Consider the following 57,671-nt stretch of genomic DNA (forward strand, 5'->3'; position numbering starts at 1 on the left):
GGGGCTATTATTGGTATAGCCTTGGGTAGTTTTGTTGATAATTTGGCTGGCGAAGGCACACCATTATTGGGGGAACGTCAGACAGGGCGATCTCGACGACGCGATCCTTATCGTCAACGTCCAAAACAAACCAGAAGAGATCAAAAACCCCAAACGAGGTCGGGTGATTTTGAGGTGAGCCTGCTTATTTTGGCTTCCATAATCATTAAGGCCGATGGCAAGCAAGACCAGCGTGAGTTGGATTATGTCCGTCAGCAGTTTAGAAATATGTACGGTAAAGAAAGAGCCAATCATGCTTTCGAGTTATTTAAGCGTATCTCTAAACAAAATATATCGATGCGTAAGGTGTGCTTACAGATCAAGCAAATGATGGATCATGCATCGCGCTTGCAATTGCTTCATTTTTTATTCGGAATCGCAAAGGCTGATGGTCATGTTGCAGAGGTCGAAATACGACAAATCTATACCATGTCGGGCTATTTGGGCATCAGCAATAAAGATTTTGAAAGTATAAAGGCCATGTTCTACGATATGACTAACAATGCTTATAAGATTCTTGAAATCGACAAATCCGTTTCCGATGATGAGGTGAAACGAGCATATCGCAAAATGGCCAAAAAATACCATCCAGATCGTGTAGGGCACTTAGGAAAGGAGCACCAAGAAGGCGCGGAGGAAAAATTTAGACAGGTGCAAGAGGCCTATGAGCATATTCAAAACGAGAGAGGTTTTAAATAAGGTAAGCAGTTTTCAGTCGCAAGTTTATCGTCCAAACTTCAAACATCATGTCTATGTTATTCAGAGGGAATCCCGAAAGCTTTTAGGACGACTCAAGAATTTTATTTAAAAATTCTAGGTGACCTTTTTGTAAAATGACCATTAATAGATAAACTACTCTTATGAGCGACGACAATATAATGGGACTTTTTAAAGAAGGTCAACGCGAAAAAGCATTTAAAGCCTTATACAGGCTCTATCCGAGAATTGAAAAACTGGTGCTCTCCAAAGGAGGCACAAAAGCAGATGCTGGTGATGTATTTCAGGAAGCATTGATCATTCTTCACAGAAATCTCCAAAAATCAGATTTCAAACTCACATCTTCATTTTACACTTACCTCTACTCGGTGTCTCGATTTATTTGGAAAGACGCTCAAAAGCAATTTTCAAAGCAAGAATTACACAATCTAGAAAGTGAACAAGTCTCTATACTTGACGCTGTTTTAGAAGAACGGAAATATAGATTGGCAGAACATGCATTTCGCGAATTAGGAGAACGATGTCAGCAACTACTTCGATGGTTTTACATTAAGAAAAAGACTTTTAAAGCTATTGCAGAACTCATGCAATTTAAAAGTGAAAAAAGTGCAAAAAACCAGAAGTATAAATGCTTGCAAAAAGCAAAAGACATCTACAGAACACAACTTAAAACCGTTCAATCTTAATTCGAAAACATTATGGAAGAGACGATAAACATAATAAACGCTTATCTCAATAAAGAGCTCACAGAATCTGAAATTTTTGCTTTTGAACAACGATTGCAAACGGATTCAGAATTTAACAATAGTTTTGAAGAACATGTATCAATCTTAAAAGGCATGGAGCGTGTTGAATTGCTCAAGGAGATTGATAAAGCTAGAAGAGCATTTATAAAGAGCAAATGGTTGAAGTACGTAATTATTACTGCTACAATATTATTTATGGCTCTAATGATTTGGCTGTTAGTTTTTAAAAATGAGAATGGGGCTAAAAATGAACTAGAGGAATCATTAAGTTTTAAAACTGAGTTGACTCAGAGCTTTAAAGTATCAGCGGATTCGATCATAACTATTACTGGGGAAAAAGGAACACAACTTACAATTAATCCAGATGACTTAGAGTTTGATTCTGGTAAGGATTTTAATGGCAAAAATCTCACAATTGAATTAATGGAACTCACCAACAAACAAGATTTATTGCTAGCTAATGCACAAACAATATCTAATGGTAAATGGCTGATTTCTGGAGGGGTATTTAAGATTGATATAAAATCGAACACAACATCTTTAAGATTAAAAGAGGGCAAAACTATTAGTGCTGTATTTCCTAAGAACACAAAAGAAGAAAACATGCTGATTTTTTATGGAGATAGGACAGAAAAAGGTGATTTAAATTGGAAACCGACAGAAATCGAATTAAAGAATAAAGAGCAATTTGTCATCTTTTGTAAAGACACACTTATTTTGAATGAGATTCGAACAAGAGCTTTTGGTGGTGTTGAAACGTATCAGTCATTCTTGAAATTAGACACATTAGGCTTTTTGAGCAGTCGTGAAGTTGTTAGCAAATTTCCTGAAATTGAAAATAACCAAACTCAGAAAGATACATTAATTGTCTACCAAGAGCTAGAAGAGTTTGGTGAGGTTTATGTTTATAAAACCTCAATAATTAAAAAAGATAGCGTAGTAAAGCTTATGCGCAAAAATTATAGTGATAGCATACTAACAATTTACGATTCAAAAAGAATTAATGATAACTATTCTAAACAAATGGCATTTTACGAGTCTATTAATATCTCTAAATTAGGGTGGATCAACATAGATCAATACTCTAAAATTGAAGACAAGATAAAAGTCAACATAGAAACCAATCTTAATTTTAACTTCAATATTTATGCTGATGAAGCCTATAAGGGAGATACCGTATGGCATCAGACATACCTTGTAGATATGAAGAGCAATACCATTTTAAATATCTATACGAGTTCAATAGACATACCTCGAGGAAAGGCTTTTACACTTGTTTCTTTTTGTATCGTTGATAATACATTTTATGTGTGTCGCAAAGCCATAAAGTATTCTGAAGACCATAACGACTTATTCTTGGAATACAAGAAGCGAAATAAAAATCAGATTAAATCACTTTTAAAATTATAATTATCTAAAAAAACCTTGATTACTTCAAGCTCGCAGCCACTTTCTTGACATAAGCAGATGCGGCGGCAGAAGCACTTGCCGGATTATCTATTTGGCTAGTCACTATAGCGACAAGCTGATTATCGTCTTTGGCCTTTAAATCATAAATCGTTGTTTCCAAAATATAAACTTTAGAGGTCGTGGTGGTTATGGTCTCAGGCACATAATTTCCTAGAGTCCTCATAGACATGGGGTGACGGTAGTAGGTGTAAAATCCACCATAATATCTCGGATAGTACCCATAGTAGTTGCCTCCTTCGTAATAGCCCCCTTCTCTTTGTACTCTGGTTTCTTCTTGATAATCTTTCATCACAGTGAGTACAACACCATCAAAGCCTTCAGCATCCAATAGCTTCTTAATTTTTCCCTTATTGCTTTCAGAAGGTTCTTCGTTAGGATTCATATCCCCAAATTTTGCATAACTGGCTGTGGCTTTATATCCATTAGATGTCATTTGCTTTACAATCTCATTCTCGAAAGCTAACCGGGCTTGTGTGTTAGACGACCGTGCAACGACAAGGAAGTTTCTGTTTTTTACGTCAGAAACGCTGTCGCTTTTCCAAGAATCCAAAACTTTTACACTTGAACAATGCTGTAATGTCATCACGGCCATTAGGCAGCATAAAATAGGGGTAATTTTTTTCATTTTAGTTGGTTTAATATCCTATAAAAATAAAGTAATTTGATTTATAGACCAAACGAAATGAAAGTGTTAAGATGAAAAGTAGTAAAATGTTTGATGATTGACACAATAATTTTTAGGCAAGTCTAAAAATATATTTATATTTGCAAAAAAAACATATATAATGAGACTTGTATTAGCTTGCTTTTTATTTGCTGTTAATTTAATAGTGGCGCAGGAGCAAAATGTGAAGGGCTTTGTAAATTTTGGTGAGGAAACGGTGCCCTATGCCTCCTTAAAGTTTATGAATGCTTCTAAGGTGTATACTGCATATTCTGATAAAGAAGGCCAGTTCGCATTACAGATTCCTTATGGGGAATACGAGCTTCAAGTTAATGCTTTGGGCTATCAGCCAAAAGACAGGATTATTACAATCTCTTCAACAAATGCGTCTAACCTTATTATTTTGTTGGTTGAAGATTTACTGGGCTTAGAAGAGGTCGTAGTGAGTGCCACAAGGAACCGTGTTAATAAAAAAGAAGCACCCATTGTTGTCAATACTTTAGGGGAAAAGCTCATTACTGCGACACAGGCGCTTGCCGTTTCTGAAAGCTTAAATTTCTCTCCTGGAGTGCGTGTGGAGAATAATTGTCAGAATTGTGGTTTTACACAAGTTAGGCTTAATGGACTGGATGGTAGCTATTCGCAAATCTTAGTTAACAGTCGCGCAGTATTCAGTGCCTTAAATAGTGTTTATGGATTGGAACAAATCCCGACACAGATTATCGACAGGGTAGAAATTGTAAGAAGTGGTGGTTCTGCACTTTTTGGATCTAATGCGATTGCGGGAACCGTCAATATTATTACCAAAGATCCCGTATTGAATACTTGGGAAGTCGGTAGTTATTTGGGGCTTATAGATGGCGACACACCAGATCGTGTATTGAATTTTAACGCCTCCTTGGTGTCGGATGATTTAAGAAGTGGAGCCACATTTTATGGCTTTCATAGAAATAGAGATGAGTGGGATGCCAATGACGATGGTTTTACGGAAATCGTGGAACTAAAGAATACAACCTTTGGTACGAAACTGTATTACAAACCCACGGACAGAAGCCGCGTTACAGTGGATGCCACCGTACTCAACGAATACCGTCGTGGTGGAGACCGTTTGGATTTGCCTCCTCATCTTACGGATATTACAGAGGAACTGACGCATAATACGATAATGGGAGGTGTAAGTTATGATTTTAACAATGCCAAGAACACCAACTATTATTCCATTTACAGCTCTGTGCAATATACGGATAGAGATAGTTACTACGGCGGATTGGGCGGCGGGAGAACAGCTCAGGATAGCTTAACGGCTTTAAATGCTTATGGCATTACTACAGATTTAGCCGTTGCGAGCGGTTTCCAATTTACAAAGCAGTTTAAGCGTGATGTGCTCACCTCGGGCGTTGAGTATAATATCAGCAGTACCGATGATAATATTATTGGTTACAATAGACGTGTGGATCAGGATGTTAATGCTTTAGGTGTATATGCCCAATACGAATGGAAACCTAGTAAGGCATTTTCTGCTTTAATAGGATCTCGCGTGGATCATATCAATGTAGACGGCATCTATACTGTTGGTGATATTTCAAGAGATGTGGATATTTCACAAACCACTTTAAATCCTAGATTAACATTGTCTTATCAACTGACCGAAGATATAAAGCTTAGAGGAGGCTATGCCAGAGGATTTAGGGCGCCTCAGGCCTTTAATGAGGACCTCCATATTTCCTCTGTTGGTGGCGAACCGCAATTTGTAATTCTTTCCAATGATTTGGAAGCTGAATTTTCTAATGCTTTTACAGGATCGTTTAATTATACCAAAACCTTTGGTAGGACACAAACCAATTTCTTAGTTGAAGGCTTCTACACTAGTCTCGAAGATCCATTTACCTTGGTCAGTACAGGAGCGCAATTGCCAAATGGGTCTATTGTAGAAGAAGTACGAAATGGGGAAGGCGCTACCGTGTATGGCGCCAATTTTGAATTTGGTGTCTCGCCATCCAAAAAATGGTTATTTCAGCTAGGGGGTACCTTGCAGCGTACAGCGTATGACGAAGCTCAAATTTTGTTTGAAGCAGATGGTAGTAACCCAAATGAAAGCGATATATTAATTAGTGAATTTACCCGAAACCCGAACGTTTATGGTTATTTAAATACCAATTGGACACCAAATGACACCTACAGTGTTTCAATAACCGGAACTTACACAGGGCAGATGATTGTACCACGCGTCATTAGTGACTCGGGATTTTTGAGTTTAAATGAAAGCGAGGCCTTTTTCGATTTAAATCTTAACGCCCAAGCACACTTTGACGTATCCAAAGATTTTAAGTTAACTTTAAATGCTGGGGTAAAGAACATGTTTAATAGTTTTCAGGATGATTTTGAAGTGGGCCCCACAAGAGATTCGGATTATGTATATGGACCAGCACTGCCGAGAACATTCTTTTTAGGAATTAAAATAGGAAAAATGCATTGATGAGATCATTAGTAATCATAGCGTTAATTGGATTTTTCTTTTTAGGTTTTGTACCAAAAGAAAAAGTAAACTGGTTGTCTTTTGGGGAGTTAGAAACCGCTTTAACAGAAAAACCCAAAAAAGTGATTGTGCATTTTTATGCGGATTGGTGTGTCTACTGCAAAAAAATGGAAGAGGCCGTTTATACAAAACCCGATATTATTGAAGTCTTAAATGCGGATTATTATGCGGTGAGTTTCAATGTAGAATCGAAGGATAGTATTCACTTTGGAGGCCAGACCTTTGTGAATCTCAATGCTGGGAAAAAGCGAACGGCTTTTCATCAAATACCAGAGTTCCTTGCAGGACGAAAAGATAGAGACTTAGAGTTACCGGCGACCGTCATTTTGGATAAGGATTTTAATATAGAAAAGCGGTTTTATCAATATATTCCGCCTAAGGAAATGCTCACAATTTTAAAGCAACTCTAGCATGTTAACCACATTAACAGAAGAAAACTATTTAAAGGCCATTTATCACATTAGCCAATCTTCAAAAGCAGGTGTAAGTACCAATGCTATTGCTAAGAAGGTCGATGCCAAGGCCTCATCTGTAACGGATATGCTAAAAAAACTAGCGGATAAAGATCTCATCACTTATATCAAGTATAAAGGAGTCAATCTAACAGAAAGAGGGCGATTAACAGCGATTGATATTGTTAGGAAGCATCGACTTTGGGAAGTGTTTTTGGTGGATAAACTCAATTTTTCTTGGGATGAGGTCCATGATGTGGCCGAACAGTTAGAACATATAAAATCCCAAAAACTGATTAATGAACTAGATGCATTTTTAGACTTCCCGACCCACGATCCTCATGGTGATCCCATTCCTGATAAGCACGGACAAATTCAACGAACGGAAAAGATAATACTTTCTAAGGCTATGGTTGGTATGACTTACACCTGTGTGGGTGTTATAGATTCTTCATCAAATTTTTTAAAGTATTTGGATAAACATCAAATCGGGCTCGGTACGGAAATACAGGTGGTGGACAAAGAAGACTTTGATCAATCCATGACCTTCATCATCCATGACAAAACTATGGTGATGTCTAAACCGATTACCAGCAATATTTATGTAAAAAAACTATAATTCTATGGACAGCATTATACACTACTTTGAAACTATTGATCCTGTGTTAGGCGCATTATATGCCTCTTTATTTACTTGGATCCTAACGGCAGCAGGTGCATTTTTAGTTTTCTTTTTTAAAGGTATGAATCGTGCCTTACTAGATGGCATGCTCGGTTTTACCGGAGGTGTTATGGTAGCCGCCAGTTTTTGGAGTTTGCTGGCCCCAGGGATAGAAATGAGTGATGGCGAAGGTTTTGCAAAAGTTGTACCGGCTGTTGTTGGGTTTGCACTAGGCGCCCTGTTCATATTTGGACTCGATAAGGTCTTACCACATCTCCACATTAATTTTAAGGAAGACGAAAAAGAAGGTGTTAAAACACCGTGGCGACGTACGACGCTTTTGGTATTGGCGATCACCTTGCACAATATACCAGAGGGGTTGGCCGTAGGTGTGTTGTTTGGAGGTGTTGCAGCAGGTGTGCCCGAAGCCACAATTGGCGGTGCTGTAGCACTGGCATTAGGAATAGGAATTCAGAATTTTCCAGAAGGACTTGCAGTTTCTATGCCGCTAAGGAGACATGGCGTGAGTAAATTTAAAAGCTTTTGGTATGGTCAGATGTCTGCAATTGTTGAGCCTATTGCAGCAGTTGTAGGCGCCTTGGCCGTTACCTTTTTTCAGCCCATTTTACCTTATGCCCTAGCCTTTGCAGCCGGTGCTATGATCTTTGTGGTGGTAGAAGAAGTGATTCCCGAAACACAGCGCGATAAATACACGGATATAGCGACCCTAGGTTTTATTGGAGGTTTTATTATTATGATGACTTTGGACGTAGGACTTGGCTAGATCTTTAGAGGCCATACTGAAAGTACTATGCCCGACTATTTTTTAGTATCTTTAAAAGGCTATTAACTATGTCATGCTAGGTCGTACCCTTTTTTTGATGCTCTCACTATCTACAGGGATTATGTTTGCCCAAGATGCTGAGCATGACATCTTGGATTCTGATAAAAGAGATCATATAGAAAGCTTATTAAAACGTGCAGATGAGTTTTATAAAACGAACCTAGATAGTGCACTTTTTTATATTAATGAGGCAAAGATTAATGTTGGCCCTTACTCAGATGTCGAATTAAAGGCGAAAATATTATTATACCAATCAAAATATCTTCTGTATAAGAGAGCGTATGGTGGAATCATTCCTTTGTTACAACCCAATATTCAAAATCGGAAGCTATTAAGTAATGAAATTCTAGGAAGAACCTATAAGGATATCGGCCATGCTTATAAACAAGAATGGATTCCAGATAGTGCTTTAGTAAACTACATAAAAGCCTTAAAGTGTTTTGAAAAGACACAGAATAAAAGGGATATTTCGCTTACCTATTTGGCATTTGCACTAGTCTACGGGAAAATTGGCAATACAGAACTTGCAGAGTCTTTTGCTAATAAATCTATGGAATACTCAACAAATTCTAAGATTTTAGAAATGCATGAAAAGCAAATAAAGAATCTTAAACGACACAGTGCGTATGACAAATCTTTGGAATTTTCTCTAGATATCGCAAAAATAGCTAAGGAAAGAAATGACCTTCGCCTATTAGTTGTAGCCTATTCAGACATAAGGAATGATTATTTTAGATTGCAAAATTATGACAAAGCACTAGAGTTTGGAGAGAAGGAATTAGCCCTTAGAAAACAAACAAAGTTTAATTCGCTTATCGCCAACAATCTCTATTTTATTGGTAAGGCTCACTTGCATAAAGCCAATTATAAAAAGGCGTCTTATTATTTTGATGAAGCACTTTCAAAAGAACCTAATGATAGCTTAAAACTGAGTATATACAAAGGTTTGAAAACGGTCTATGTTAATACTAGCAATACATCTAAGGCATTAAGTTTTATGGAACAATATGATGCTCTTAAAGACTCCATAAATCTTAGCAAAACAAAAACGTCCATCGCAGAAATTACATCCAAATACAACGATGAACAGCAGAAGCAAGAAATAAAAACACTCAATCTAGAAAATGAGGCCAGAGCAGAACAAATTGCTAACCAACGTTTGACGCTTTTTGGCGGGCTAGCTGTTAGTAGCTTGCTACTATTTTTAGGATTACTAATGTATAGAAATTATAGGGCTAAACAACAATTGAGTTATTCTCAGCTCAATTTCAAATTATTGCAAACCCAGCTCAATCCCCATTTTATGTTTAATGCCTTAAATGAAATAAATCTCAATTTAAATTCAGGCAATAAAGAGGAAACCTCCAATCATTTGGTGGCATACAGTAAGTTAATGCGACTGATACTAGAAGGATCCGATCGCGATTTTATAGCAGTAGAAGATGATATTGCGTTAATCTCTAAGTTCTTACATCTGCAGCAATTGGTACATGATAAAAGCTTTAAGTTTGAGACCATAGTCGATAAAGATTTGGATACCGAAATAAGCCAAATTCCTCCCATGCTTGTACAACCTTTCGTGGAAAACGCTATTTTACATGGTGTTAAAGGTGTTGTTGACGGTAAAGTAGAAGTTCATTATATGGGAAGCCAAAACAGCATACATATTCTTATTAAGGATAATGGTAAAGGCTTTGATAGAACAGATTCTAAGTTTGGAAAACAATTGCACCAATCCATGGGGACTAATATTATTGAGCAGCGTATTAGGAATTATAAGAAATTGTATAATTATGATATCGAAATTGAAACGATTTCTAATGAAGGGGATGGAACTGAAGTGAGAATTACACTGCCTATTAAGTAAAGCGATTATGTCATATACATGTATCATCATAGAAGATAATGAAAAGCAGAATAATGCGAATAAGATGATATTGAAAGATTACGTGTCTAGTATTGATCAGGTGTTTAGTCTAAACGACGCTAAATCGAAATTGCAAAACGCGAATTATGATTTAATTATAGCCGATATTGAGCTCGGTGATGGTGTTGTATTTGATGCATTGAGTACATCTCATCTTAATGAGGCCAAGATTATTTTTACAACATCGCATAGTGAATATGCTGTTGAGGCTTTTAAATTTAGTGCATTAAGCTACCTTCTAAAACCTTATACCAATAAGGATTTAAGACAAGAAGTTGAGAAAACACTAGAGGTGATTAAGCAGCAGAATTATCATAAACAGCTCGAAGTGTTTTTTCATAATCTTAAATCACAACGAGAGACTAAGCGCATCGTATTAAAGAATCACGATTTAATTCATGTGGTCGATTTAAAGGATATTTACTACGCTCAGGCCGATAATAATTATACACACTTTTTCTGTGAAGGGAGAAAGAAAATATTGGTTTCTAAATCTTTAAAAACATTTGAAGAGCAATTAAGTAAGGAGGATTTCTTTAGATGCCATCATTCATATCTCATCAACTTAAACAAAATTAAGGCCCTCCATAAGTCGGCAGATGCTGTTATTCTAGATGATGACTCTACAATTCCTGTGGCGACTAGAAAGAAAAATCGCTTGCAGGATTTGCTAAAGATGTAGCAATTACCATTAAATTTCACGCACTTACAAGCAGATGTTACTCATCTAGTAATTCTCTCAATTTTAAGCTTCTATTAAAGATATCTTTAAGAGATAACTTTTAAATATAGAGGATCATGAAAACAAAAATTACATTATTAATTTTTTATTTAATATTTCAATATAATGGACAGTCACAAGTCGAGGTCATCGAGCATTGTGTCACCCAAAGTTCATTACTGCCATCTGGTACAGTATCTGTAATAGATGATTCTGTTCTTAATGGTAATCCCAATATGACAGTAGTACTTCAAAAAATCCGATTAGAAGAAAATGGCGATGAGGTCAATAATCCAGGGAATATTTCTTTAGATTACGATAGTGTTTTGGGCCGTTGGGTGATTTTGGATGAAGATGGTTCGCAACTTGTTTCTGGTGCCTGTTATAATTTGGCTATTGTTGGGCCGGGAGAAGACTTTGCGTTCGACGTAAAATGTGATGCAGGTTCAATAGACCCTACATTTACAAATACATGCATTATCGACAACCCAGAAATCAACGATGATTTCAGTGCGAGATGTATGTATTCCTCGGTAAGGGATTCAGATAACATTATAAACGACCTAGATTACGACCTATATTATAATTATGCTTCACCAGGAAGCTGGATTTTATGGACTTTAATAGGTCAATTATTTCCGGTAAATGCGAGATTTAATCTTATATGCAACCCTGTTGGAATGACGTATTTTGAGCATATCAGTGATTTTGGAAATACTGATCGCGTCATCGTTTCTGCTCAGATTTTTTCGCTATGGACCGTGTTAACACATCCCCTTTTAGACAATAATCCAGGGGCTAAAATTTTTGTATCTCACAGAAGGGAACCTTCTACAGATTTCTTTGTAGATTCAAATTCTGTGAAGTATAATGCCTCAACAGGGAACTGGCAAATTCATTGGGAACTCGAGACATTAACTTCGGGCGACTTAACGTTTCCTACCAATAGATTTTGGGATATTTTTATTTTAGATGACACCTTAAGTGCAAACGATCGTAACACATCTCTAACAAAGGCTTACCCTAATCCTACCGATAGTGTATTCCACATAGAGTGCCAGAAACAAATCTCTGAAGTAATTCTATATAACAACCTAGGTCAAGCGCTTGAAACTATTAATGGGAAGGACAGGCAACACTTGGCAATAGACATTTCAAAATATTCCGAGGGAACTTACTTTGCTAAGGTTATAATTAAAGACCAAATAGAAACAATACAGCTCGTTAAAAATTAAAACGTAGTCATAAGTTAAGAACCACCACAACTGTCATTGCCACTATCCCGATAGCTATCGGGATTGGTGCTTATCGTATTTTTAGTTTTTTCTATTAGTAATACTCTGAATAATTGCTTTTAATGTAAATAATAGAAGGATTTCAATCCCCAAATAGAATACGCCGTGAATGATGGTTAAATGGAAAGTGGACATAAACCCAATAGCAGAAAGCACAAGGAAAAAAATGACCAATAAGCCTGAAATCAAATCTTTAAGAAAAGTTGTCTTAGAGGATTTATAGTCGAAAAAATACCCGATTAATATTAGAATTAATGACATCCACAACCATCGTTACCGCATGCCTTAGAATGGGTTGCTTTTTTAGGCTTCCAAAAGAACTTTCTATAGAGAAAAACCAGTGCTGAGCCTAAGGCTACAAAAACCAATATATTTTGAATAAGCGTGTTCATCTATTTTAAGATTTGAAAAGCAATTAAAGCTATAAGATACGCAATTCCACTCATAATAACAAGCTGATAGATAGGCCATTTCCAAGAGTTAGTCTCGCGTTTTACTATTGCTAAGGTACTCATGCACTGCATAGCAAAGGCATAAAATAGCAAAAGCGATATACCAGAGGGCAATGTAAATACTTTGCTACCATCACTATGCACTTCTTTGGCCATTCTGTTTTTTATGGTAGACATCGCCTCGTCTTCATCGTCAATCTCATTAGCACTACCAATACTATAAATGGTAGCTAAGGTCCCAACAAAAACCTCTCTTGCGGCAAATGAGGTCACCAGTCCTATACCGACTTTCCAATCGTAACCTAAAGGGCGTATTGCAGGTTCTATAGTCTTCCCAATAATCCCTATATACGAATGCTCAAGTTGATGCTCAGCAATTTTATCGTTTAAAACCTCTTGGGAAGCATTTGGGTTTGCTTGTTGAACTATAGTTTGGGCATTATTGAATTGCTCTCCAGGGCCATAAGAAGCCAAAAACCATAGCACTATAGAAATAGCTAGAATGATTTTACCCGCTTCAAAAACAAAGGTTTTAGTTTTCTCTAAGACAGTTATACCTACATTTTTAAGAAGCGGTAATTTGTAATTAGGCATTTCTATAACAAAGAACGACTTGCTTTTAATTTTTAAAATCTTACTCAGCAAATAGGCCGATCCCACTGCGGCACCAAAACCGATGAGATAAAGGAGCATTAAGGTTAAGGCCTGATAGCTCAACCCTAAAAATCGGCCTTCGGGAATGACCAGTGCGATGATGATTAAATAGACAGGGAGCCGTGCTGAGCATGTCATAAAAGGCGTAACCAGAATAGTAATTAAGCGCTCTTTCCAACTTTCAATGTTTCGCGTTGCCATAACAGCAGGAATCGCGCAGGCGGTTCCAGAAATTAAAGGGACAACACTTTTACCGCTTAAACCGAATCGACGCATCACTCGGTCCATTAAAAAGACGACCCTACTCATATAACCACTTTCTTCGAGAATAGATATGAAAAGAAAGAGAAAGGCGATCTGTGGAATAAAAATAACGATACCTCCAAGTCCAGGGATAACGCCTTCTGCAATCAAGTCTGTAAACGCTCCGGCTGGTAAGCTGCGTTGCGCCCACTCACTTATAGATACAAAGGTATTATCGATAAAATCCATTGGGACTTGCGCCCAGTCGTAAATCGCCTGAAAAATCAACAATAAGATCAAGCCAAAAATAACATAGCCCCAAACCTTATGGGTTAAGATTCGATCGAGCCGTATTCTTAGGTCTTTAGCAGACTCAAGGTCAATAGTTTGCCCTTTTTTTAAGACGTTATTTATAAATTGGTAGCGCTTTATGGTTTCTTTTTGTTGTAAGCGTTTTAAATCTGCCTTTGACTTGGTTTTAAAATCTGAAACTGCTTCAATCGTTTGTCTATCAATTTTACCAAAGTTGACATCTTGGGTAATCACTAACCACAGTTTGTATAATAATTGATTGGGAAATGCTTTTTGAAGACCTTCAAAATAGTCCTTATCAATAGATGTGGCATTCATGCAAGGTGTGGCAGACAGCGTTTTGTAATTAGTGATGAGCTCCTTTAGTTCACTAATTCCAGTATTTTTTCTGGTGCTGATTAACGCAATTTTAGTGTTAAGCTGCGTTTCTAAATAAGGAATATCCAATGAAATCCCTTTATAAGCCATGCGGTCTGACATGTTGATCACCAAAATTGTTGGAATCTCTAAATCCTTAATTTGGGTGAATAGTAGAAGATTTCGTTTTAGATTTTCAACATCAGTAACGACTACAGCAACATCAGGGAAATCCTTATCATTTTTATTGAGGAGCAATTCAATAACCACATTCTCATCTAATGACGATGCATTAAGGCTATAGGTGCCTGGTAAGTCAATGATATGCGCCTTAAGGCCTCGCGGGAGCTTACAGACGCCTTCTTTTTTATCGACCGTAATCCCTGGATAGTTGCCTACTTTCTGATTAAGCCCCGTTAAGGCATTAAAAACCGAAGTCTTTCCGGTATTTGGATTTCCGATTAAGGCAACATTGATCTGCTTACTCATCTGCAAACTCGATTAAAATATGAACGGCCGTTTCTTTTCTAATGGCTAGATGCGATCCGTTAATGTTGAGGTACATAGGATCTGCAAAAGGCGCCACCTGAACCAATTCTACCGTATTACCGGGTAAGCAGCCCATCTCCAACAACTTTAGTGGGATGTGGATTGAGGATACATCAGTAATAATACCTTGTTGTCCGCGTTTTAAATCAGCTAATGTCAACCTTATCCTTATTTAGATTCATTTTAAAGAAGCAAAAATACGCTAAATTATTAATTGCTTAAAACGCTTTGTAAAGAATTTAAGATTCGTCTTTTAAGGTTTCGATATCGTTCAGAAGTCTTTCGATATCCTCAGGTAGTGTGCCGTCATAAAACCCTCTAATTTGGCGTTTTTTATCGATGAGCATAAAATTTTCGGTATGGATCATATCGTATTCATCGCCATTACCGTCGGTTTTTACAGCTAAATAACTCTTTCTGGCCAGTTCATAAATATGCTTCTTATCTCCAGTGACCAAATTCCATTTACGATCAATCACCCCTTTTTCTGTAGCATATTTTTTTAGTTGGGCCACACTGTCAATCTTAGGAGTAACAGAATGCGATAATAGCATAACATCATCATCACTAATAATCTCCTTCTGAATTTGGTACATATGGTCCGTCATAATCGGACAAATGGTTTGGCAGGTTGTAAAGAAAAAATCAGCCACATATATTTTATCCTTATAGGTCTCTTGGGTAACCGTTTCCCCATTTTGATTGATTAAACTAAAATCGGCAATGGTGTGGTATTTCATTTGGTGTTGAATGGTACTATCTACCAATGCTTCGCTCACCATGGCAGGTTGATAAATCGGTAAAGGCTTTTTAACATTTAGGATATTATATATAAGCGCTATGATGATGAGACACAGTATGGAGAAAAAAATACCAAAGTTTTTATATCGCTTAAAAAACGAAAGAAAGGACATAGATATGAGCTTAAAATTTTGAAATGCAAAGGTACAATTCAAGTCCTTCTTCTAGAATCTTTTTAACACAAATATGTCGGTGGAATCCTTTGATACATAAATGATTGTTAAAAATAAATCGATAAAAAATACATTTGTTTTCTAAATGCCTTGAAAACCTTACTTTTGTCAATCGAAATTTGAACATGACTACATGGAATTTGTAATTAAGATATCCCAATTCTTATTGAGTTTATCGCTCCTCATCGTATTGCACGAGTTGGGACACTTTATACCGGCCAAAGCATTTAAGACCAAAGTGGAGAAGTTTTATCTCTTTTTTGATGTCAAATATTCGCTTTTCAAAAAGAAAATAGGTGAAACGGTCTACGGTATAGGTTGGTTGCCATTAGGCGGCTATGTAAAGATTGCTGGAATGATTGACGAAAGTATGGATAAGGAGCAAATGGCACAACCACCGCAACCTTGGGAGTTTCGTTCTAAACCGGCTTGGCAGCGCTTAATCATTATGCTTGGTGGTGTAACGGTTAATTTTATTTTGGCCTATGTGATTTTTGTATTTGTATCCTTTATTTATGGGGACACGGATATAAAGATCGATAGTCTTAAAGGAGGGTATTTGATAGAAAATCCTGTGCTTTTGGATGCAGGGTTTAAGACAGGCGATAAGGTACTGGCCATTAATGATCAAAAGATAGAAAAGGATTCTGAAATTGGACAGTACATCATTGGTGCAGAGCAAATGACTATAGAAAGAAATGGCCAGGAAACGGTTATCGATTTACCTGAAAACTTTTTAGGACAATTGTCTGATGAAGGTAGTAAGAACTTATTTCGCTATCGCTATCCGTTTATCGTTGAATCCGTACCGGATTCTTCAGCTAATGCCTCAGTAGATATACAACCTGATGACGTTATTTTGGGTATAGCAGGCAAAAAACTTGAGTATTTTGATCTCTTTGAAGGGGAGTTGCAAAACTACAAAGGACAGACCGTTACTGCTGAGATATTGCGAGATGATCAAACTATAACTAGAGATATTAAAGTTACTGACCAAGGGAAGTTGGGCATTTTTAGACTTATTGACGCCAAGCGTTTCACGGATCTTGGTTATTACGAAGTGACTAGAAGGGAATATGCATTTGGTGAGAGCTTTGCGGCCGGTGCTACCAAATTCAAATCGACATTGGTCAATTATTGGTCCCAGTTAAAAGCTATATTTAATCCGAGTACAGGTGCATACAAAGGACTCGGCGGTTTTAAGGCGATTTATGATATTTTCCCTGATTTTTGGAGCTGGGAAGCCTTTTGGAAGTTAACAGCCTTCCTATCGATTATGTTGGCGGTTTTAAACCTCTTACCAATTCCTGCCTTGGATGGAGGCCACGTTATGTTTTTATTGTACGAAATGGTTTCTGGTCGCAAGCCAAGCGAAAAGTTTTTGGAGCGCGCACAAATCATTGGTTTCTTTATCCTTATTGCCTTGGTATTATTCGCCAATGGTAATGATATTTTTAAGGCCGTAACACGCTAAACAATTTTAGGAGTAGGACTCAAAAAATTGAGTTTTCATATTGTAGAGATTAAAAAATAATTTATATTTGCGCTCGCTAATGCGAAAACATACTTTCCTCAGTAGCTCAGTTGGTTAGAGCATCTGACTGTTAATCAGAGGGTCACTGGTTCGAGCCCAGTCTGAGGAGCAAATAAAGCCACTAAATCTAGTGGCTTTTTGTTTTTAATACATATTATACGGCCTTATAGTTCAAGGGATAGAACAAGAGTTTCCTAAACTTTAGATCCAGGTTCGAGTCCTGGTAAGGTCACAAGACATGGCAAGACAAGAAACGTCGTATTGCGTATCAGTTACCATGTGTGTCATGCTGATCGCTACACCTTCCAAAGTCTTGTACGACAAATAGGTAGCCGAAGTGAGCCCGCCCGATCCCGATAGCTATCGGGACTGCGGAATTATATTAGGGCTGCACGAAGTACAGCCCTAATTTTAATTGTTGTTATAGTATTGGATATCTTTTTAGGGGCCACTCAAGGCAGTAATGAACTTCTTTCTTGTTGGTCTTACTGAGTTCCTTAGGTCTGGGTGATGAAACAGTTTTGCCAAAGTATTTGGATGCAAGGCGCAAAAAAGTGAGACACGGTTTTTGCTATTAGGTTGATAGTATGTTAGCAATTGTTGTAAGTATAAATAATTAGTGTCTATTTTTTAAATGGGGTCTAATTAAATCGACCCCAATCTTAAATTACCAGTACCAAAACCAACCTGAATGAGATCTGGAACATGCCGCTAACATGCCGTTTGACATCGTAATTTGCCTTCCCCCTCCAGGACAACAAGGAGTAGTTCCGTCACCAAAAGGAGAGGGTCCCCCAGTAATTGCACAACCCGCATCAACAGATATTGAATCACCACCAACAATGGCTTTTTGATCTTCGTTACTCAATTTTTGAGCACCTTTTACATTCAATAAATCTTTCATAATTAATCATCATTTAAATTTATGTGTCCCGTGAACACTTATAGACACTCACGGTTTGTGTCTACCTCTTGACAGAAATGCTTTTGAGCATTTGTTTTAAGGTTTATGTGTAATGGCTGTAAAAGACGGTTTAAACTTTTGAAACGGTCTCTAGTGTTACCTCAGCAATAACTTAAATATGCCTCAAAGCGGATCACAGACGCCATTACTACATTTTCCAATAGTGCTGCCGATGCAGCATTTACGACCATTAGAACCACTATCACAAGGCCCCCATCGACAAGCAGGGTTACCACCTAAAATGGATTGTTGTTCAGCTTTTGTTAAAATGCTTCCTAAATTTTTTAGATTTTTCATAATCAATACTTTAAATTTATATTTACCGCGAACACTTAAAGACACTCACGGTTTGTGTCTATGTTTTGGACAGCTCTAGGGATATTTTAGACTGCGCGAGAATGTCTTCTTCAATGTCCTCGATAAAGTGCAATAGGTCCGTTCGCTCGTATGCCTTTGAAAATGCTCTATCGTTGAGGTATAGCGCAGGGGTAAAATGTATGTTGTTGGCTTTGCACCATTGTGCCTGTGTTCTTAAAATGGTATCGTAGGATTTAATGCCTTCGCTATTATGATCTGCTAACCATTTCGTTAAATCGGCATCGTCTTTGTATACCTCATGTAGTGCCTTTAGACAGGCTATTTCGCCTTCATCCTGATATATTCTTAGTAACTCCGAGGTTATTTTATAGAGTTGAGTGTTTTGCTGATCAACATCAACATGAAAGCGTATGGTGACATTAATTTTATGATGTGGTGCCTTGAGCAGGTGTTCAATATCCTGATGCGCCTTTTTACAGTAATAACATAATGGACTTGTCACCAAAGTAAGCTTTATAGGTGCTTGTTTAGGGCCTAAAACAATTTCATTTTTTATAGAAGTCGTTGTTGTTAATGCTTGACTGTCGTCGTACGATGCTTTAAACAAAGCGTAGTTGCGTTTAAACTTATAATGTTCAACTTCCAGCTTTTCTAAGTTAATGTTCTTCTTTAGTATAGGCCTAAACAAGTTCCATAGTACTGATGTTATAAGAAGACTCAGTACAAAAACGCTGAGGTTTTCCGCTTTAAATACAAGAAGATCTGAAACATGATAACTAATTAGTGCCAATAAGAATTGTGCAGTTAGAATACTGGTGATACCCAAACATAATGGGCACCATTTTTTTATCACCTTGTATTGATAATAAACAGAGTATATGACAAAAGGAAATGCCAATAGCGATACTATTGGCATGATAACAAAATCGTCCATTTTGTTAGCGAAAAGAATAACCCAACATAAACAGAAGCAACAGAATGTTACAATACTCACATCACTCAATTTTAAAAACCCAAAAAGCGTTGCGCCTTTAGAATTTAATACGGCGTCACAGCTTGTTTTTTCTGAAAGATTACAAAAGCTATTTGTTGCAGAGGAATGCATACCAGATGCATGATGAACTATAGAGATGCTAAGGACTAATCCTAAACTACTAAGCAAGAAATGATAGAAGGCAAAAGTATTTTGGTAATCATAACTAATGTAAGCAAGTAATAGAAGGCTAGATATTGCTGCAAGCCCCTTTGCAATAGTAATCACACGGTTGCTTTCTTCGTGTTCTACACGTTCATCTTTTTCAATGACTAAAACAATACCTGTCCACTGGTTTAAAAACGCTTCTGTAGATAAGGTGCTTCTTCCAGTATCTCCACCAGTTATTTTAAAGACCTCTTTTTTCTTTTCGACTAAAACTAAATGGTCGTTACCGGCTATTGTTATTTGAGCAATAAAACATTTAGGAAGTTGGGGCAACGTTTCTTTTTCAATAGGAAGACGTAGGGCTAAACTGGGTATTTGAAAATGTTCCAACACGCCAGTAAGTGCATGTAAGCTTGGATACGAAGGATGACTGAGTAACTGTAATTTTAGCTCCGCATCATTGACGATAATTCCCGTCTTGGATAAAAGTTTTCTAAGCATATTAAAAAGTTGTTCTCGCATAGTGTTTAGCTTACCAATGTGTTGTTTGCTATAACAATATGCCTCATAACTTGAGCTTTTGCAATAGTCAATTCATATACGTCATACTTTAATTCATATGTAGATTCTTATTTTTAAAATGTGTATTTAGAATAAAAAAACCTACTCAACCTTAATAGTTGAATAGGTTTAAATAAAGTATCCGAATCCTAGTGCCAGGATAGACTATTGCAAAAATAAAGTAAAGTCTATAGAATAAGATTCATAGTCACAGTTATCTATAAGACTTGAATAGGGCCTCACCAATATTAAGTTGTTATAATCGCCCACATTTCTACCGGTAATTCTGCTTCGCATAGTAATACAACTATTGGTGACATGAGAATACGCATCGTTGAATACATCTGAAGTCATTGGATGTGCCGTAGAGGCCACATTGGTAATTTGGACATCGTTTGATTCGAAACCATTGGGAAATATAATCTCTAAACAGTTTTCATCTAAAAGTAGTCTTAAATAATTACAAAATGGGGTTGTACACGAGTTGTCTCCTATGGGCGGTTCGGGATGTCCCATACCACCAGGTCGAGGTGTACAAACTAGAGAACTGCTATAATGTTCAAAGCGTTCCTGAAAAACCTCCTTAAAACGAGTATCACTGATGTCAGCCCCCAATAAATCTTCAAAAGTAATTCTACTGTTAAGTGTACCAACACCAGTACTGGCATTAAGGACTTCGATAAATTGCTCCTGAGCGTCCTGATTTGTAGTTATGGCTTGGGCCGTTAAAAAAGCAGCCCATTCCATACTGTTTTCGAGGGATTGCCCTGATGTCATGGTAGCTTGCTTTTGGCTCACAGTTAATTTGACAGAGTCATTACCTTTAACCTGTTCATGATCTTCTGTAGTGCTTTCTTTGGTGCACGACCAACCGATTATGAATACCACTAATAAAACATAAATTTTCTTCATAATATTTAAATTTTTTAAAAGAAGTACTTGTTTTTTTTACAGTGATACAATAGTGTTTTCACAACCGTGGTTCTTTTTTTTACAACTGTCAATCATTTATTCATTTATGCATTAAGATTTAAATATTTGACGTATAGCGGTATCTTTCCGTCGCGCCGATACAGGAATCTTAATATCTGAAGACATAATTAACATGCCTTTTTTATGATATTTTAAAACATGCCTTCTATTGACTACGTAAGACTGATGGCATCTTATAAATTCTATTTCCGTTAAAATCTCTTGAATTTTTTTAATGGATTTTGAAACCATAATTCTTTCCTCCGTTGTCGTGTGAATTGTTGTATAATTTCCTGCAGATTTACAATAAATAATATCTTCTTCATAGACGGCATGTACAAAATCAGCAGTCTTTAGAATAACACGCTTTTTTAAAGCTCCATTAAAATAATCGTTAGAAACCTCTATTAATTTCTCAATATTGCCCAAATCTTTATGCCGCATAATGGCTTTTGATACAGCATGGCTTAATTCCTCGTCATCTATAGGTTTAAGGATATAATCTAAGGCACCGACTTTAATGGCTTTAATGGCATGATGGTCGAAACCTGTAATAAAAATAACATCAAACGCCTTATGTGTTGTCCGTGTCAAAATATCAAAACCCGTTCCGTCAGATAGATGAATATCTAAAAAGATCAAATCGGGTTTTATTCTATGGATGAGGTCTAGACTCTTTTTAACACTTTCTGCTTCTCCCACAATCATCACATCATTTGCAAATTGATCTGTAATATATGCTCTTATGCAATCCCGTAAATATATCTCGTCTTCTACAATAATTGCTTTAATCATTTTGAGTAGATTTATATGGCACTATAAACTTCACTTCAACACCTTTAGTGGCATTTAGAGCTGTTTTTGTATTGGTTATTTTTAGTTTTGATTTCGTTGTTTTATAAAGGAAATTCGAAATCAATCTTATGGAGTGGGATGGGTTTAAATCATCTATGGACTGTTTTAGACCTGCACCATTATCTGTAATGGAACACCATAGTAATTTGTCTTCCAATGTAAATTGGATATTGATTTTACCCTTATAATCTATCCCTAAAAACCCATGCTCTATGCTGTTTTCTACAAAGGGTTGTATGAGCATCGGTGGGATGTATATCTCATCATCTTCTTTCAATTGAAAAAAATCGATTCGATAGCTAAACTTTTCAGGAAAACGGAGCAGTTGTAAATCTAGGTATTTCTTCAGCAACTCTATTTCCTTTTGCAGTATGACATAATTCTGCATAGAGTTCTCCAAAATTAATCGTAATAAACGCGAGAACTTGATGAGATATGTCGTCACCTCTTGTTTATTTCGTTTAATATGATCTTGAATAATACTCAAAATATTAAAGGTAAAGTGCGGATTCATTTGGGAACTCAATAAGCGCTGTTGCATATAGAGCTGTTGCCGTTCATATTTTACACTTCTTCTGTAATATAACAAATAGGCGATGATTAAAATAGAGCTAGCGACAATTAGCAAGATCACATTTCTGGTTTGAAGTTTTAGGTTTTTAAGTTCAGTCTCTTGCCGCTGCTTGGCATATAGCCGTTGCTTTGCATAAGAAGCCTGAAGGGCCATCAACTCTTCATTTATCTTAGTTTCATGAGCATTGTATTGTATATCCATCATTTTATCAAATAATACAATAGCTTTGTCTAAGTCATTATTCTTGAGGTAATCTAATCTCATATTGAGTTTACCTGTAAAAGCAAATTGATTGGAATCTGAGCTAGAATTAAGATAAATCTGGGCAGAGTCTAAAAATACCTCTGCGTTTTTTATATCCTTAAGCTCGATGTAAGCTTCGGCAATATTAGCGTAGCTGTAATTCATATCGTAATCGTAATACCTAAGACCTTCTCGCTTTTTAATATAGGATAACTCTTTTTTATAGAGATCTATGGCCTCGTAAAAGTCACCATCGAAAAACTTAAGCACGCCATAAGTATGGTAAATGTTTCTATTGGTTTCATTACTGTTTTTATCGTGTATGAGATTATTTATAATGGTATAGGCCTGTTGAGGATCTTTTGGGTGTATTTTCTTTGCTATGGACAATGTAATTGTGCCTTCCATGTTCTCATTGTTTGAGAGCTTTGCCTCTTTTAGAGCTTTTTCGTAATACAACGATTCTTTAGTATCGTTTCCTAGAATACTGTACATCTGACCAATAAAAAAATAGGCATATTCTAGATAAATCTGAGTCTTATGGGCATTTTGTATGTTAATATACTTATCAGCTGCACTTTTGGCGTTAGAATACCGCTCTAGCTGTAAATCTGCTTCCCAAGCATTCCTAAAATACTTGAAACTGTTTTCTAAAATAGTCGTACTATCAATTAAGGCTATGGCTTTTTGAAAATAATGAGAGGCTGAGTCTAGAGTTTTATTGTTTTTGTAGTACAAGCCTATCAAATAATCGTTTTTGATTCTTAAGGTGTCAGGAACTGCGTTCAAAGACTGTATGATTTTATCAGAATCAAAAGCAATAACGTAAAGATTAGAATCAATGGCTTTTTGCTGTAACTCAATAAGCTTTTCTACGGTGCGATGATGGTCTTTTTGTGAATTGCTTTTTGAGCAACTAAAAATGAAGCTTCCCAAAACAAATAGTAGAATATATGATTTTGACATAAGCAGAATTCATAAAATAAATAGGTTGGGGGTCGTTTCAGCAACTTTAAAGCAATATACAGAGTATTTTGTGAAATTTAAACCTTTTAAGTTTTAATCTGTAGTAGTTTTTAGAAGATGATCCCCTCGCAATTTAGATGGCTTAAGTGACTGAGAAGATGAGTTGATGGTTTGAGGGTAACCATCTGAACAGCAGAATTATATAACCTTAAAGACTCTTTGCAATAATGACGAAGAGAAAAAGCACCGAGATAAGAGGGGTTGCCATCGCGATACACCAATAATTTTGAAATCTCGAAGCGGTATATCATGTATTATTAGTCGGTTCTAATTTTCAATTGGACTATTAAAAATGCTTTGGTTTAATATCAAAACATCGATTTTTAGCATCCGTTGAGATAAAAAGTACTTTATCGAAAATACCTTGCAAACAAGAAAAAGTAGTTTGGATTGTCGTAGCTGTGTATTTTATTTCTATTTTTCGAAAACTAATTATAATCATCACCCAATGACAAGTTTTTACACGCCGATTTCTGCAAAAATTCCGGAAAATTTCACTAAGCCTACACGGTCATTTACAAAACACGTATGGTTATCTATCTTTGGATTATTGTTTTTTATTGTCATGTATTTGGTCCTAATGATTTGGTTTGGGAGGTTGGCCTATCATATCTTCGTTGATGCCAATGAATTTGGTGGCCACTTTTTAAAATACGTTTTGGCAATAGGCTTTGGGTTCTTGTCATTGTTCATGGCTAAATCCTTAATACTTTTTAATAAAAGAGAAAAAGACCCTACGATTAGATATATAACTAAAGAAGAAGAGCCTTTACTATTTGATTTTTTGTACAATCTATCTGATGAAGCTGGAGCTCCAAGACCACATAAAGTATTTCTATCGAACAGGGTTAATGCCAGTGTTTCTTATGATCTATCGCTTATTAACCTCATATTTCCATCTAAAAAAAATCTAGAAATAGGATTAGGCCTAGTCAACATTCTCAATTTAGGCGAATTTAAAGCGGTTCTTGCCCACGAGTTTGGTCATTTTGCGCAGCGTTCAATGCTTTTAGGGAGGTATGTCTATATCGCACAGCAAATTGCTCATAAAATTGTAAATAAGCGAGACATTTTTGATTCCTTTTTATCGGGTTTATCAGGATTTGATTTGAGGATAGCTTGGGTAGGTTGGATTTTATCAATCTTGGTTTGGTCTATTCGTTCCATAATAGAAATATTTTTTAGTATAGTTGTGGTAGCAGAAAGAGCGCTGTCTCGAGAAATGGAATTTCAAGCAGACCTTGTTGCTGTTTCACTCACAGGAAGTGACGCCCTCATTCACGCATTATATAAACTGCAAATCGCAGATGAAGCCTATCAGAATGCTTTGGATGAAATGAATCTTCAGCTTAGAGATAAAAGGGCGGTGGATGATATGTTTGCACTTCAGTCTAACTATGTTGAGAAAATGGCTAAAGTGCTGGACAAACCGACGTATGGAAAGTCGCCAAGCGTACCAGAAACCAATCCTGAGAACCACAGAATTTTCACATCGAGAAAGTATAATCCACCACAAATGTGGTCTACACATCCAGCAGATATTGATAGAGAAAATAACGCGAAAAGGATCTATATATCAGAACCAATTGATAATCGATCATCATGGGATTTATTCTCTGATTCAAAAAAGTATAGAGAAGAAATGACTGATATGCTGATAAAAACAGCTAAGACTAAGACCACTGACTTAGAAATTGACATAGCTATTGCGCAGCAGGATAAAAGGCATTTTAATTGGTTATTTTTAGATTCAAAATACCATTCAGCATTCCTACACAGGTTTCCTTTTTTAAATTTTGATACGGTTGAAGAGATATTTGAAGCTGATGAGGACTTTGTAATAACAGAACAATCATTTGAAACATTATATCCAAAAACGTTAAACGAAGATGTAAATCTCTTAAATGAACTATTAGAAGAGCGAGAAGCATTAACAATTAGTAAAAATGAATCAGTAACTCTCGAAAAACGAGTGATTTGGCATCGTGGAAATCAGATAAAAAGACGTGATATTGACGAAGTTATTGCATCTATCGAAAAAGAAGAAAAAGAATTAAGAACCAAATTAAAAGCGCATGACAAACGTTGCAGATTAGTTCATGTTAAAGCAGCCGAAAAGCTAAATGCCGAATGGGTATATTATTTAAAAAAGTTAACAGCATTAACACATTATGCAGAGCATTCTATAACCAATATAAACGACGTCGCCAGAAAATATAACAATACCTTAAGCATAGCGCTTGCCGATGGAAAAGTATCATCATCTGAGCTTGTAGAAATTATGAATGTGTGCAATGATTATCATAATGTTTTAAGACGAATTTACAAACACCCAGACAGTATACAATTGAGTTCTGAACTTCTCAAGAACATGAAAATTGAGTCCTATAAATCCTCTTTTGAAGAATTCAAACTGCCACCTCCTTCAAAAGAGAATATAAATGACTGGACTCAGGTGGTTGCAAGTTGGGCAAATTCGGCAATAGAATCTCTGCAAAACTTAAGAAATGAAGCTTTAGAGTTGCTTTTAGAAACCGAAGATAAAATTAAGACCGCCTATCTAAACTCTGGAAGTCTAACGGGTAGCCCAGAGAAAATAGTCACGGTTTTAGAATATGATAAAAGAACGCCTGGTACGGAACGTAAAATACAACGTAAATTAGGATTTTGGGATCGGTTTTTTATTGGTGACGGAATCGTTCCTTCGGTGATGAAATTTGCTGTTGCAGGAGGAATTCTATTTGCTTCTCTCTATTATGGGTCCTATTCGCAAAAATTACCAGTATATCTATACAATGGTTTAAACACCTATGTAGATGTTTCTGTGGATAATGCAACCTACATTGTACCACCAAAATCAAATGTAGACCTTAAACTTAGCTATGGCAAAGATTATACAATTGTTACAAAAACTAGAGATGGTCACATAATAGAAAATATAGATGTTAGTGCGGATGAACATTCGTCTTATATCTATAATGTAGGCGCAGCAGCAACTTTTGTGTCTTATCCTGTTTATTATGGTTATGAGGGAGACTACTCAACAGACTTTCTGGGCGCAAAACGTTGGTTTCCGGCCAAAGGCGATCATGTATTAGAAGAACCGCCAAGTTCAATATCCACCTCATCATCTAGTAGTGGTGCAAAAAGAGATGTTGTACAGGTTTATAATGATATGCCAAGTAATTTACTATCTATTGTTGAAGATCCCAAGGAGCAGAATAATATGATTATAGCTCATAGCCTATGGGATCCTCCTTATTCAGAAGATATTACCTCTTGGTTGCACCATTTAAATCAGGTTGAAAATGGTTTAGACATCGTTTCGAAACGTTTGGAAATCTACCCAGATGAATTAGAAAGCATGAGAGCTAGTCAGGATTTGGCGGATTCTATTTCAAAAGTTAGTATATGTGAAAAGCACACCCATTTGTCCGAAAACAATCCAGATAATGCAAATTATTATTATTTAGCCACAAGATGTATAGAAGATGAAAAAGCTAAAAATACAGCGTTTATAAAAGGTTATGAGAGGTGGCCCGATCATGACTGGCTGGCCTATGCATCATCAGGGGTTTATGCAGAAAACGAAAAATGGAACAAAGCTATGGATGCTTTTAAAGTTGTCATAGAAAAAAACAAAGGTTTGGCTAATATCGTAGGCGCGGATATGTTACGAGTCAACCGAATTGTAAACGCTATGGGAAGTGATTATGAATTTCCATTAATGAATGAAGATATCGCATATTATCAAGCTTTGGAAACAGGAAATATAGATGGTGGTGAATTAAATCAAAATTATGTTTTTTACTTAATTAATGAAGGTAAACTTGAAGAGGCCTTTGAACTGTCAAAACAATTTCCAGAATCTGAGGCTTATTTTCTAAGGCTTTTGGCAGCGTCAGAGGATAGTGCAGATAAAGTGAAAGATAGACTCCAACAATTTGATGCCATGGACGGTATAAACCTAAATTCAGTATGGTGTACCATTGGGTTAAACATTAAAAAGAATGAATCCTATTCTGAGTATTTAGAATTTTTTAAGCCTTTTGATTTTGAAAATGGTTTTATGGAAAAATTGATAGATTATGTGAAAAGTAAAAACATAGCGGCTATAGAAAACCATGTCAAGGACTTGGGCATAAGATGGAAAGCCGAAGCATATTTAATGGCTGTAGTAGCATGGAATTATAATATTCCGCAAAAATGGAAGTCTATAATTGATAAAGGGTTGTATGCCAATGAAAAGCCATACTTAAATCTTTAAATGGCTATGTTTATGTAGGCTTAAGAAGTGACACTAAGTACCAATGTCGGTTGTAGTATTAATTTATATAATGCCCTAAATGGTCTTATGTTTTTTTTAAGCTTCATAAGCATCACCTCAGACATAGCGCCCAATGGATCACGGTGTTACCATTACCAATCCTAGGCACTACTGAATCGTCTACAGCGAATGGCTAACTGTCAGTGATGACATATCTAAATCATGACTAAACTCAATTCTTAAACTTTATTTGTTTGAATTTTGCATGGATATCTTTTTCGAGTTTTATATCAAAGGTATACTGTTTCTGAGTTATTGTGTCTTTTAGAACGAGTTCCATCTCAGTGCCATAAGAGGTGACCTGATGGTATTGTAAGTGTTTAGATTTTGGCCATGTTTTATATAGTTTTGACACTTTTTTTGAAAACTTATCCGAACAGTCTTGGGTTCTGAAGTCAGTTAACCTCTTTTTGTTGGACAATACGTCTATAAGCGCACCTAGCCTATCGTATTTGAGTTTGTTCGGTAAACCCCATTTATTTTTGTCTCCTTTGCCAGTTGTGTTTACCTCTTCCTCTCCCTTAGTGTCATCGGCAAATTCTCCAGGAATTAAAGAAGCAATATCAAAGCCAAAGCCCAGCTTAGTGACCTGTCGTAGCATATTTTCATCCTCCCCAGTGGTATTGTTATTTGAGGCATAAATGAGATATTGCTCTTTATCTTTTATGGCAAAGTTAAAAGCGACAAAACCCAACATGCCTCCACCTGCTGAGCCGTGATAATTCATAGGGATTTCAGGGATGTACTTATAGGTTTTAGCGAGTTTTCTGAAGGTCGGATTCGTTTTTTCAAGCGTATACATGTACTTGGCTCCTAAGTAGATGTCCATAAGTGTTCCTGCGAGTCCGCCATTGCCCTTAATAGCGCCAGGATTTCTTGGCCAGTATACCGGACTATTTTCCTCACCGTAAGTATATTTACTATAGCCAACAGCTACATTCTCCTTTTTCCACAATGGGCTATCGTAAAAATCCGCTGTCTTGGTTTTAGCAGGCTTTAAAATATACTCATGAATAAGGTCCTCAAATGATTTTTTAGTAACATTCTCTGCTAAAATAGCCAACAGTGTATATCCTGCATTTGAATAACCATCACTGGTTCCCGGCTTAAATCTAAGCTCTGCACTAAAAATAGCATCTAAGTTTTCTGCCCTGGTCATTGGGAATAAATCATTAGGGTATCCTAAGTCTCGATATTTCTTTTTGACATCATCATTCACCAAATCTTGATATTCTACGATACCAGATGTGTGATTAATCACTTGTCCAATAGTGATATCTTTTTTGTCTTCGGGAACATTTTTAAAGTACTTGGAGATTTTGTCATTGGTGTTGAGCTTACCTTCAGATTCCAACAAAAAAATAAGTGCCATGGTATAATCTTTAACGATGGAGCCATACAGATAAATCGTATTGGGATTACTTTTAATAGCTTTTTCTTTATTTGAATACCCGATGCTTTTTTGAAATAAAATGCTGTCCTTCTCCATAAGAAGAAACCCACCATACATACCTTCTTTTTCGAGCCCATCAATTAAGGACTCTAGTTGATTCAGGTTTTTCGTTGTATAGGTTTTAGTTGTGTTCTCAGCTAAAGATGTATCATTGTTTGGGTTCTGACCGCAGCTGAATAAACAAACTAAAAAAGTGATGAGATAGATGATTGATGAATACTTCATGAGTTGATATAATTTTGTTAATAATTTTTAAAGTTAGTTTTGGATGCCTACTTTTAGTTGAAATGAATGTCCTTTTAATGTCTTTTTTATGAAATCGCAAATACTAATATCGAAGTCGGTGACACTGTTAGAAGATGAAAACATTCTCATCATCTATAAGAAGGGAAATGTTGTGACTTGTCATTTAGAGCCACAGCTTACAGCCATTTTATTAAAACTGGTTCATAACAAAAATACCTTGGTCTCTAAAGAAGATTTTATTGCGTCCGTTTGGGAGGCTAATGTTTTTGTTGGACAAACGGCTTTAAGAAAAAACATCTATAAGCTCAGAAACTTAATAAAAAACAACTGTCTTGAAGATGAGTTGACTATTGTGACCATACCCAAAAAAGGGTATAAGCTATTAATTGCAGAAGACAAGGGTAAAATGTTTGCCATTGGAAAGAAGCAATGGACTGCGGGACTCATTTATATATCTATTGCGGCAATGTTACTATTGCTTTTTACACATGGATATACAGTTGAAGAAGATATTATCATTCAGGCACCTTCGTCCGAAATGGAGATAAGTTCAAATTAAATACCTAGTATCTGTTTAAGAGGTTTGTAAGCCTATTGTGGGTATATCTTCTTTAATTCATTTAGCATAACTTCTGTCATACCATCTAGTGAATAATGGTGTTGCCAATGCCAATCCTTTCGCGCTACTGAATCGTCGATAGAGGATGGCCAACTGTCCGCAATAGCTTGTCTAAAATCGGGTTGGTAAGTAATACTAAAATCTGGTAAATGTCTTTTTATGCTTTCGTAAATCTGTTGAGGTGTAAACGAAATAGCCGCTAAATTATAGGCGGATCTAATAGTTATAGCCTCACTCGGAGCCTGCATTAAATCGATGGTCGCTTTAATAGCGTCGTCCATAAACATCATAGGTAACATGGTGTCTTTTGAAAGAAAGCATTCATAGGTGCCGTGCTTAAGCGCTTCGTGATAGATGTCTACGGCATAATCCGTCGTGCCACCTCCAGGCATGGTTTTATGGCTTATGATACCCGGATAACGAATACTTCTTACATCCACACCATATTTTTTATGATAGTATTCGCACCAGCGTTCCCCAACTTGTTTAGTAATGCCATAGACCGTTGTAGGCTCGCAAACGGTATGTTGAGGCGTGTATTCCCTAGGCGTTGTTGGTCCGAAAACCGCAATACTACTTGGCCAATACACCTTTTTAATCGTACCACCCTTAGCCAAATTAAGTACATGAAACAACGAATTCATGTTGAGATCCCAGGCTTCCATAGGGTACTTTTCACCAGTGGCACTCAACAAAGCTGCCATTAAATAAATGGTGTCTATATTGTGGTGCTTACAACAATCTTTAATCGCATTAAAATTTTTGGCGTCAATAATTTCAAAAGGACCAGAATTGACCAAATCTAATTTTCTGGTGTTGATATCACTAGCAATCACATTGTCTACACCATGAATCTCCCTGAGTTTCGTGGTTAGTTCGGAGCCAATTTGTCCACAGGCGCCAATAATCAATAGTTTAGAAGGCATATCGTTTAATTATAGCATCATCAAAAATAACAAGAATTTGGCCGTGTAAAAATTAAAATTTTCAAAAAAACGGCATTATTATTAAAAATTTGACAATCTTTATTTTTGCCATATACTAAGTGCCCAAAATTATAGTTTACCTATATTTACAATCAAATTGAAGCGTAAATGAAAATTGCATGTATCCTTTTAAATCTATCATTGCTTCTATTGGTAAGTTGCGGAGAAGATAATAAGCCATCAACCATAAATGATGATACTTCAGCTACGGACCAAAAAAAGGCGATTACAGCTAAGGCCATCGAGGATTTTAAATTTACGGATTACGTACTGAGCTCTAATGGAGAACAGGTGGTTGTCAACTGGGATAAATACCAAGAGTTGGCAATTCAGGTCAGCTATTTAAAAAAAGCAGATCTATCATTTTTTAATGGGGATAAGGCCCTTCTGAAAGGGTTTATAGATACTTTAAAGCTCGAAATTCCAGATACGCTGCAGACCAATCCCATTATATCCAGAACGACCATTATTGAAACGACACTTCTGCGATTAAATGAAAACCTGACCTTAGATAATATCGATTACAGTCTTAAACTACAAAGTGTTGAGGAGGTATTAATCGCTTTTTCCAACCTCAATTATCAAATCAACAAAAAATTGGAGAAGGATATTTACAGCCAGATTGAGTCAGAATATTAAACCAATGATGTCTTAAAGTTTTGTTAAGTTGTAACAATTGCTACGACTAATCGGTCTTATTAATAACGAGAACAAATCTAATTAACTAAAAATCATATGATGAAAACCAATCTTAGGCGCGTCCTTGCGCTATCAGGTTTGGTGCTCTTTGCTATTGTAGGATGTAAAGACGACGCCAAAAAAGACACTGCTCTTGCAGGAGAAAAAATTCCAGGTATTATATTGGAAAACATGGACAAAAGCGTGAGTCCAAAAGAAGATTTTTACAAATACGTTAATGGGAAATGGTTAGAGACCAATACCATTCCAGATGATGAAACCCGTTGGGGCGGCTTTGGTGTACTCCGCAAATCGACCCGTCAAGATGTTTTGAACATACTAAATACCTCGAAGGAATTAGGAACTTATAAAGAGGGGTCAGATCAGCAGAAAGCCCTATTAATTTTCGAGTCCGAGTTAGATACCCTAGCCCGTAATGAAGCAGGCATTAAGCCTTTGCAACCTTTACTAGATAAAATAGGCAGTATCCAAAACCTAGGCGATATGCAAACGATTTTTGCATCGACACTTGGTGTGTCTGCACCATTTGCAGGTATTGGAGCTAATCCAGATCTTAATGATAGTAGTATGAATACCGCTTGGGTGTTTCCAGGTGGATTAGGATTACAGCGCGATTATTATTTAGACCAAGATGACAAGACCAAAGAAATCAGAGGCCAATATGTAGACCATGTAGCGCGCATGCTTCAGTATATTAATTATTCAGAAGCTGACGCCCGTACGGCTGCAGAAAAAATCTTGGCAATGGAAACACAATTGGCGGAACCACGTCTAGACAAGGTGGCGAGCAGGGATATAAGAAATTTTAACAATCCAACATCTGTAGCGGATTTACAAACCATGGCGCCATCTGTTAATTGGCAAAAGTTTATGGATGATATGGGTATTGAAAAGAAGGTAGATACGCTATTGGTCATGCAGCCAAAGTATATGAAAGCCTTGGATGCCTTCTTAACGTCGACACCGATTGCGGATATTAAAACCCTAATGGAGTGGAGTACTTTAAATAATGCCGCGGGCTTCTTAACCACAGAATTAGAAAAGGCCAATTGGGATTTTTACGGAAAAACATTGAATGGGGCTAAAAAAATGCGTCCTGCTAACGAGCGCGCCCTTGGTACCGTAGATGGTAGTGTTGGTGAAGCCGTAGGTCAACTCTATGTACAAGCAAAATTTCCACCAGAGGCTAAGGATAAGGCTGAAAAAATGATTGGGAATGTGATTAAGGCTTTCCAAGCGCGTATTACCAATTTGGATTGGATGAGCGAAACGACAAAGGAAAAGGCCATAGAGAAATTAGATAAGTTTACGGTGAAGATTGCCTATCCGGATGAGTGGGAAGACTATTCGGAGTTACAAGTTAAGGAAGGTAATTCTTATGCTGATAACATGTTAGCTGTAGGAGCTTGGGCACAAAAGAAAAACCTGAGTGATATTAATGAGCCTGTAGATAAAAGTAAATGGGGTATGCCACCACAAATGGTAAATGCTTACTTTAATCCATTAAACAATGAGATTGTATTTCCAGCGGCCATATTACAACCGCCATTCTACAACTACACAGCCGATGAAGCGGTTAATTATGGAGGCATTGGAGCGGTGATTGGTCATGAGATTTCCCATGCCTTTGATGATTCTGGAGCACGATTTGATGCCGATGGTAATGTCAATAACTGGTGGACACCAGAGGATCTGGCCGAATTCGAAAAACGAGGAAAAGCCTTAGCGGATCAGTATTCCGCAATTGAAGTATTGGATTCTGTCTATGTCAATGGACCATTTACTCTAGGTGAAAATATAGGGGACCTCGGAGGTGTACTAGGGGCTTATGATGGGCTACAGTTGTATTTTGAAGAAAACGGAAGACCAGAGGATATTGATGGATTCACGGCAGAACAACGTTTCTTTATGTCTTGGGCCACCGTTTGGAGAACCTTAATCCGGGACGAAGCCTTAAGAACACAGATTAATACAGATCCACATTCACCGGGTCATATTAGAGCTACGCAACCCTTAAAGAATGTTGATGCGTTTTATGAAGCCTTCGATATTAAAGAAGGTGACGGCATGTATTTGCCACCAGAAGATCGCGTGCGTATATGGTAGTGAGAAGAATTTAAACAAAAAATGCGGCCTTTAAAGCCGCATTTTTTTTGTTGAAATATCTTCTTCTATTAGTTCTTAGTTGTAGCAGCAGCTTGCTGTGCTTTCTGGCTCTCTAAAGCCTGTCTACTTACTTTTGCCAAATTAAAATTAGGATCGATGGCCAAGGCATCGTTCATCAGCTTTATAGAGGCATCAATATTAGCCGCTTTATCTTCAGTAAAGGTCAATAAACCTTTTAAGCATAATAACGCCGCTTTCATAGACGTTTCGTAAGGTTGCTGCGTTTCATAAAAAGCACGCTTCATGTCATCCTTTACATTCGCTAAACCATATTCAATATTTGTTTTGGCCCCAGCTAAATCGTTGATCTGAATTTTCATATCAGCCATTTCATAGGCGAGGTAAACATTAGGACTACGTGTAAATAATATTTCGTAGTGCTCTAAAGCGAGTTTTGGCTGATTCAGATTTTTAAGGGACAAAGCCTTAACTTCAACGTTCATATCAGAATCAGTAGCGTTTTTGTCGACTCCAATCGTATTTAATGCTTGCATATATTTACCCTCAGAAAGGTATAAATAAGCGAGCGTATCTTGTCTTTCTACCGACGGGTCTAAAATATTTAAGTGCGTAATGGCATTGATGATCCCCTGAACATCACCTTGTTTTTTCATTTGCTTATAATAAGCTTCGTAGTGCGTTTTCAGGTCTCCATTAGTCTGTGCCAAAACACTCAGCGAGAACAGCATCATAACTGCAATTGTAATCTGTTTCATTAGTTCTAAATTTTAAAGGGCTAAATCTATAAAAATTAAAGGGATTAGGTCTTAAAAAACTATTAATTTCTATAGCCCATGTTCAAAGTTGTAATTCAAAAGTCGTTCCAGTTCTGAACTGTCGATAATTTTTCCTATACTTTTTTCAGATAAATTGAAGGTTGGCAATTCTAAATCATGGGTTTTGCAGTAGGCCGAATAGTACTCTTTTTTTGATGGATGCTGAGGAAAAACGGCATTTAGTCTGAGATTCCAAAGGTTGTTTTTGACTATAGCTGAAATAATCGCTATACAATCACTTTTATGGATAAGATTTATGGGGGCTTCAGGATTTGAGATATGCTGCCTTCCCGAAAGATAGCGCGCGGGGTGTCTTTTTGCATCAAACAGACCGCCAAAACGAATAATAGTGGTATTAAAGCTTTTGTGGTCTCGAAGCATATTTTCGATGGCTATAAGCTGTTTGGCACTATTCGAAATTCCGTTTGGCCTAGTATTGTGATCAATTATGGGGAAATGAGTGTCGTCTTTAAATACAGAGGTCGAACTGACATAGAGCACCTTGGGGATGTTGTGTGCTTTAATCGCTAAGATGAAATGCTGTAGTTCGGCTACATGGTTTTTGCTGGGATCTTTTCTTAGGCCTGGTGGAATATTAATAATCACGATGTCACTACCAGATAGAAATTCGGTGTAATTCCCCATAAGGCCTTCGTTGTCTAAGCGAATCAAAAAACCGTCGATACCTGCTTGGGCTAACAGGTCAAGCTTGTCTTTAGATGTTGTGGATCCTTTCACCTTATACCCATGGGAGATCAAGGTTTTAGCAAGGGGAAGCCCCAACCAACCACAACCTATAATGCTAATTTGTGTCTCCAAATTACCCTGAAAATTTAAGCCTTAAAAATACGTAACAATAGCTTAAAATACTTCGATTTTGCTAAACGATTAATTTTCAGTAACTTTAAGATTCACACTAAAAATAAAACGTCATGGGGATAAAAAGTTTTCAAGGGTCGCGTAAGCAGCAGCAAAATACGACGCAGCCCATAGCATTAAAAGTTAAGGACTATATGACAACGAACCTTGTAACGTTTAGACCTGATCAATCGGTGCAAGAAGTGGTGGAGTCGTTGATAAAATATAAGATTTCTGGTGGGCCAGTGGTTAATGATAAACGCGAATTGGTTGGCGTTATTTCTGAAGGGGATTGTCTAAAGCAACTGAGTGAAAGTCGCTACTATAATATGCCGTTGGCACATGACAATGTGGAAAAACGTATGGCAAGGAATGTCGAAACCATTGATGGCAATATGGACGTTTTTGACGCTGCCAATAAGTTTCTTAATTCGAAGCGCAGGCGTTTCCCCATCGTTGAGAATGGTAAATTGGTAGGTCAGATCAGCCAAAAAGATATTTTAAAAGCCGCTTTGCAGCTAAAAGGAGTCAACTGGAATAGTACTACCAAAGGTTAGCCATTCCTTGTTGATACACTATTTTTAGGAAATGTTTGACGTAAGTCTGTAATCAAGAGCTTCTGCTGTGCTGTACTTTCTAGGGCGGCGATTTTCGAATAGGGATATTCTGGTATAGGCTCACTTAGTGATTTCCATTTAGCAATGCCAGCTAATGTGATATATTCACCAATTTCGATAACTCCTTCTTGATATCGTAATGTTTTTTTGAAGCCTAACCAATTTTTTATTTTTATATCATGGTCGTTCAATAAGGCTTTAAATTCCGGCGACGGATCAGCAGAAGAACTTATTCTTTCTATTTTATCCTTAGTTAAAAAGCAATTGTAGTTCTTAGGATTTGTTGTGGGCTTGACAATGACTAAATCGCCATTGCATTCTAGAAAGAATTCTTGAAAACGTTCAACCTCAATCAAGGTGTTCCAACCCGATTGTTTACCATTGCTGCCGTATTGTTCAATCTTTAGTTGATATAACACGCATTCGCGCTGCGTACAGGGAGAACGCAATGGTGTTTTGACATGAAGCGCTTTACCATATAGCTTCGATAATTCGTCCGTTTTTAGGTTTGGAACAGAACTAAATGGGATTCTTGATAAAGACCTTGTGAATATCGCCTTTTTACTGAATAAGACGGTTCCTAAAACAACAATAATACCGACGGAAACCAACAAGAGAAAAGAAGTAGGAGACATAAGGATTGGCATATATTTAAAACTATAATAAAGAGAACAATTAATCATCTCGTTTTACCAAAGCATAGTAATCGCCTTCTAAAGGCAAATACCCTTGGTCATAAACAAAGTAATAGATAGTGCCTGCTTTCGTGGTATAAATACTTGTAAAATAATTAAAGTCGAATCCCTTTTCAATAAGCTTGGCTCTGGAGCATTTGGTCTTTTGCTTGGGGTTTAAGACTTCTAATATCCTATAGTTTTTTCGCAGGCGATTATTAATGTTTCGTATTAGATTTTTAGAGTCTTTGTTAATACGGTTGTTGTGTGCATTTCTGCAACCATCACTACAAAACTTTTTATCTATTCTACCAATAATTTTAGTGCCACATTCCGGGCATTGTCGTTGCATAATAATTAGTTTAGAATCGGAATGTAAGCTGCCCAGGGACCAACCTCCACTTTATACTGTTTTGCCATAACACGACCTATTTGGGCCATATGCGCCAGATCGTGGGTCACCCAAGTCGCCAGTAATTGTGATGCTGTCACTTCTCCAAAATCGGGATGCAGGCCTGTAAGTGCTAACTGAGATTCTGATAAATGAAGCGACTTAAGAACGGCGAGATTGTCTTGTCGTAAAGTCTCAAATTCATCGAGCAGTTGTGTTATGGATTTACCTTTTGATGCTTCAAACTGGGCAAATCTATCAAAAGGTGTGAAGGTTTTGTTTGTAGAGGTACTGAGTATGATTTTTAGTCGGGGTATCCAGTCGGTTTTTTCACCGTGAATCAGATGACCAACGATATCATAGGGGCTCCAAGTGCCGTCGCCTTCATTGTTATAAAGCCATGGCTCGGATAGCTGTCCTAACAAGGACTTTAAGGTTTTTGGCGTTTGCTCTAAAACTTCTAGAGCTTCTGTAAATTGGTACCTCATAAGCAACAAGGTACAAAATAATCACTACAAATGTTTACAGCGATTTTAAGAGAATTAATGTGTTGGTCTGGTTGACATTTTCAAAAAGCTCTACCTTATAAATCTTGGTTTTAAGATAATTGACAAGCTGCTGTATGGTTGTGCGCTTGGCATCTTTGACCGCGGCGTTAAAGAGGATATCGCCTTTAGAGGATTTTAAGCACAAAACGTGATTCCAAAAGGTTTCGGACAAAAATTGCTCAGGAACTGATAAATCGATAAAAAGATCGATGATGATGAGATCGAATTGTGCTTTGTGTGACTTTACAAATTCAAAGGCATCCATGCACAGGATCTGTAACTGATCATCTTCAGAAATCCCAAATTCCTTATCAGCGATGTCTATGATGACCGGATCGATCTCTACAGCAGTGATGGACTTGGTATATTTAAAATCATCTCTAAGTGTGGCAATAACAGAGCCACCTCCCATGCCTAAAACTAAAATGGAGTTAACCTTTTGTAGTGTCACCTGTTCTATACCGGATTTTAGAATTTTTTGAAGTGAGCCATAGCTGTAGTTGGCATGCTTGGAGTTGAGGTGTTTTTTACCATTGTGCCAGGTGATTTCTAAGGGGCCACTATATGTTGAGGCGATGGTTTTGGTTATGGGCAGAATATAACTGAGTAGCTTTTTCGATTTCAATTAGTGTTTTGTTTAGTAATTTTTAATTAACGTGAGTTCGATATAAAAGTTTTATTTAAATTCTGATGATTACTTAATATTTTATATCAGGTTGAGCGCAGTCGAAACCTATTTAGAAACGTTTCTAAGCATATTTCCAATTTAGAGTATTTAGACAATTTATCAAAAGCCACAAAACATCTTAATAAATTTCTTACATTTGCACAGCGAAACGTGCTTAAGGGATGTATGTTTTGCACTAATTCTTGATTGACGTAACACCCTTAATAATAACTACATATACGAAGCGCCCAGTTTTGGGTGCTTTTTTTCCCGGCCAATTTTTTGCAATCCTAACCTCCGTAAACGATGTCCTCTCCGTTTGAAACTACCTTTCTCACGCGGGTTGTACTTTCTTTGGAAAACTCCCTAATCCACATGGCTCCATCTTTGTCAATAAGTCCTCCACAGGGCGACCACGCCTAGGGGAGAAACCTTGGTTACGGTTTTAGGGCTTACTTTTTTCGAGTTCCAACCATTGTGCATAAGACATAACCATGCTTCCTCGTTCGGGACTATAGCTTCCTGGGAGTTTACCGATAAATTCTAAATAATGACCATCAGGGTCGGTAAAGTAAATAGCAATGGCGGGAATATTGGCAAAGACCATAGGCTGTTCGGAGCCGTCATTTAAAAAGTTCCAGAAATTCAGCTTATGGGATTTGAGGAAATCAATGGATTCGTTCAAAATCCAGTCCCAATCACATTCAAAGGCAAAATGCCTGATATCAATCTCGTCTTTTGGTTTTTCCCAAAGGCCTAAAAAGGCCTGTCTTGGCTTATCGCCAATCCAAAATAAAGCCGCTCTTCGTTCTTCCTCATATAAAAATTGCTTTAACCCCAAGATATTGGTGTAGAATGCTTTGGAACGTTCGAGATCTTCAACAAACAAATGGGTTTCAAATAGACCTTTGATCATTGTGTTTTTATTAAAAGTATTGGTTATGATGCGTAACTAAGTTAAGGTTTAAAGTCAGCAATACGTAAAACTATCTTTTCTTTTTTTCGCTTAGCGTAATGGTAAGCTTATGTTTTTGTTGTTTCACTTCAATTTCCTTTCCGATCTCAAAGCCAAGGGCTTTAAGCCAACGACCTTCAAGCCGAATTTCGGGAACCCTGACATAATTCCATTCCCGTGCTTGGTGTTTTTGATAGATTTTTAGCTTTCTATATTGGGCCATATGTTTTGAGTTCACTAAATCTAATATCGATAAATTATTTTTATCTCGTGTTCGGAATAGTGAACATGAAAGAAAAACAGAATTTAAAAAACTTAAAATCAAGCAGTTAACTAAATAAAAAACCTTAACCAAAAGGTCTTTGCTTTCGATTGTGAGATAAGTCGAACACAATTATATAGGATTGAAAAGGGCAAAACAAATCCGCGTTTATTGACTTTGATAAAAATCGCAGCTGGATTAGGAGTATCACTATATGAACTTCTAAAAACACGTTAATTTGATCTCGATTTGCAATTTGCCACAAACTAGATTAAAAATGGAATGTCGTACCTTCAACGTGTTAAGAGGGATTAGGGCGCTTAATAGAAATAGTCCCAAATAACTTTAGGGATTATCCTTAAACTAAAAGCACCTCGATTGAGGTACTTTTTTATCGAATTACCTTTTATAAAACAGGAATTTTTTTTTCAAATTACGTAGTTCTACGTATATATCTGTGATAGTGAAACCTTAATTTTGTTTTTACCCTAACCCCTTTATTAAGCAATGTTCAGTTCTTTTTTAAAGAGAATAAATAAAATCTTCAGTTCAAAAAAGGATAAGTACTATCAAGAAGTCTACTCGGAAGATGATATAAAAGAGAACTATAGCAACAAGTACATCTACCATAGAATAAAGCTATCTCTCAAAGATAAGACACCCAAGGTTTCGCATCGTCCTATATGTCCATTGGACAAAAGTAGTTTTGATCAAATCAATGTGAGCGAACTCAATAAGAATTTTGGGAGAGCAAGAGCGAAATTTTGTGTTCAGCTAGGGGAGAGAAAGGTAAAAGTACATGTCTACAAGAACGTTTATGCTGGGTTTAAGACTTCCGTAACGGCACATTTTTACAAAAAGAAAATATTCAATCTTAGATATGACTTTAAAATAGAGGACAAAAATGACTATATCGCTATAGCCGATCTTATTGGGTTAAAGTATTTAAATGGCGAGCCTATTGAATTTGAAAGCGAATATCTGGTGGACGAGAATAATGTCGTCTTGTCATTTACCAACGAGTTTAGCCTGATTCTCAATTACCATAACAATTCAGAGATATATACTTATATAGAACATCTAGTAGACCTCGATGAGGCTGAGAAGAAAAATAAAGTCTATGATCGTTACAAAAAGCTCTACAGGAAATTATAAAAACACACTAGTTCAACCTCTTAAATGTTACAGATTTCGTATCTTTAAAAGATGTTAGTTTTCTTAATGTCTTCAGTTGTTTTTGCAATATTTGCTGTGCTTGCTGATCGAGCCGACAATAATTCTATGTATAAGGGCGATTAACGATAATCTATTCTATAACTGCAAAGTTGATTTTGATCATACGCAATAAAGAAGTATATATCACTTTACACTAAAAAGCCACAACAAAAAAGTAGCCTAATGAATAAGTTAGAAAGACGTTTAAAGGGATATTATAAATACAAAAAAAGGCTAAGAAACTATAATCTTACTGGTTCAGCTCAGTATAGGCTTAAGACAACGGGCAAACCATGTAGTTGTTTTATGTGCAGCCCTAGCAAAACAGAAGAAAAGCCAAAATATAAAGCCTCAAAGCATAAAGACCATCATTCTATTATTCATTGATGGTAATGAAGTTTCTATTTCATATATGGTTAGTTTCTAAATAATCGATTCTAAAAGAATGATTTGGACATCAGTTTTTTCCATTAAACTCCCAAAACTGTTTACTATTTCTTTAAAACCTCAGTTAAGAACTAAAGTTATTGTTTCTGCTTCCCCCAAGCCAAAACTTTAACCCCCTTAGAATAGTGGACTCTATCCGGTTTGCGGTCTTTAAAAAGCCCAGCAAATCTTGGATAGTTCAATTCTAAATGGTCGATGTTAATCGTGTTGATCGGCCATTCCAGATGGTGGATATCAAAGGCATTAATGACGTCTTTAGTATCTTGAAAAAGGGCGTAGCGTTCGGTCAACCATAAATCCAGTTCCGTTTTTTCGGTAGTCTTTTCACCAATGGTGTAGGCGATATGTAGATGGTCATTAAACTCAGAATTTGATGATTTGTATATACCTTCTGGTCGACTCATTTTTGAAAACCGATACGGCAATCCCGAAAGGCTTTTGGCTATTTTACAAGACAAGGAGGTGCCGCCTTCTATACTCAAAAAGTAAACTCCAGCTTTTCCATTGGATCTCACATAGGTTCTTATATTGATTTCGTCAAAGTTGGAAATTGGTGGAAACGCAGGAAGGTATCTCGGTCGAATCTTTTCCATGGTAAAGGCCACCACGGACACCCAAGGCTTGCCGTTAAAAAGGTCAATCTCCAATGCTTGAGGGACAAAGGGTTGAAGTAAGGACAAGTCCACCTGATAATGAAGAAAGATGGCATTGTTCCACTCCTGGTAATAAGCCCAAGGGTTGCTTGGCATGTTCCAAGGGCGATGCGCTGTGGTATGTAAGATCTCCTTTATAGTCATTTTTTAATGAGTTACAACTCTTAAACTACCTCTTTTTTACTTTTATTGAAATTACGATAAAGTCTACTGTCTAGGGAACTATATACAATTCTAAACTAAAAAGATATAGTTCTCATAATCAACAAACAATATAAAACAAAGATTATGAGTAAAAAAGAAACCGTCAACGAGCATGACGAGCTAATCAAGAAAGAGAATGTTTTGATTCTAAGTGGAATGATTTAAAAGTTGAATATGAATGGTAAAAATGTTGAAAAAAAAGACTATCAACAATAAATTGTTATTAAAACTGTTGATAGAATTATATAATCACGAATGTGTAAAAATATTTTTTACTACATTTGTTTCAGTAGAGACCCTGATCGGATTCGAACCGATAATTAATCCCGTGCAAAGGAAGTGCCTTAACCATTTGGCTACAGGGTCTGTAAAAAAATTAAAACCTCCAAATATTGGGGGTTTTTTATGTTGTACTAATATCTATCTGAGCCTCTCTTATTAAGATTGTCTCTACCATATTAGTGAATGTTCTATTGTCTTGCTGAGCCAGATACTGTATTTTTTCAATCACGTCATTTCTAAGGCGGAGTGCCTTTATTGATGTTTTTGTTGAGCTATTTTTTCCTACCATATACCTTAGTTTTAGTTGAGAACTAATTTAACAACATATAGTCTATGTAATACAAAATACATTGTGACATTATTAACAATTTTTCAACAAAATTAAACTAATTGTCACAATTCTCAATAGAATCTATCAATAATTATATAAATATTTGATAATCAATTATATAAATATAATCAAGGTATGAACGAATTTAAATAGAGTATTGAATTTATTAAAAATTTAACGTAACATTTTGCTTGTTTTATCGTTTTTTTGATTAAATTGTTGCATCTTTGCACGCCTAAAAAGAAAACCCTTAATTAAAACAACACAATCAAATAACTAATCTTAAGAAATTAATAACGGTGGGAGAAACAAAAGAAATAATAGGCAGGAATTTAAAAGCTATCCGAGAAAGGATGGGTTTTAGTCAGGATAGTTTGGCTGATGCTCTTGGAATTGCAAGAAGTAATATAGCTAATTTCGAATCTGGACGAAGAATGATACCTCTTGTTCATATTCCTAAGCTTGCTGCGCTCCTTGGGATTAAGCCCAATGACCTTTTAGTAAAGGACGAATCTCAAATAGAATTGAATGAGGTTTTTGCCTTTAAGGCAGATAATATAACCAAAGATGATTTAAAATCTATTTCTGATTTTAAGAAAATAGTTTCTAATTATTTGGAATTAGTGGATAAGAGCAATTTGTAATGAGGGCAAAAGATAGAGAGTTAACATTAGGGCTTATAAAGAAAGCAAGAGAGTTCAAGAAAGACAAGCTTGGACTTTCTTATGATGAACCAATAAATATAAAAGAGGCTCTTCATAAACTCAATGTTTTGGCTGTTTTTAGACCAATGTCGAAAAGTTTTTCGGGAATGGCATTAAAAGTAGATAACCGTAAGTTTATGTTAATCAACAGTGAAAATAGTATAGGGAGACAAAATTTTACTGTATGCCATGAATTATATCATTTATTTATTCAAGAAAACTTTTCCTCAATGATTTGTGATGTAGGTTCATTTAATAAAAGAAAAAATCCAACTGAATTTAAGGCGGATTTTTTTGCTGCGCAGCTTTTGATGCCAAGATTTGGAATAATAGATTTAATACCGCCTGATGAACTAAGAGAGGATCAGATTACTGAATTAACATTATTAAGGATAGAATCCCATTTTAAGTGCTCAAGGAAAGCCTTGTTGCATACTTTAAAGCTAATGAATTTTATAACTGAAAAGTCCTTTGATAAGTTTTTGTTAAATATAGTTCATGGTGCTCAGAAGTATGGCTTTGATACGTATTTATATAAAAAATCTGATGCACAAAGAGTTATTGGAGATTATAACCAACATGCTTGGGCAGCTTATGGGAATAGAAAAATATCTTATACAAAATTAGCTAACTACATGTTGGAAATAGGAATAGATATAGAAGATTCAATTGATGAAAATGTTGCCAGCTTATGATTTTTAATGATGAAGACATTTTTAAGGATATATTAATCGATTGTGATGTCTTTAGACATTTACATTATTTAGGTTATCTGTCGCAGGTGTCTGCATCACTTTCATCGAATTTCATAATGTTGGATGTTGTTGAGGCAGAGTTGACCATTTCGGAAAGGTTTGTTTCAGTGGTAAGCAAATATGTTGAAGAGGGGGTTATATTCAAGCAAAATATGTCAATTAAAGATATAAATATTGTCACAGAGCATTTTAACTTTTTATCTAATAATGTTGGGGCTGGGGAGTCTGCATGTATGAGCGTGGCTCGTTTTAATGATAATGTTATTGGAAGTAGCAACCTTTCAGATATAAGTCGATATTGCTTTCAGCATCAAATCTCTTTTTTAACAACTCTTGATTTACTGTTTATAGCAGTTGAAGGCGGTAAACTTAACATAGGTCAATTCAATGAGGGGGTACAAAACCTTATAGCTGGAAATTATAGAATCCCTAATTATTGTTATGATGATTATAAAAGGGAAAATCCTACATTGTATGAAGTGTATAAACTACTTTTTGAATCTCAGGTTCAACAAGATAGTTAAGTTCATTGAAAAGTAAGAATCTGATTTGATTTTTTGAATAATTCTGCAAGAAGCTCACTCTGGGTATATCGCTGAATTAGTGGCAATAGATAGGCGAATTAGACAACTTACAAATCAAAAAAGGGATTTTCATAATCCGAAATTAAACTTCGCTTATTGGTGTAAACTTCTATATAGCTCCCCCTACTTACAAAGCATTAGTCATTTACAAACGACTACAAACATTTACAAACGAAATTAAATAGTTAACTACCGACTAGTTTTTGCAAACCCACTCATCTTTGCCTTGTTGAATCATCGGAATGTTATGACGATTTAGCATCAAATAAAAAGATCCTGAAACGAGTTCAGGATTACGTATTAACTGTTTAACCCGTCTGCCACAAAAGCAGACATAAAATTTTAGAACACATGAATGCATTAAGAAACAAAGTACAGTTGATTGGCCACCTAGGTAAGGATCCAGAAATCATCAATTTAGAATCGGGCAAGACCCTAGCCAAATTTTCTTTAGCGACCAACGAGAGCTATAAAAATGCGCAAGGTGAAAAAGTCACTGATACCCAATGGCACAACATCATCGCCTGGGGCAAAACTGCTGAGATTATTGAGAAGTTTGTCAATAAGGGCAAGGAAGTAGCGATAGAAGGCAAATTGACCACACGCTCCTGGGAAGATAAAGACGGTATGAAGCGTTATACCACAGAGGTGGTTTGTAATGAGCTATTGATGCTGAGTAAGTAAAACCATAAGATTGCACTGACTTGGAAAATAAGTCGATTAAAGGCCATCTCTTTTTGAGGTGGCTTTTTTTGATACTACTAATTAAGCATTTGATACAAGTGTCTAGACAATAATTTAACGCGCTTAAAACTTTCGTTAGATTTTGAAGTCTATGAGTCTACTATAGATATATAGGATAGAGAGGTCGGTTTTGACAAGTTAACCTAGTTTATAAGTAATACAACAAAATTCAATAATTATTCCACATCTATTCATTAAAATTCATATATTTATGTATTCCCTTAATTAATTTCAAGCAATTTAGATTTTTATCTAAACATCCATCGTAAAGCCGTATTTAAAAATTAAGCAAAATGCATATAAATACTATGCAAAAGCCAAGATCTAAAAGCATAGAGGCCTTATTAGAGAAAATTCAAGGTAGAGTATTTCAAACGGACGAAAATAAGATCAAGAAACCGGATGATATGGTGATTTCGAAAGCCGAATGGCAAAAATTTCTGAATAGAACCAAGGTTGATGACCTGTATTTTGATCTTGATATTATTGATGAATAGCCTCATCTAACACTTAAATTTACAATCCATTATTACTATGCCTTTTAGTCACGAATCGGAACTGAAAAAACTTTCACAGCCTATCCAAAAGTGGATAGCAAAGCAAAAATGGTCACAATTTAGAGATATTCAACGCTATGCTATTGAACAATTAATTGATGCTAACTCTGAAGAAGATCTGGTTTTACATGCCAATACTGCAGGAGGGAAAACCCTAGCTGCATTTTTACCACTATTGAGTAAGATCTATGGCGATGATGGCAATACATCTGATAAAGGCTATGCTATTATATATATAGCACCAACCAGAGCATTGATCAATCAGTTTATTGATATCAATCACGATTTGGGACGTATATGTAGAGCACCCTATCTGAATGATGTGGAAATCAATGGCTGGATGGGGGAAATCCCTGTAGCACAAAAGAACAGATCCTGGGAAAATCCATCAGGGATTCTGATCATAACCCCCGAATCGTTCGAATCTATTCTCATCAGAAAAACAGCCAGTCAGATTGAAAAGGCGTTTAGTAATGTCAAGGCCATTATCATAGACGAGCTGCATTTTTATTTTGATAGCCCCAGGGGTTCTCAACTGATCTCATTATGTACACGAGTAGATCATATCATAAAAAGAAAGGTCATGCGAATCGCGCTTTCCGCAACACTGGGTGATGGTAGTGAGAAGGACATAAAACAGATTCATGATTTCCTGAGGCCACATACGGTCAACACAAGACCTGCTTTTATAGATAAAAGTTTAAAACAGGTATTTAAGATACACCTCAGTACCTCCAGGTTAAAGAAGTATATCAGTCAGGATGAAGCCAATGAAGAGATTAGCAGGGCTCTGGACGAAAGGTTTAAAAAGGTCTGCAATGGACTGATCTTTACAAACTCGCGATCAGATTCCAATATTTTTACACACAAACTTAGAGCACAAAAAGGGAATCTGTTAAGGAAAGACCAGCTAAAAAAATGCATACGGGTCAATGAAGTTGAGCATATAGAACCATTAATCAATGAGCTATGGAATAAAGATCGGGAAGAGCGTCATAGATATTGGTCCCACTTTAGCTCTTTAAATAAAGCAGAACGTGAGGCTTCGGAAAAACGAATGCGCATGGGGCCAGGTGTTTTAGTGGCTACCACTACTCTTGAGCTGGGTATTGATGTGGGTACGGTAAATGATGTTGCACAGATTGGCCCGGGATACTCTGTGGCTTCTATGCGGCAACGCCTGGGGAGAGCCGGAAGAATACTCAGCCAGAATAGCAATCCCAACTTTTACATTTACCTGAAAGAGCTGGAAAATACAGATGAAAAATTACTAGAATCCTTTTACTTCTCTACATTTCAAACCATAGCTCAAATCGTATTGTTGAGGGACGGAAAGTTCGAATCGCCGGAATTCAATACTCTGGACCTCTCCACATTTGTACAACAGTGCCTGTCTTTAGTATATCAGAACAGATTTAATGGTATTACTAAAGATGAATTGTTCGAACAGCTGGTAAAGGAAGGTCCGTTTAGGGATTTTGATAAAAAACTCTTTGGGGCGAAAAACGAGATCACTGTATTTAACGCCATCATCAACAGGTTGAAAAAGAAACACAGCCCTTTATTGGATGAAGATGAGGCAGATGGAGAAATTTTCCTCACGGCACTGGGAAGAGATAAGGTTTTGGGGACAACATTTATGACTGCCTTTACCGTAAGCAGTGAGTATGAACTGAGGTCAGAATCCAAATCCGTAGGTACCATATCAATGAGAAGTAACTATGCCGTTGGTGATATTGTCATCTTTGCTGGTAAGTCCTACGAGATCTTAGGTATAGATCACAGGCGAAGGGTCATCGAAAGCAGGTATAAGGTTACCAAAGGGAGGCCCGCATACTTTTTTGGTAATGCACCTTCACCTTCGGAAGCTGTGATCAATAAGATGAAAACCCTATACAACTATGGCTCATGGACTGCTTTAAAGGCACTGATCAAAGAAACAGTTAACGATTGCGATGCCGCCACACTCAATAATATAGAGACGGGATTTAAGATCTATAAAGCCCAAAAATTTGAATACCGGGGCAGGGCATATAGCCTTCAGGAATTGAATATCGTACAATACGAAAATGATCTGGTATGGTTTCCGTGGGTAGGGCACGATGTGTTGTTTGGACTATCAGCAGTTTTGAGAACTTTTGACAAGATCGTATCTATTATTGGTGCGGTGATCATTATTCAGGATACCAGTATAGATGTGTTCTTAGAAACACTTGAAGCCATTAATGACGAATTTCCCGAAACCGATAAGATGATTTGGAACACCGTTACAGGTCCGGTAGGGAAGTACGACTATTATCTAACACCTTCGTTGTGGCGTAAAGCAAAAAAGACCACTTTACCATCTATAGCGATGCTTAAGCATCATTTTGATCAAATTCATAATGCCATTAAAACGTTTTAAAGAGCTCTTATGAATTTAGAATTACTTAATCAATTGTCACCGGCTTTTTCAGTAAAGCTATTGTATCTGGATAAAGACCTGTCAGAATTAGACGATTACCATTCACAGATATGGAATGCTAAAACCCTGGCTTTGGCCAGAGATATCAATCAGAAAGCACTCGACTTTATCATCAATAATCGGCCGAAGAGCAAGAAATCTTTAATATCTAAAGACGATATGACTATAATCTATTCGGGGCTGATCGATATTGATAATCCGAATGATGAAGATACTTCCATAGCAGTTGATGCCTATGAAACAGCATTAGAAAGTAACAATATTCATAGAAATTACATACATGTTACTGCGATCTCATTAAAAGAGTACAAGGTGGCCAGTTGGGTGAGAGGTAAAGATTTTAGAACATCAGATGTCAGTAAAAATTCAAGCTTTGTTGACCGGATCAATCGTTTGGTGATCCTATGCCTGTATCCGCCTTACCTTTTTATCTTTTCGGACAAAAGCCGATTGGCAGATGCAATAAGGGATGATATTATAGAGAAGTCGAGTGACATCTTAACATTACCTTTCTTTAGCGTTAAAGATACCCTGTTGGAGTATGCCTTTGCCAATGGAGAAGCCTATCAGATATGGATGAAAGGGCTTCACAGGAGTATAGTAAGTAAGCCTGATGCCAAGAATTTAATAGGCCAGGACCTTAGGCAGGCATTAGATCCGTTGGGCGATCAAAGCTTTACCTATACCTCTATTTTATCAAAGCTAGGTGAAAGCAGTACGTCTAATAAGGTTCTCAAAGATTTTTTGAGGCTCCAAAATCGTAAAAGCTTTTCCATAGGATTTTCCAAAGGCAAGAAGAATATTTGGATGACCAAGTGTAGAGACCTGTACGATTTTGTAAATAGGGTACGTTTGTTGGTCAAGCTTCTGACAAATGTAGACCCTCAGTACAGTGCCATGGCCAATTTGAATCAACGTTTGGAAGACCTTAAAGAAATGCGCGAGGGATTGAATTTTCTCAGCATACCAGTATCTACAGCCGAGTTGGAAAATGTGAAAACGCCTTTTGAGATCTCCTACAATTCGGATTTTGCAGAAGTTTTTACAGGCCATAATGAATTGCGGATGGATATGGAAGAATGGATCAGAAATGGGGAACTGGTCTTAAACAAATCGCAAGCCTCTGAGTTCAGTTGGGGTGTGGATGTGATTTTTGACGGACAGCAAGTAGCTGACTTTAATTTATCCATTAAAAAATCGGATGAAGAACGCCTGATGAGTGAAATTCAGGACCTGACCATAGCTGAGGATATCAATGAAGCACTTTATGAAGGGTATGAAATTTTTGAAAGAGTAATCGATTATTTGAGGCACAAGGGACCATTTACGGTTCGTTTTGAAAGCGGGCATGTATTGCAGGGTAACAATCTCTATAAGCCCAATTATAATGATGTATTTTACAATCTAAAAGGTTGGGAGTTTTTTAAACTGAAGGACTGGGACGTTGATAAGGAAAAACCAAAAGATTTTATTAAGGTCTTACAATCAAAGTCCAAAACGGTTAAGAAGATTAATACCAGCAGAAGCCTTTTTAGTTACTTTATAAAGCATGTTGCTGCACTAGTAAGCCCAAGTTCACCGGATGTGGAATGGTATTGCATGTGTCATGATGGCGCCAATGAGATTGCCGATTTTCTATATATAGAACCAAAGAATAGACGTTTGGATTTAATCCATGTCAAGGGCGCCAGTAGCAATTCATCGACCAGAAAAGTATCTATCACAGCTTATGAGGTCGTGTGTCAGCAGGCTGTAAAAAACCTAAGGCATTTCGACCTGGATATTTTGATCAAAGAGCGTTTTGGCAACATCCTAAAAGACCGTGATAAAATTGAGGAAGCCGGATTGTTTATGACCTCATCACAAGCTCCGGATGTTGTGGATGCCAACTGTACGCCTTTTATGAACGGTTTGATCGAAATGCATGAATCCAAATTCCCAATCAGAAATAAAAATGTGGTCGTATTTCAACCCCATATCAGAAAAACATTGTGGGATCAGGAAGAAAAAAAATTCAATACCACTTCGGCTATTGATGATAGCCTTAGGAAAGCGCTAATGTTGTCGACCATCATATACGAAACTCAAATCGCCTGTATAAAACAACACGTTAATTTTAAGATTTGGGGAGATGATGATGAATAAATAAGATATCAAGAATAAAATTAACACAAAAAAAGGTAAAAATCGAATACTTTTTTTAGCTATCTATGTATCCGTTATTTATAATTATTCATTTGAACCAAGTGAAAAGTTGTTTTAGTTGTAATACTTAAAACTATAGATAACCTAACATTACTCTCTATTTCAATACTCAAAGGCATTCTTCTACTAAGGACTTATCAAAATTTTATTGCATAATATAAATTCAAGTATTACAATCTGAGCAATAATTTTATTTCCTCTATTTCATTTTTGACTTAAAAAATATTATTTATTCTTTTTATTGTTGAAGACGTTAATAAAGGCTAGAAAGTAAAATATGGGTCAAAGCACAACATCATCGCCTGGGGCAAAACTGCTGAGATTATTGAGAAGTTTGTCAATAAGGGCAAGGAAGTAGCGATAGAAGGCAAATTGACCACACGCTCCTGGGAAGATAAAACGGTATGAAGCGTTATACCACAGAGGTAGTCTGTAGCGAGCTTTTGATGCTGAGTAAATGAGAATCATTAAATCTAAAAATGAAAAGAGTTGCTTGTCCTGCAGCTCTTTTTTTACAGGTAGCTTTTTCATCTCTTTTATTTTATAAGTGATGAATATATGGTTTGAGTTAAAACCTTTAACTAATTAATTTAATATATTAGGGCTTGATACAACAACGCAACACCCTAATGGTTGACATCGACACACTTGTAAAACAATTTCAGAATAGAGATCAAGTGGCTTTTAAGCAGCTTTATGGGATGTATAGTAAGAGTATACATGGTGTCGTTTACAATATTGTTAAGGATACTGTCATTGCCGAGGAGTTAATGCAAGATGTCTTTATAAAAGCATGGCAAAAAGCAGATACTTATGCTCCTAGTAAAGGACGATTTTTCACATGGATTTTAAACATCGCAAGAAATGCCGCTATAGATAAAACAAGATCTAAGGCATTTAAGCAATCCAGACAAAACTACGATGCCGATAATTTCGTAGATATCATAACAAGCAATGATAACTTAGATCGTAGTACGGATGCGATCGGAATTAGAAAGTTTGTCACTAACCTCGGCCAAAAATGTAAAGAAATCATTGAGCTGCTTTATTTTAAAGGGTTTACCCAAAAAGAAGCATCAGACGAATTGAATATGCCCATTGGCACCATCAAAACAAGAAATAGAAACTGTATTCAACAATTAAGGGATATGGTCTTATAATATGGATATAAAAGCATACATAGCATCTGGTATTTTAGAGCTATACGTAGCCGGCCAACTTTCTGAGAAAGAAAATCAGGAAGTCTATGAACTGATCCAACAATATCCTGAAATTTTACAAGAAGTTTTAGAGATCGAAGCCGCAGTGGTAAAACTGACGGCTTCGGTATCACCACATGCTATAGATTTTGAGTCTTTTAAAGGTAAGCTTGAAGGTACAGACACCAAGGTGGTAGATCTTAAACCTAGAAAACCGAATTGGATTTCCTATACAGGATGGGCCGCTTCTATTTTACTCATTGGGGGCTTATTATGGACCTTGAATACCAAGACCCAACTAGAGGAGGAATTACAAACGGTCTTTACGGAGAAGCAGTACCTCGAAATACAGATTGAGGAGGCTAGGGATAATCTAGCAGCCACTAAAACCTTATTGGATGCCATACGCGATAAGGATATTATTGCTGTACCGTTGGGAGGCCAAGGGGATTACGTATCTTCTTATGCCAAAGTCTACTGGAATAAGGCCGATAACACTATTTATTTGGATGGTGAAGGCTTACCAAATGCACCAGAAGGTAAAGTATGGCAAGTCTGGTCTTTAACCTTAAACCCATTAACACCTACAAGTTTAGGGACGATCGATGACTTCAATACTGATGACAATAAGATTTTTGCCATTGCCAATACCAACGAAAGCCAAGCTTTTGGAATTACTTTAGAACCTGAAGGTGGTAGCGAAAGCCCAACTATGGAACAACTTTACACGCTTGGTGTTGTTAGTAGTACTCCTTAATTATACAAGATATAATTCATCATAAAAAACACCCAGACATTATCGTCTGGGCGTTTCGTCTAACAAAAAAACTCAAAAAACATCATGATGTCTCACGATACCGATGAACTGTAATCGGCAGTTCATCTTTCTTGCTAGCGACCTATCAACTTAACTTAATTTGCTTCCCTTTAAATGTTGACGCCCTAAAAATTATAGGTTATAGTAGCCTAGATAAAAAATGATGTGTTCACGATCACAGAAACAAATTATAAGTCTAAGCGCCTTCTAAAGGCTGATTGAGTTCGTTGAGTACCAAACCTTTAATGTTTTGAGCTTTTACAATGGCTGAAAAACAACTCAACAAAAGCAACATTAAAATAAGTTGCCTTATAATTACAGTTGTTTGATTTTTGGCGCCATGGTAGGTCCGAGTTCATAAAGACTGGCCAACAACTCGCTTTTTAGTTCCTTTACCTTATCGGTTTTGCCTGCTGCTTTATAGATTTCAGCAATATGGTATAACACATCTGGTTCTGAGGTTTGTCCATCGACATAGTTCTCTATAATCGTGTTTGCCATCTCTAAGTCGCCATTTTTAAAGTAACTCCAGGCCAGCAAATCGTAAGACTGTGGGGTTGGTCTGTTTTCAACCTCCAATTGGGCCATCTCCAAAGCATGCTTTGGTAATACGAGTTCATCGGTGTACACCAAAACATTGTAGGTGTTGTACATGGCGCCATAGTGCTTGTTTTTTACAGCATCTTTATAGCGTTCCAAAGCTTCAGTCTTTAAAGCCAAATCATTTTTAAATTCGGCAATGTCCGCTTTTAACAATTCATAATCTGGAGACTTGTAATACGATGAAATATGGTCTAAAATTCTTAGGGCTTCATCGGGGTTATTTTCATACGAGTACAAAATCCAAGCGATACCCTTTTTGGCATAAGCATCGTTTGGATCAAGTTCCAAAGCCTTTAAATAATAACGATAGGACTTTTCGATCTCACCCGCATGCCCATAAAAATCAGCAAGATTGGTGTACGACCATTGCCTGATTCCTTTTAAGTTTGAGGATTCAGCAATCGCTGTGGCTTTTTCCATTTGTACAATGGCATTTTCCAAATGACCATTATGGTCACTCCACTTCGCTAAACGAATCAAGTAATCAAAATCGGATTCATTTTTAATTTGCATTAAGTAGGTCTCAGCGGCCAAATCATTGCCCAATTCCAAATACACATCGAAGAGCATCTTTTGAGTGCCATTTAACTTTTCGCCATTAGCTTCTGCTTCTTTTAACAACGTTAAGGCCTCCTTAAATCGGTGCTGAGAAATATAGTTGGATGCCAAACTTTTGAGATAAGAAGGGAATGTTCTATTGGTCATGTCAATAGCGTGCAAAAGATCTTCTTCTGCCTTAATGAGATAAGACACCGCTCCGGTGGCATTAAAAATTTGGGTGTAAGCGCTAGCGCGTTTTGCTAGGTATGGAAATTGTTCTGGATTATTTTGTAGTTTATTCGTCCAGAGCTGGGCATTAGCTAATAATTCTGATGTATTTAGCGTTGTCGCTAAATAACTGCTATAATCTGATAGTTCTGTAACTTTTGGAGTATTACAACCGAAATATAATAAACCAATAAGTAAAGGGAAAACATACTTGAGTTTCATAATGTTATGGGTTTTTTGTTTTTAGGATAATCCTGAAGTAAGGTAGAAGGTACCTTACTTCAGAATTCGGGATAAGATTTAGTAGATTACCAAGGTGAAGCTAAGTATGGGAATGATGTTAAAAATGCTTTGTCGTTGGCATCGACATGGTCATCGGATAAGCCAGGATTCTCTGTAAAATCCTCTCCACCGAAAATTAAAAGTAATTCCACCGTAATCACATCATCGGCTAAAGCTCTTCCTGTTAAGACATTGGTGCCATCAAAAAAGGTGGTCGTGCCATCTAAAGAAACATTTAAGACATCTGTTGCCAATAGACCGGTAAAGCCAGCGGCATCCAATCCTAAAGCATTGGCATCTCCTGGGTTTCCATACGCTGGACTCAGGGCTTCCAAATTATTTTGAAACATGGTTTGGAAAGCAGCATTTTGCTGTGATGGAATGGTAGTGTTAAAGGCATCTTTCATACCTGAAGACACAAAAACCGTGTTTACTGCCGGACGTCCCATCTGATCTTGTTGCACATAGGTTCCTGAAAAATCCGGTCCTGTAGGATTATTAGTATTATCATCATCATTACTGCAGTTGTATGCAACCATTGACATAATCATAGCCACTGTAAAAAGTTTTACATTATTGAATTTCATGATTTTTTAATTTTGAATTGTTATTGTTTTCTTTTAGATTCTACCCAAGTATTTATTGTTCCTGAACCACCAATCATAGATTTTGGCACTTCAACAACTATGGACAATACATTAGAACCAGCGAAAGTATCGGTACCTGGATCGTTAAAGCTTGATGCATTACCACCTATAATTTGTCCATATTGTGCAAAGTCCATAAAAAAAGGATCATCCCTTGGGCCGGCAAAGGCCATGATTCCGCCTGAAGATTCTACAATAGCAGACTGTCCATATGGCGTGATATCAACATCAACTTGATTGATGGCGTTACTGGCAATGGTGCTGTTCAGTCCTGTTTGACCTGGTGCTGTTGGGCCAAAAACATACATCTTGCCATCCCTTGCTATGGCTTGAATAACCAAATCTTCAACATGGTCCCCTGTATTGTCAATGTTAAACTCAATCAATACATTTTCGTCAAAAGCTGCATTTTGAGTGTCGCTACCAGCTCCTAAAAGCCCTTGTACATTGGCCACAAATGCAATGTTTGAAGTGTTTTCACCTTGAAAGGCATAAAAATCAGTGATATCACTTGTACCACCTTGTACAGCAGGTGCATCGATGTGATCTGCTGCAATTGCAATGAACGAGGCAATACTTAAAAGTGCCGTTGCAATTAAAATTTTGTTTTTTTTCATAATTCTGAGATTTTGTTAATTATTGTGTCTCTATGGCTACCTACGAAAAAATGGTCGGGGTGGTTTTATATTAGTTTTTTTATGTAAAGTGTTAACACGATTTAGAAGAAACAGGATAGGGAAGGTTGGTCAATAATCAGACAGCAAATTGACCATAAACTCCTGGGAAGATAAAGACGGGATAAAGTGTTACACTACTGAAGTGATAGTAGACGAGTTATTGATGTTGAGTAGATAACAATTCTATTTCAGGAGGTTTGTGCCAGACCTACTGAAACATTTGTGAGGGACTTATTATTATGTATTTATAATTAGGTGGCCATTTTGTGCTCAAATATATGCCGAAACCCCAAAAGAATTATTATATGATATAAAAGCTTTTACTGGTGCGATATAATTAACTTGGAAAATTCAAGAATAATAACCATAGCAACAATAACTAGCTTTTTCGAGAATGATTTAAATTTATATTTTTTTACCATAACGTTATTTATTTACCAATCTTCAATTACACGATTACCTTTCAACCAACTCATTTCTACGTCTTCCATAAACCATAAAAAAGCTTCGATATCGGAAACTTGCCAGTCTTCAAACTCCTTTATACTTTGAAATAGACTTTCTGCATTATTTGTATTGGGTTCTGTTAAAAGTTGATTCATCTTATCAATAAGATTCAAGGGCTTTTTAGGACATCTTGTTAGGTATTCGTAAAACCATTTATGATAGGGAAAGAAGATCCGGTTATAAGCAAGTATTAATCGTCCTGCGAAAAGAACAAGTTGTGATGCGGCTCTATGTTTTGTATAAAAATTATTATGCCTTTCAGCTTCTCCCATTAACCAGTTCTGAATAAATGCCATAGAATAAAACGTTTTCAATTTTTCAGTTCTTAAGTTTTCGGGATACTCAACAATTTTATTTACAATGTCTTGAAGACCTTCAATTTTGGAAAAACCAATTATTGCGCTATCAAAGGCAGCTCTTGTAGGTTCATTTCCTTTGTTTAGGACTTGATGAAGAAATTCCTCATTTATTATTTTTCCATCAACAAATCCATTGGGATAGTTGGTTAAATCTTTTCTATTGATGAATAAATCATTTGTCTGTAATCTCTTAGCATATTCTTCATCAGTAGCTATCATAATAAAATCAACATCAGAATCTGTACGAGCACACCCTTTTGCCACAGAACCTCCAATAATTAATGCCTTAAATCGAGGGTCTTTTTTATATTCTTTAACTAAACTATTGATGCCGTTCTGATGATGGGGTCTTATATTATGTTTCATACTAAATTGCTTTAATCATTATTTTTTTGTTTGGTGTAACCCAGCTGTTCAAACAACGTAGCTGATTGCTTAAGGTATCTAGGTTTATTTGTTTCCTCTAACCAAGCTTTTCCAACATTTTCATTATTATATAACTTTGAATCTCCCCAATCTTCTATGCCGTCAATTCTCAAACGATTCCAATCTTCATTAATAAAAGCAATAGCCTTAATATTTCTACTGTAACAGAATGAAAAGAAATCTACGAACCACTTAT

General features: G+C 36.6%; 52 protein-coding genes, 3 tRNA genes and 1 pseudogene (2 of these 56 only partly in view). 30 read left to right on the top strand and 26 right to left on the bottom strand.

Annotated elements, in window-relative coordinates; genetic code table 11:
• The 3 genes from ACO052_RS04200 to ACO052_RS04210 all read left to right on the top strand — a co-directional run.
• Positions 1-738 carry the 3' portion of a TerB family tellurite resistance protein gene (locus ACO052_RS04200; protein ID WP_422106767.1) on the top strand. Its footprint begins 57 nt before the window's first position, so the window shows 738 of its 795 coding nt (coding positions 58-795); its start codon lies beyond the left edge, outside the window; its stop codon occupies positions 736-738.
• Positions 739-899: 161 nt separating this feature from the next.
• The gene (locus ACO052_RS04205; protein WP_422106768.1) at positions 900-1,442 is read left to right on the top strand and encodes an RNA polymerase sigma factor; all 543 of its coding nucleotides are present in this window, start codon (positions 900-902) and stop codon (positions 1,440-1,442) included.
• A gap of 12 nt (positions 1,443-1,454) precedes the next feature.
• Positions 1,455-2,912 (top strand): hypothetical protein, encoded by a 1,458-nt coding sequence (locus tag ACO052_RS04210; RefSeq protein WP_422106769.1) that lies wholly within the window; start codon positions 1,455-1,457, stop codon positions 2,910-2,912.
• Between the two features lie 19 nt (positions 2,913-2,931).
• Here ACO052_RS04210 and ACO052_RS04215 read toward each other — a convergent pair whose 3' ends face one another.
• A complete protein-coding gene (locus tag ACO052_RS04215; RefSeq protein WP_422106770.1) occupies positions 2,932-3,597 on the bottom strand; it encodes a hypothetical protein in 666 nt (221 codons plus the stop codon).
• 160 nt (positions 3,598-3,757) lie between these two features.
• Here ACO052_RS04215 and ACO052_RS04220 point away from each other — a divergent pair, with 160 nt between their 5' ends.
• The 7 genes from ACO052_RS04220 to ACO052_RS04250 all read left to right on the top strand — a co-directional run bounded on the left by ACO052_RS04220 (position 3,758) and on the right by ACO052_RS04250 (position 12,012).
• A complete protein-coding gene (locus ACO052_RS04220) occupies positions 3,758-6,112 on the top strand; it encodes a TonB-dependent receptor (RefSeq protein ID WP_422106771.1) in 2,355 nt (784 codons plus the stop codon).
• Positions 6,112-6,582 (top strand): thioredoxin family protein, encoded by a 471-nt coding sequence (locus ACO052_RS04225; protein ID WP_422106772.1) that lies wholly within the window; start codon positions 6,112-6,114, stop codon positions 6,580-6,582. Before ACO052_RS04220 ends, ACO052_RS04225 begins: the two co-directional genes overlap by 1 nt.
• 1 nt (position 6,583) lies before the next feature.
• Positions 6,584-7,243 (top strand): metal-dependent transcriptional regulator, encoded by a 660-nt coding sequence (locus ACO052_RS04230; RefSeq protein ID WP_422106773.1) that lies wholly within the window; start codon positions 6,584-6,586, stop codon positions 7,241-7,243.
• Positions 7,244-7,247: 4 nt separating this feature from the next.
• On the top strand, positions 7,248-8,069 hold the full coding sequence (locus ACO052_RS04235) for a ZIP family metal transporter (RefSeq protein WP_422106774.1): 822 nt from the start codon (positions 7,248-7,250) through the stop codon (positions 8,067-8,069).
• A 97-nt stretch (positions 8,070-8,166) separates the two neighbouring features.
• Positions 8,167-9,996, top strand: coding sequence for a tetratricopeptide repeat-containing sensor histidine kinase (locus ACO052_RS04240; RefSeq protein WP_422106775.1), 1,830 nt, complete (start codon positions 8,167-8,169; stop codon positions 9,994-9,996).
• Between the two features lie 7 nt (positions 9,997-10,003).
• Positions 10,004-10,738 (top strand): LytR/AlgR family response regulator transcription factor, encoded by a 735-nt coding sequence (locus ACO052_RS04245; RefSeq protein WP_422106776.1) that lies wholly within the window; start codon positions 10,004-10,006, stop codon positions 10,736-10,738.
• Between the two features lie 116 nt (positions 10,739-10,854).
• Positions 10,855-12,012, top strand: coding sequence for a T9SS type A sorting domain-containing protein (locus ACO052_RS04250; protein ID WP_422106777.1), 1,158 nt, complete (start codon positions 10,855-10,857; stop codon positions 12,010-12,012).
• A gap of 452 nt (positions 12,013-12,464) precedes the next feature.
• Here ACO052_RS04250 and feoB read toward each other — a convergent pair whose 3' ends face one another.
• The 3 genes from feoB to ACO052_RS04265 form a co-directional block, all read right to left on the bottom strand.
• The gene (feoB, locus tag ACO052_RS04255) at positions 12,465-14,579 is read right to left on the bottom strand and encodes a ferrous iron transport protein B (RefSeq protein WP_422106778.1); all 2,115 of its coding nucleotides are present in this window, start codon (positions 14,577-14,579) and stop codon (positions 12,465-12,467) included.
• On the bottom strand, positions 14,572-14,805 hold the full coding sequence (locus tag ACO052_RS04260; RefSeq protein WP_422108039.1) for a FeoA family protein: 234 nt from the start codon (positions 14,803-14,805) through the stop codon (positions 14,572-14,574). Before ACO052_RS04260 ends, feoB begins: the two co-directional genes overlap by 8 nt.
• A 73-nt stretch (positions 14,806-14,878) precedes the next feature.
• Positions 14,879-15,553 (bottom strand): SCO family protein, encoded by a 675-nt coding sequence (locus tag ACO052_RS04265; protein ID WP_422106779.1) that lies wholly within the window; start codon positions 15,551-15,553, stop codon positions 14,879-14,881.
• 193 nt (positions 15,554-15,746) lie between these two features.
• Between ACO052_RS04265 and rseP the strand changes: the two genes are divergently transcribed.
• From rseP to ACO052_RS04280, 3 genes are all read left to right on the top strand, one after another.
• Complete coding sequence (rseP, locus tag ACO052_RS04270) at positions 15,747-17,087, top strand: RIP metalloprotease RseP (RefSeq protein WP_422106780.1); 1,341 nt, start codon at positions 15,747-15,749, stop codon at positions 17,085-17,087.
• 95 nt (positions 17,088-17,182) lie between these two features.
• Positions 17,183-17,256, top strand: a tRNA-Asn gene (locus ACO052_RS04275).
• Positions 17,257-17,307: 51 nt separating this feature from the next.
• Positions 17,308-17,379 (top strand) — tRNA-Arg (locus ACO052_RS04280).
• A 435-nt stretch (positions 17,380-17,814) separates the two neighbouring features.
• On the opposite strand, the gene ACO052_RS04285 is transcribed toward ACO052_RS04280, so the two are convergent.
• The 5 genes from ACO052_RS04285 to ACO052_RS04305 form a co-directional block, all read right to left on the bottom strand.
• Positions 17,815-18,051 (bottom strand): hypothetical protein, encoded by a 237-nt coding sequence (locus tag ACO052_RS04285; RefSeq protein ID WP_422106781.1) that lies wholly within the window; start codon positions 18,049-18,051, stop codon positions 17,815-17,817.
• 415 nt (positions 18,052-18,466) lie between these two features.
• Positions 18,467-20,071 (bottom strand): vitamin K epoxide reductase family protein, encoded by a 1,605-nt coding sequence (locus ACO052_RS04290; protein WP_422106782.1) that lies wholly within the window; start codon positions 20,069-20,071, stop codon positions 18,467-18,469.
• 225 nt (positions 20,072-20,296) lie between these two features.
• Entirely contained in the window at positions 20,297-21,043 is a 747-nt protein-coding gene (locus ACO052_RS04295; protein ID WP_422106783.1) for a hypothetical protein, read from the bottom strand.
• Positions 21,044-21,154: 111 nt separating this feature from the next.
• Complete coding sequence (locus ACO052_RS04300; RefSeq protein ID WP_422106784.1) at positions 21,155-21,898, bottom strand: LytR/AlgR family response regulator transcription factor; 744 nt, start codon at positions 21,896-21,898, stop codon at positions 21,155-21,157.
• The gene (locus ACO052_RS04305) at positions 21,891-23,741 is read right to left on the bottom strand and encodes a sensor histidine kinase (protein WP_422106785.1); all 1,851 of its coding nucleotides are present in this window, start codon (positions 23,739-23,741) and stop codon (positions 21,891-21,893) included. Before ACO052_RS04305 ends, ACO052_RS04300 begins: the two co-directional genes overlap by 8 nt.
• Positions 23,742-24,249: 508 nt before the next feature.
• Here ACO052_RS04305 and ACO052_RS04310 point away from each other — a divergent pair.
• Positions 24,250-28,068: a M48 family metallopeptidase gene (locus tag ACO052_RS04310; protein ID WP_422106786.1), complete on the top strand. Its 3,819-nt coding sequence runs from the start codon at positions 24,250-24,252 to the stop codon at positions 28,066-28,068.
• Between the two features lie 232 nt (positions 28,069-28,300).
• Here ACO052_RS04310 and ACO052_RS04315 read toward each other — a convergent pair whose 3' ends face one another.
• Positions 28,301-29,806 (bottom strand): serine hydrolase domain-containing protein, encoded by a 1,506-nt coding sequence (locus ACO052_RS04315; protein WP_422106787.1) that lies wholly within the window; start codon positions 29,804-29,806, stop codon positions 28,301-28,303.
• A gap of 88 nt (positions 29,807-29,894) precedes the next feature.
• Between ACO052_RS04315 and ACO052_RS04320 the strand changes: the two genes are divergently transcribed.
• Complete coding sequence (locus ACO052_RS04320) at positions 29,895-30,386, top strand: winged helix-turn-helix domain-containing protein (protein ID WP_422106788.1); 492 nt, start codon at positions 29,895-29,897, stop codon at positions 30,384-30,386.
• Between the two features lie 32 nt (positions 30,387-30,418).
• Here the strand turns inward: ACO052_RS04320 and ACO052_RS04325 are convergent, their stop codons facing one another.
• The gene (locus ACO052_RS04325) at positions 30,419-31,372 is read right to left on the bottom strand and encodes an NAD-dependent epimerase/dehydratase family protein (RefSeq protein ID WP_422106789.1); all 954 of its coding nucleotides are present in this window, start codon (positions 31,370-31,372) and stop codon (positions 30,419-30,421) included.
• A 168-nt stretch (positions 31,373-31,540) separates the two neighbouring features.
• Between ACO052_RS04325 and ACO052_RS04330 the strand changes: the two genes are divergently transcribed.
• Positions 31,541-32,071: a hypothetical protein gene (locus ACO052_RS04330; RefSeq protein WP_422106790.1), complete on the top strand. Its 531-nt coding sequence runs from the start codon at positions 31,541-31,543 to the stop codon at positions 32,069-32,071.
• A 99-nt stretch (positions 32,072-32,170) separates the two neighbouring features.
• On the top strand, positions 32,171-34,237 hold the full coding sequence (locus ACO052_RS04335; RefSeq protein ID WP_422108040.1) for a M13 family metallopeptidase: 2,067 nt from the start codon (positions 32,171-32,173) through the stop codon (positions 34,235-34,237).
• Positions 34,238-34,305: 68 nt separating this feature from the next.
• On the opposite strand, the gene ACO052_RS04340 is transcribed toward ACO052_RS04335, so the two are convergent.
• Together ACO052_RS04340 and ACO052_RS04345 are read right to left on the bottom strand one after the other, a co-directional pair.
• On the bottom strand, positions 34,306-35,013 hold the full coding sequence (locus ACO052_RS04340) for a hypothetical protein (protein WP_422106791.1): 708 nt from the start codon (positions 35,011-35,013) through the stop codon (positions 34,306-34,308).
• 69 nt (positions 35,014-35,082) lie between these two features.
• Positions 35,083-35,892, bottom strand: a complete 810-nt coding sequence (locus ACO052_RS04345; protein WP_422106792.1) for an NAD(P)H-binding protein — start codon at positions 35,890-35,892, stop codon at positions 35,083-35,085.
• 113 nt (positions 35,893-36,005) lie between these two features.
• Here ACO052_RS04345 and ACO052_RS04350 point away from each other — a divergent pair, with 113 nt between their 5' ends.
• The gene (locus ACO052_RS04350) at positions 36,006-36,488 is read left to right on the top strand and encodes a CBS domain-containing protein (RefSeq protein ID WP_422106793.1); all 483 of its coding nucleotides are present in this window, start codon (positions 36,006-36,008) and stop codon (positions 36,486-36,488) included.
• Here the strand turns inward: ACO052_RS04350 and ACO052_RS04355 are convergent.
• From ACO052_RS04355 to ACO052_RS04380, 6 genes are all read right to left on the bottom strand, one after another.
• Positions 36,485-37,183, bottom strand: coding sequence for a hypothetical protein (locus ACO052_RS04355; protein ID WP_422106794.1), 699 nt, complete (start codon positions 37,181-37,183; stop codon positions 36,485-36,487). The genes ACO052_RS04350 and ACO052_RS04355 overlap by 4 nt on opposite strands.
• A 40-nt stretch (positions 37,184-37,223) precedes the next feature.
• Positions 37,224-37,574 (bottom strand): hypothetical protein, encoded by a 351-nt coding sequence (locus ACO052_RS04360; protein WP_422106795.1) that lies wholly within the window; start codon positions 37,572-37,574, stop codon positions 37,224-37,226.
• Between the two features lie 5 nt (positions 37,575-37,579).
• Complete coding sequence (locus ACO052_RS04365) at positions 37,580-38,101, bottom strand: DinB family protein (RefSeq protein WP_422106796.1); 522 nt, start codon at positions 38,099-38,101, stop codon at positions 37,580-37,582.
• Positions 38,102-38,135: 34 nt separating this feature from the next.
• Positions 38,136-38,786 carry a spermidine synthase gene (locus ACO052_RS04370; protein ID WP_422106797.1) on the bottom strand — a complete coding sequence of 217 codons (651 nt, stop codon included), beginning with the start codon at positions 38,784-38,786 and terminating at the stop codon, positions 38,136-38,138.
• A gap of 487 nt (positions 38,787-39,273) precedes the next feature.
• Positions 39,274-39,744 (bottom strand): VOC family protein, encoded by a 471-nt coding sequence (locus tag ACO052_RS04375; RefSeq protein ID WP_422106798.1) that lies wholly within the window; start codon positions 39,742-39,744, stop codon positions 39,274-39,276.
• A gap of 70 nt (positions 39,745-39,814) precedes the next feature.
• Positions 39,815-40,006 (bottom strand): SymE family type I addiction module toxin, encoded by a 192-nt coding sequence (locus ACO052_RS04380; RefSeq protein WP_422106799.1) that lies wholly within the window; start codon positions 40,004-40,006, stop codon positions 39,815-39,817.
• A 156-nt stretch (positions 40,007-40,162) separates the two neighbouring features.
• Between ACO052_RS04380 and ACO052_RS04385 the strand changes: the two genes are divergently transcribed.
• Both ACO052_RS04385 and ACO052_RS04390 read left to right on the top strand, forming a co-directional pair.
• A complete protein-coding gene (locus tag ACO052_RS04385; protein WP_422108041.1) occupies positions 40,163-40,282 on the top strand; it encodes a helix-turn-helix domain-containing protein in 120 nt (39 codons plus the stop codon).
• Positions 40,283-40,552: 270 nt separating this feature from the next.
• Positions 40,553-41,200, top strand: coding sequence for a hypothetical protein (locus ACO052_RS04390; protein WP_422106800.1), 648 nt, complete (start codon positions 40,553-40,555; stop codon positions 41,198-41,200).
• Positions 41,201-41,784: 584 nt separating this feature from the next.
• On the opposite strand, the gene ACO052_RS04395 is transcribed toward ACO052_RS04390, so the two are convergent.
• Both ACO052_RS04395 and ACO052_RS04400 read right to left on the bottom strand, forming a co-directional pair.
• Positions 41,785-42,504, bottom strand: a complete 720-nt coding sequence (locus ACO052_RS04395) for a YqjF family protein (protein ID WP_422106801.1) — start codon at positions 42,502-42,504, stop codon at positions 41,785-41,787.
• A gap of 353 nt (positions 42,505-42,857) precedes the next feature.
• Positions 42,858-42,930: transfer RNA gene (locus ACO052_RS04400), tRNA-Ala, on the bottom strand.
• Positions 42,931-43,476: 546 nt separating this feature from the next.
• Between ACO052_RS04400 and ACO052_RS04405 the strand changes: the two genes are divergently transcribed.
• From ACO052_RS04405 to ACO052_RS04450, 10 genes and pseudogenes are all read left to right on the top strand, one after another.
• Positions 43,477-43,821, top strand: a complete 345-nt coding sequence (locus tag ACO052_RS04405) for a helix-turn-helix domain-containing protein (RefSeq protein ID WP_422106802.1) — start codon at positions 43,477-43,479, stop codon at positions 43,819-43,821.
• Complete coding sequence (locus ACO052_RS04410) at positions 43,821-44,576, top strand: ImmA/IrrE family metallo-endopeptidase (protein WP_422106803.1); 756 nt, start codon at positions 43,821-43,823, stop codon at positions 44,574-44,576. The genes ACO052_RS04405 and ACO052_RS04410 overlap by 1 nt, the downstream gene beginning before the upstream one ends.
• On the top strand, positions 44,573-45,160 hold the full coding sequence (locus ACO052_RS04415) for a hypothetical protein (RefSeq protein ID WP_422106804.1): 588 nt from the start codon (positions 44,573-44,575) through the stop codon (positions 45,158-45,160). Before ACO052_RS04410 ends, ACO052_RS04415 begins: the two co-directional genes overlap by 4 nt.
• Positions 45,161-45,571: 411 nt before the next feature.
• The gene (locus ACO052_RS04420) at positions 45,572-45,904 is read left to right on the top strand and encodes a single-stranded DNA-binding protein (RefSeq protein ID WP_422106805.1); all 333 of its coding nucleotides are present in this window, start codon (positions 45,572-45,574) and stop codon (positions 45,902-45,904) included.
• 368 nt (positions 45,905-46,272) lie between these two features.
• The gene (locus ACO052_RS04425; RefSeq protein WP_422106806.1) at positions 46,273-46,461 is read left to right on the top strand and encodes a hypothetical protein; all 189 of its coding nucleotides are present in this window, start codon (positions 46,273-46,275) and stop codon (positions 46,459-46,461) included.
• A 37-nt stretch (positions 46,462-46,498) separates the two neighbouring features.
• Positions 46,499-48,925, top strand: a complete 2,427-nt coding sequence (locus ACO052_RS04430; RefSeq protein ID WP_422106807.1) for a DEAD/DEAH box helicase — start codon at positions 46,499-46,501, stop codon at positions 48,923-48,925.
• A 9-nt stretch (positions 48,926-48,934) separates the two neighbouring features.
• A complete protein-coding gene (locus ACO052_RS04435; protein WP_422106808.1) occupies positions 48,935-51,130 on the top strand; it encodes a hypothetical protein in 2,196 nt (731 codons plus the stop codon).
• 348 nt (positions 51,131-51,478) lie between these two features.
• A pseudogene (locus tag ACO052_RS04440) lies at positions 51,479-51,651 on the top strand (single-stranded DNA-binding protein); the annotation flags it as partial.
• Between the two features lie 168 nt (positions 51,652-51,819).
• The gene (locus ACO052_RS04445; RefSeq protein ID WP_422108042.1) at positions 51,820-52,350 is read left to right on the top strand and encodes an RNA polymerase sigma factor; all 531 of its coding nucleotides are present in this window, start codon (positions 51,820-51,822) and stop codon (positions 52,348-52,350) included.
• Position 52,351: 1 nt separating this feature from the next.
• Entirely contained in the window at positions 52,352-53,146 is a 795-nt protein-coding gene (locus tag ACO052_RS04450; protein ID WP_422106809.1) for an anti-sigma factor, read from the top strand.
• A gap of 375 nt (positions 53,147-53,521) precedes the next feature.
• On the opposite strand, the gene ACO052_RS04455 is transcribed toward ACO052_RS04450, so the two are convergent.
• From ACO052_RS04455 to ACO052_RS04475, 5 genes are all read right to left on the bottom strand, one after another.
• Positions 53,522-54,799 (bottom strand): tetratricopeptide repeat protein, encoded by a 1,278-nt coding sequence (locus ACO052_RS04455; RefSeq protein ID WP_422106810.1) that lies wholly within the window; start codon positions 54,797-54,799, stop codon positions 53,522-53,524.
• A gap of 86 nt (positions 54,800-54,885) precedes the next feature.
• A complete protein-coding gene (locus ACO052_RS04460; RefSeq protein WP_422108043.1) occupies positions 54,886-55,398 on the bottom strand; it encodes a DUF4331 family protein in 513 nt (170 codons plus the stop codon).
• 68 nt (positions 55,399-55,466) lie between these two features.
• Positions 55,467-56,123 (bottom strand): DUF4331 family protein, encoded by a 657-nt coding sequence (locus ACO052_RS04465; RefSeq protein ID WP_422106811.1) that lies wholly within the window; start codon positions 56,121-56,123, stop codon positions 55,467-55,469.
• A 494-nt stretch (positions 56,124-56,617) separates the two neighbouring features.
• Positions 56,618-57,415: a nucleotidyltransferase domain-containing protein gene (locus ACO052_RS04470; RefSeq protein WP_422106812.1), complete on the bottom strand. Its 798-nt coding sequence runs from the start codon at positions 57,413-57,415 to the stop codon at positions 56,618-56,620.
• Positions 57,416-57,426: 11 nt separating this feature from the next.
• Positions 57,427-57,671, bottom strand: partial view of a glycoside hydrolase family 26 protein gene (locus tag ACO052_RS04475; protein WP_422106813.1) — the 3' portion only. 925 nt of this gene lie beyond the right edge of the window; the window shows 245 of its 1,170 coding nt (coding positions 926-1,170); its start codon lies beyond the right edge, outside the window; its stop codon occupies positions 57,427-57,429.

This window comes from Winogradskyella sp., assembly GCF_965228925.1.
Lineage (GTDB): Bacteria > Bacteroidota > Bacteroidia > Flavobacteriales > Flavobacteriaceae > Winogradskyella.

Excerpts from the sequence above, each read along its gene's own strand:
- ACO052_RS04205 (WP_422106768.1), top strand. The coding sequence starts at position 900 with ATGAGCGACGACAATATAATGGGACTTTTTAAAGAAGGTCAACGCGAA.
- ACO052_RS04210 (WP_422106769.1), top strand. The coding sequence starts at position 1,455 with ATGGAAGAGACGATAAACATAATAAACGCTTATCTCAATAAAGAGCTC.
- ACO052_RS04215 (WP_422106770.1), bottom strand. The coding sequence starts at position 3,597 with ATGAAAAAAATTACCCCTATTTTATGCTGCCTAATGGCCGTGATGACA.
- ACO052_RS04220 (WP_422106771.1), top strand. The coding sequence starts at position 3,758 with ATGAGACTTGTATTAGCTTGCTTTTTATTTGCTGTTAATTTAATAGTG.
- ACO052_RS04225 (WP_422106772.1), top strand. The coding sequence starts at position 6,112 with ATGAGATCATTAGTAATCATAGCGTTAATTGGATTTTTCTTTTTAGGT.
- ACO052_RS04230 (WP_422106773.1), top strand. The coding sequence starts at position 6,584 with ATGTTAACCACATTAACAGAAGAAAACTATTTAAAGGCCATTTATCAC.
- ACO052_RS04235 (WP_422106774.1), top strand. The coding sequence starts at position 7,248 with ATGGACAGCATTATACACTACTTTGAAACTATTGATCCTGTGTTAGGC.
- ACO052_RS04240 (WP_422106775.1), top strand. The coding sequence starts at position 8,167 with ATGCTCTCACTATCTACAGGGATTATGTTTGCCCAAGATGCTGAGCAT.
- ACO052_RS04245 (WP_422106776.1), top strand. The coding sequence starts at position 10,004 with ATGTCATATACATGTATCATCATAGAAGATAATGAAAAGCAGAATAAT.
- ACO052_RS04250 (WP_422106777.1), top strand. The coding sequence starts at position 10,855 with ATGAAAACAAAAATTACATTATTAATTTTTTATTTAATATTTCAATAT.
- feoB (WP_422106778.1), bottom strand. The coding sequence starts at position 14,579 with ATGAGTAAGCAGATCAATGTTGCCTTAATCGGAAATCCAAATACCGGA.
- ACO052_RS04265 (WP_422106779.1), bottom strand. The coding sequence starts at position 15,553 with ATGTCCTTTCTTTCGTTTTTTAAGCGATATAAAAACTTTGGTATTTTT.
- rseP (WP_422106780.1), top strand. The coding sequence starts at position 15,747 with ATGGAATTTGTAATTAAGATATCCCAATTCTTATTGAGTTTATCGCTC.
- ACO052_RS04285 (WP_422106781.1), bottom strand. The coding sequence starts at position 18,051 with ATGAAAGATTTATTGAATGTAAAAGGTGCTCAAAAATTGAGTAACGAA.
- ACO052_RS04290 (WP_422106782.1), bottom strand. The coding sequence starts at position 20,071 with ATGCTTAGAAAACTTTTATCCAAGACGGGAATTATCGTCAATGATGCG.
- ACO052_RS04295 (WP_422106783.1), bottom strand. The coding sequence starts at position 21,043 with ATGAAGAAAATTTATGTTTTATTAGTGGTATTCATAATCGGTTGGTCG.
- ACO052_RS04300 (WP_422106784.1), bottom strand. The coding sequence starts at position 21,898 with ATGATTAAAGCAATTATTGTAGAAGACGAGATATATTTACGGGATTGC.
- ACO052_RS04305 (WP_422106785.1), bottom strand. The coding sequence starts at position 23,741 with ATGTCAAAATCATATATTCTACTATTTGTTTTGGGAAGCTTCATTTTT.
- ACO052_RS04310 (WP_422106786.1), top strand. The coding sequence starts at position 24,250 with ATGACAAGTTTTTACACGCCGATTTCTGCAAAAATTCCGGAAAATTTC.
- ACO052_RS04315 (WP_422106787.1), bottom strand. The coding sequence starts at position 29,806 with ATGAAGTATTCATCAATCATCTATCTCATCACTTTTTTAGTTTGTTTA.
- ACO052_RS04320 (WP_422106788.1), top strand. The coding sequence starts at position 29,895 with ATGAAATCGCAAATACTAATATCGAAGTCGGTGACACTGTTAGAAGAT.
- ACO052_RS04325 (WP_422106789.1), bottom strand. The coding sequence starts at position 31,372 with ATGCCTTCTAAACTATTGATTATTGGCGCCTGTGGACAAATTGGCTCC.
- ACO052_RS04330 (WP_422106790.1), top strand. The coding sequence starts at position 31,541 with ATGAAAATTGCATGTATCCTTTTAAATCTATCATTGCTTCTATTGGTA.
- ACO052_RS04335 (WP_422108040.1), top strand. The coding sequence starts at position 32,171 with ATGAAAACCAATCTTAGGCGCGTCCTTGCGCTATCAGGTTTGGTGCTC.
- ACO052_RS04340 (WP_422106791.1), bottom strand. The coding sequence starts at position 35,013 with ATGAAACAGATTACAATTGCAGTTATGATGCTGTTCTCGCTGAGTGTT.
- ACO052_RS04350 (WP_422106793.1), top strand. The coding sequence starts at position 36,006 with ATGGGGATAAAAAGTTTTCAAGGGTCGCGTAAGCAGCAGCAAAATACG.
- ACO052_RS04355 (WP_422106794.1), bottom strand. The coding sequence starts at position 37,183 with ATGTCTCCTACTTCTTTTCTCTTGTTGGTTTCCGTCGGTATTATTGTT.
- ACO052_RS04360 (WP_422106795.1), bottom strand. The coding sequence starts at position 37,574 with ATGCAACGACAATGCCCGGAATGTGGCACTAAAATTATTGGTAGAATA.
- ACO052_RS04365 (WP_422106796.1), bottom strand. The coding sequence starts at position 38,101 with ATGAGGTACCAATTTACAGAAGCTCTAGAAGTTTTAGAGCAAACGCCA.
- ACO052_RS04375 (WP_422106798.1), bottom strand. The coding sequence starts at position 39,744 with ATGATCAAAGGTCTATTTGAAACCCATTTGTTTGTTGAAGATCTCGAA.
- ACO052_RS04380 (WP_422106799.1), bottom strand. The coding sequence starts at position 40,006 with ATGGCCCAATATAGAAAGCTAAAAATCTATCAAAAACACCAAGCACGG.
- ACO052_RS04390 (WP_422106800.1), top strand. The coding sequence starts at position 40,553 with ATGTTCAGTTCTTTTTTAAAGAGAATAAATAAAATCTTCAGTTCAAAA.
- ACO052_RS04395 (WP_422106801.1), bottom strand. The coding sequence starts at position 42,504 with ATGACTATAAAGGAGATCTTACATACCACAGCGCATCGCCCTTGGAAC.
- ACO052_RS04410 (WP_422106803.1), top strand. The coding sequence starts at position 43,821 with ATGAGGGCAAAAGATAGAGAGTTAACATTAGGGCTTATAAAGAAAGCA.
- ACO052_RS04415 (WP_422106804.1), top strand. The coding sequence starts at position 44,573 with ATGATTTTTAATGATGAAGACATTTTTAAGGATATATTAATCGATTGT.
- ACO052_RS04420 (WP_422106805.1), top strand. The coding sequence starts at position 45,572 with ATGAATGCATTAAGAAACAAAGTACAGTTGATTGGCCACCTAGGTAAG.
- ACO052_RS04425 (WP_422106806.1), top strand. The coding sequence starts at position 46,273 with ATGCAAAAGCCAAGATCTAAAAGCATAGAGGCCTTATTAGAGAAAATT.
- ACO052_RS04430 (WP_422106807.1), top strand. The coding sequence starts at position 46,499 with ATGCCTTTTAGTCACGAATCGGAACTGAAAAAACTTTCACAGCCTATC.
- ACO052_RS04435 (WP_422106808.1), top strand. The coding sequence starts at position 48,935 with ATGAATTTAGAATTACTTAATCAATTGTCACCGGCTTTTTCAGTAAAG.
- ACO052_RS04445 (WP_422108042.1), top strand. The coding sequence starts at position 51,820 with ATGGTTGACATCGACACACTTGTAAAACAATTTCAGAATAGAGATCAA.
- ACO052_RS04450 (WP_422106809.1), top strand. The coding sequence starts at position 52,352 with ATGGATATAAAAGCATACATAGCATCTGGTATTTTAGAGCTATACGTA.
- ACO052_RS04455 (WP_422106810.1), bottom strand. The coding sequence starts at position 54,799 with ATGAAACTCAAGTATGTTTTCCCTTTACTTATTGGTTTATTATATTTC.
- ACO052_RS04460 (WP_422108043.1), bottom strand. The coding sequence starts at position 55,398 with ATGGTTGCATACAACTGCAGTAATGATGATGATAATACTAATAATCCT.
- ACO052_RS04465 (WP_422106811.1), bottom strand. The coding sequence starts at position 56,123 with ATGAAAAAAAACAAAATTTTAATTGCAACGGCACTTTTAAGTATTGCC.
- ACO052_RS04470 (WP_422106812.1), bottom strand. The coding sequence starts at position 57,415 with ATGAAACATAATATAAGACCCCATCATCAGAACGGCATCAATAGTTTA.